The sequence below is a fragment of the Alkalihalobacillus pseudalcaliphilus genome (assembly GCF_028610675.1).
GTDB classification, from domain to species: domain Bacteria; phylum Bacillota; class Bacilli; order Bacillales; family Bacillaceae_D; genus Alkalihalobacillus; species Alkalihalobacillus pseudalcaliphilus.
The window spans coordinates 991,275-1,048,120 of record NZ_JAQQWS010000001.1 but is presented as its reverse complement, the minus strand read 5'-3'; the positions used below and the strand labels follow the sequence as shown (position 1 = coordinate 1,048,120).

Annotated in this window: 68 protein-coding genes and 1 pseudogene (1 of these 69 only partly in view); 50 read left to right on the top strand and 19 right to left on the bottom strand. The window is 37.7% G+C overall.

Features of this window, described 5'->3' with window-relative positions; translation table 11 throughout:
* Positions 1-443, bottom strand: partial view of an NUDIX domain-containing protein gene (locus tag PQ479_RS05215; RefSeq protein ID WP_047988709.1) — the 5' portion only. It extends 19 nt beyond the left edge of the window; only the first 443 of its 462 coding nucleotides appear in the window; its start codon is at positions 441-443; its stop codon lies beyond the left edge, outside the window.
* Positions 444-740: 297 nt separating this feature from the next.
* Between PQ479_RS05215 and PQ479_RS05210 the strand changes: the two genes are divergently transcribed.
* The 5 genes from PQ479_RS05210 to PQ479_RS05190 all read left to right on the top strand — a co-directional run bounded on the left by PQ479_RS05210 (position 741) and on the right by PQ479_RS05190 (position 3,576).
* Positions 741-1,547, top strand: coding sequence for a DUF368 domain-containing protein (locus tag PQ479_RS05210; RefSeq protein WP_047988710.1), 807 nt, complete (start codon positions 741-743; stop codon positions 1,545-1,547).
* A gap of 46 nt (positions 1,548-1,593) precedes the next feature.
* On the top strand, positions 1,594-1,809 hold the full coding sequence (locus PQ479_RS05205; protein ID WP_047988711.1) for a hypothetical protein: 216 nt from the start codon (positions 1,594-1,596) through the stop codon (positions 1,807-1,809).
* A 76-nt stretch (positions 1,810-1,885) separates the two neighbouring features.
* Positions 1,886-2,266, top strand: a complete 381-nt coding sequence (locus PQ479_RS05200) for a hypothetical protein (RefSeq protein WP_047988712.1) — start codon at positions 1,886-1,888, stop codon at positions 2,264-2,266.
* A 92-nt stretch (positions 2,267-2,358) separates the two neighbouring features.
* Positions 2,359-2,880, top strand: a complete 522-nt coding sequence (locus PQ479_RS05195; protein ID WP_047988713.1) for a GNAT family N-acetyltransferase — start codon at positions 2,359-2,361, stop codon at positions 2,878-2,880.
* Between the two features lie 69 nt (positions 2,881-2,949).
* The gene (locus PQ479_RS05190; RefSeq protein ID WP_047988714.1) at positions 2,950-3,576 is read left to right on the top strand and encodes a Type 1 glutamine amidotransferase-like domain-containing protein; all 627 of its coding nucleotides are present in this window, start codon (positions 2,950-2,952) and stop codon (positions 3,574-3,576) included.
* Positions 3,577-3,755: 179 nt separating this feature from the next.
* Here PQ479_RS05190 and PQ479_RS05185 read toward each other — a convergent pair whose 3' ends face one another.
* Positions 3,756-3,992, bottom strand: coding sequence for a hypothetical protein (locus tag PQ479_RS05185; RefSeq protein WP_047988715.1), 237 nt, complete (start codon positions 3,990-3,992; stop codon positions 3,756-3,758).
* Positions 3,993-4,016: 24 nt separating this feature from the next.
* Positions 4,017-4,343, bottom strand: a complete 327-nt coding sequence (locus tag PQ479_RS05180) for an ArsR/SmtB family transcription factor (RefSeq protein WP_047989540.1) — start codon at positions 4,341-4,343, stop codon at positions 4,017-4,019.
* A gap of 1,389 nt (positions 4,344-5,732) precedes the next feature.
* Here PQ479_RS05180 and PQ479_RS05175 point away from each other — a divergent pair.
* From PQ479_RS05175 to PQ479_RS05160, 4 genes are all read left to right on the top strand, one after another.
* Positions 5,733-6,302, top strand: a complete 570-nt coding sequence (locus PQ479_RS05175; protein WP_047988716.1) for a sigma-70 family RNA polymerase sigma factor — start codon at positions 5,733-5,735, stop codon at positions 6,300-6,302.
* Positions 6,278-7,054, top strand: a complete 777-nt coding sequence (locus tag PQ479_RS05170) for a hypothetical protein (RefSeq protein WP_047988717.1) — start codon at positions 6,278-6,280, stop codon at positions 7,052-7,054. Before PQ479_RS05175 ends, PQ479_RS05170 begins: the two co-directional genes overlap by 25 nt.
* A gap of 81 nt (positions 7,055-7,135) precedes the next feature.
* Positions 7,136-7,648 (top strand): hypothetical protein, encoded by a 513-nt coding sequence (locus PQ479_RS05165; RefSeq protein ID WP_047988718.1) that lies wholly within the window; start codon positions 7,136-7,138, stop codon positions 7,646-7,648.
* Positions 7,649-7,832: 184 nt separating this feature from the next.
* Positions 7,833-8,183: a hypothetical protein gene (locus tag PQ479_RS05160; RefSeq protein WP_047988719.1), complete on the top strand. Its 351-nt coding sequence runs from the start codon at positions 7,833-7,835 to the stop codon at positions 8,181-8,183.
* A 58-nt stretch (positions 8,184-8,241) separates the two neighbouring features.
* Here the strand turns inward: PQ479_RS05160 and PQ479_RS05155 are convergent, their stop codons facing one another.
* The 4 genes from PQ479_RS05155 to PQ479_RS05140 form a co-directional block, all read right to left on the bottom strand.
* On the bottom strand, positions 8,242-8,874 hold the full coding sequence (locus PQ479_RS05155; protein WP_047988720.1) for an HAAS signaling domain-containing protein: 633 nt from the start codon (positions 8,872-8,874) through the stop codon (positions 8,242-8,244).
* Positions 8,864-9,229 (bottom strand): PadR family transcriptional regulator, encoded by a 366-nt coding sequence (locus PQ479_RS05150; protein ID WP_053070391.1) that lies wholly within the window; start codon positions 9,227-9,229, stop codon positions 8,864-8,866. Before PQ479_RS05150 ends, PQ479_RS05155 begins: the two co-directional genes overlap by 11 nt.
* Positions 9,230-9,811: 582 nt before the next feature.
* A complete protein-coding gene (locus PQ479_RS05145; protein ID WP_047988721.1) occupies positions 9,812-10,597 on the bottom strand; it encodes a hypothetical protein in 786 nt (261 codons plus the stop codon).
* A 145-nt stretch (positions 10,598-10,742) separates the two neighbouring features.
* Positions 10,743-11,336: a PIN domain-containing protein gene (locus PQ479_RS05140; protein ID WP_047988722.1), complete on the bottom strand. Its 594-nt coding sequence runs from the start codon at positions 11,334-11,336 to the stop codon at positions 10,743-10,745.
* A gap of 122 nt (positions 11,337-11,458) precedes the next feature.
* On the opposite strand from PQ479_RS05140, the gene PQ479_RS05135 reads away from it, so the two are divergent.
* Together PQ479_RS05135 and PQ479_RS05130 are read left to right on the top strand one after the other, a co-directional pair.
* Entirely contained in the window at positions 11,459-11,728 is a 270-nt protein-coding gene (locus PQ479_RS05135) for a hypothetical protein (protein ID WP_047988723.1), read from the top strand.
* Positions 11,729-11,806: 78 nt separating this feature from the next.
* Complete coding sequence (locus tag PQ479_RS05130; RefSeq protein ID WP_047988724.1) at positions 11,807-12,358, top strand: GNAT family N-acetyltransferase; 552 nt, start codon at positions 11,807-11,809, stop codon at positions 12,356-12,358.
* 156 nt (positions 12,359-12,514) lie between these two features.
* On the opposite strand, the gene rsgA is transcribed toward PQ479_RS05130, so the two are convergent.
* On the bottom strand, positions 12,515-13,567 hold the full coding sequence (gene rsgA, locus PQ479_RS05125; protein ID WP_047988725.1) for a ribosome small subunit-dependent GTPase A: 1,053 nt from the start codon (positions 13,565-13,567) through the stop codon (positions 12,515-12,517).
* 341 nt (positions 13,568-13,908) lie between these two features.
* On the opposite strand from rsgA, the gene PQ479_RS05120 reads away from it, so the two are divergent.
* The 7 genes from PQ479_RS05120 (at position 13,909) to PQ479_RS05090 (ending at position 18,119) form a co-directional block, all read left to right on the top strand.
* A complete protein-coding gene (locus tag PQ479_RS05120) occupies positions 13,909-14,313 on the top strand; it encodes a VOC family protein (RefSeq protein WP_047988726.1) in 405 nt (134 codons plus the stop codon).
* Positions 14,314-14,381: 68 nt separating this feature from the next.
* Positions 14,382-15,149 (top strand): GNAT family N-acetyltransferase, encoded by a 768-nt coding sequence (locus PQ479_RS05115; RefSeq protein WP_047988727.1) that lies wholly within the window; start codon positions 14,382-14,384, stop codon positions 15,147-15,149.
* A gap of 36 nt (positions 15,150-15,185) precedes the next feature.
* Complete coding sequence (locus tag PQ479_RS05110; protein ID WP_047988728.1) at positions 15,186-15,782, top strand: hypothetical protein; 597 nt, start codon at positions 15,186-15,188, stop codon at positions 15,780-15,782.
* Between the two features lie 210 nt (positions 15,783-15,992).
* Complete coding sequence (locus tag PQ479_RS05105; protein WP_047988729.1) at positions 15,993-16,208, top strand: hypothetical protein; 216 nt, start codon at positions 15,993-15,995, stop codon at positions 16,206-16,208.
* Between the two features lie 157 nt (positions 16,209-16,365).
* Positions 16,366-16,905 (top strand): GNAT family N-acetyltransferase, encoded by a 540-nt coding sequence (locus tag PQ479_RS05100; protein WP_047988730.1) that lies wholly within the window; start codon positions 16,366-16,368, stop codon positions 16,903-16,905.
* A 145-nt stretch (positions 16,906-17,050) separates the two neighbouring features.
* Positions 17,051-17,536, top strand: a complete 486-nt coding sequence (locus PQ479_RS05095; protein ID WP_047988731.1) for a hypothetical protein — start codon at positions 17,051-17,053, stop codon at positions 17,534-17,536.
* Positions 17,526-18,119 carry a hypothetical protein gene (locus tag PQ479_RS05090; RefSeq protein ID WP_047988732.1) on the top strand — a complete coding sequence of 198 codons (594 nt, stop codon included), beginning with the start codon at positions 17,526-17,528 and terminating at the stop codon, positions 18,117-18,119. Before PQ479_RS05095 ends, PQ479_RS05090 begins: the two co-directional genes overlap by 11 nt.
* An 18-nt stretch (positions 18,120-18,137) precedes the next feature.
* Here the strand turns inward: PQ479_RS05090 and PQ479_RS05085 are convergent, their stop codons facing one another.
* A complete protein-coding gene (locus tag PQ479_RS05085) occupies positions 18,138-19,016 on the bottom strand; it encodes an aminoglycoside 6-adenylyltransferase (RefSeq protein ID WP_047988733.1) in 879 nt (292 codons plus the stop codon).
* A gap of 151 nt (positions 19,017-19,167) precedes the next feature.
* Here PQ479_RS05085 and PQ479_RS05080 point away from each other — a divergent pair, with 151 nt between their 5' ends.
* Together PQ479_RS05080 and PQ479_RS05075 are read left to right on the top strand one after the other, a co-directional pair.
* On the top strand, positions 19,168-19,995 hold the full coding sequence (locus PQ479_RS05080; protein WP_047988734.1) for a tubby C-terminal domain-like protein: 828 nt from the start codon (positions 19,168-19,170) through the stop codon (positions 19,993-19,995).
* 238 nt (positions 19,996-20,233) lie between these two features.
* Positions 20,234-20,563, top strand: coding sequence for an HIT domain-containing protein (locus tag PQ479_RS05075; protein WP_047988735.1), 330 nt, complete (start codon positions 20,234-20,236; stop codon positions 20,561-20,563).
* 87 nt (positions 20,564-20,650) lie between these two features.
* On the opposite strand, the gene PQ479_RS05070 is transcribed toward PQ479_RS05075, so the two are convergent.
* Complete coding sequence (locus PQ479_RS05070) at positions 20,651-21,565, bottom strand: TPR end-of-group domain-containing protein (RefSeq protein ID WP_047988736.1); 915 nt, start codon at positions 21,563-21,565, stop codon at positions 20,651-20,653.
* 177 nt (positions 21,566-21,742) lie between these two features.
* Here PQ479_RS05070 and PQ479_RS05065 point away from each other — a divergent pair, with 177 nt between their 5' ends.
* From PQ479_RS05065 to PQ479_RS05035, 7 genes are all read left to right on the top strand, one after another.
* Positions 21,743-23,323, top strand: a complete 1,581-nt coding sequence (locus tag PQ479_RS05065; RefSeq protein WP_047988737.1) for a tetratricopeptide repeat protein — start codon at positions 21,743-21,745, stop codon at positions 23,321-23,323.
* 77 nt (positions 23,324-23,400) lie between these two features.
* On the top strand, positions 23,401-23,955 hold the full coding sequence (locus PQ479_RS05060; protein ID WP_047988738.1) for a GNAT family N-acetyltransferase: 555 nt from the start codon (positions 23,401-23,403) through the stop codon (positions 23,953-23,955).
* A 764-nt stretch (positions 23,956-24,719) separates the two neighbouring features.
* A complete protein-coding gene (locus PQ479_RS05055; protein ID WP_047988739.1) occupies positions 24,720-24,923 on the top strand; it encodes a class I SAM-dependent methyltransferase in 204 nt (67 codons plus the stop codon).
* A gap of 597 nt (positions 24,924-25,520) precedes the next feature.
* Complete coding sequence (locus PQ479_RS05050) at positions 25,521-26,012, top strand: NUDIX domain-containing protein (protein ID WP_053070392.1); 492 nt, start codon at positions 25,521-25,523, stop codon at positions 26,010-26,012.
* Positions 26,013-26,221: 209 nt separating this feature from the next.
* Positions 26,222-27,757, top strand: coding sequence for a gluconokinase (gntK, locus tag PQ479_RS05045; RefSeq protein WP_047989542.1), 1,536 nt, complete (start codon positions 26,222-26,224; stop codon positions 27,755-27,757).
* A gap of 18 nt (positions 27,758-27,775) precedes the next feature.
* Positions 27,776-29,125: a gluconate:H+ symporter gene (locus tag PQ479_RS05040; RefSeq protein ID WP_047988741.1), complete on the top strand. Its 1,350-nt coding sequence runs from the start codon at positions 27,776-27,778 to the stop codon at positions 29,123-29,125.
* A 151-nt stretch (positions 29,126-29,276) separates the two neighbouring features.
* Positions 29,277-29,600: a hypothetical protein gene (locus PQ479_RS05035; protein WP_047988742.1), complete on the top strand. Its 324-nt coding sequence runs from the start codon at positions 29,277-29,279 to the stop codon at positions 29,598-29,600.
* 54 nt (positions 29,601-29,654) lie between these two features.
* On the opposite strand, the gene PQ479_RS05030 is transcribed toward PQ479_RS05035, so the two are convergent.
* Positions 29,655-30,386, bottom strand: a complete 732-nt coding sequence (locus PQ479_RS05030) for a hypothetical protein (protein WP_047988743.1) — start codon at positions 30,384-30,386, stop codon at positions 29,655-29,657.
* A 208-nt stretch (positions 30,387-30,594) separates the two neighbouring features.
* On the opposite strand from PQ479_RS05030, the gene PQ479_RS05025 reads away from it, so the two are divergent.
* Positions 30,595-30,735 carry a hypothetical protein gene (locus PQ479_RS05025; RefSeq protein WP_273716793.1) on the top strand — a complete coding sequence of 47 codons (141 nt, stop codon included), beginning with the start codon at positions 30,595-30,597 and terminating at the stop codon, positions 30,733-30,735.
* A 64-nt stretch (positions 30,736-30,799) separates the two neighbouring features.
* Here PQ479_RS05025 and PQ479_RS05020 read toward each other — a convergent pair whose 3' ends face one another.
* Complete coding sequence (locus tag PQ479_RS05020) at positions 30,800-31,558, bottom strand: hypothetical protein (protein WP_047988744.1); 759 nt, start codon at positions 31,556-31,558, stop codon at positions 30,800-30,802.
* The gene (locus PQ479_RS05015) at positions 31,542-31,763 is read right to left on the bottom strand and encodes a helix-turn-helix transcriptional regulator (RefSeq protein WP_047988745.1); all 222 of its coding nucleotides are present in this window, start codon (positions 31,761-31,763) and stop codon (positions 31,542-31,544) included. The genes PQ479_RS05020 and PQ479_RS05015 overlap by 17 nt, the downstream gene beginning before the upstream one ends.
* 815 nt (positions 31,764-32,578) lie before the next feature.
* Between PQ479_RS05015 and cydD the strand changes: the two genes are divergently transcribed.
* Positions 32,579-34,306, top strand: a complete 1,728-nt coding sequence (gene cydD, locus PQ479_RS05010) for a thiol reductant ABC exporter subunit CydD (protein ID WP_047988746.1) — start codon at positions 32,579-32,581, stop codon at positions 34,304-34,306.
* Positions 34,303-36,021, top strand: coding sequence for a thiol reductant ABC exporter subunit CydC (gene cydC, locus PQ479_RS05005; protein ID WP_047988747.1), 1,719 nt, complete (start codon positions 34,303-34,305; stop codon positions 36,019-36,021). Before cydD ends, cydC begins: the two co-directional genes overlap by 4 nt.
* 201 nt (positions 36,022-36,222) lie before the next feature.
* Here cydC and cydS read toward each other — a convergent pair whose 3' ends face one another.
* From cydS to PQ479_RS04995, 3 genes are read right to left on the bottom strand one after another with little or no spacing between them, the layout of a single operon-like run.
* Positions 36,223-36,318 (bottom strand): cytochrome bd oxidase small subunit CydS family protein, encoded by a 96-nt coding sequence (cydS, locus tag PQ479_RS21870; protein ID WP_420535525.1) that lies wholly within the window; start codon positions 36,316-36,318, stop codon positions 36,223-36,225.
* Between the two features lie 6 nt (positions 36,319-36,324).
* Positions 36,325-37,341, bottom strand: a complete 1,017-nt coding sequence (locus tag PQ479_RS05000; protein ID WP_047988748.1) for a cytochrome d ubiquinol oxidase subunit II — start codon at positions 37,339-37,341, stop codon at positions 36,325-36,327.
* Positions 37,338-38,678: a cytochrome ubiquinol oxidase subunit I gene (locus tag PQ479_RS04995; RefSeq protein WP_047988749.1), complete on the bottom strand. Its 1,341-nt coding sequence runs from the start codon at positions 38,676-38,678 to the stop codon at positions 37,338-37,340. The genes PQ479_RS05000 and PQ479_RS04995 overlap by 4 nt, the downstream gene beginning before the upstream one ends.
* A gap of 1,220 nt (positions 38,679-39,898) precedes the next feature.
* Here PQ479_RS04995 and PQ479_RS04990 point away from each other — a divergent pair.
* The 9 genes from PQ479_RS04990 (at position 39,899) to PQ479_RS04950 (ending at position 45,361) form a co-directional block, all read left to right on the top strand.
* Entirely contained in the window at positions 39,899-40,060 is a 162-nt protein-coding gene (locus PQ479_RS04990; protein WP_047988750.1) for a PspC domain-containing protein, read from the top strand.
* 90 nt (positions 40,061-40,150) lie between these two features.
* Entirely contained in the window at positions 40,151-40,579 is a 429-nt protein-coding gene (locus PQ479_RS04985; RefSeq protein WP_047988751.1) for a hypothetical protein, read from the top strand.
* A 13-nt stretch (positions 40,580-40,592) separates the two neighbouring features.
* On the top strand, positions 40,593-41,537 hold the full coding sequence (locus PQ479_RS04980) for an HD domain-containing protein (RefSeq protein ID WP_047988752.1): 945 nt from the start codon (positions 40,593-40,595) through the stop codon (positions 41,535-41,537).
* Between the two features lie 5 nt (positions 41,538-41,542).
* Positions 41,543-41,995: a GNAT family N-acetyltransferase gene (locus PQ479_RS04975; protein WP_053070393.1), complete on the top strand. Its 453-nt coding sequence runs from the start codon at positions 41,543-41,545 to the stop codon at positions 41,993-41,995.
* A 15-nt stretch (positions 41,996-42,010) separates the two neighbouring features.
* Positions 42,011-42,457, top strand: coding sequence for an NUDIX hydrolase (locus PQ479_RS04970; protein ID WP_047988753.1), 447 nt, complete (start codon positions 42,011-42,013; stop codon positions 42,455-42,457).
* 99 nt (positions 42,458-42,556) lie between these two features.
* The gene (locus PQ479_RS04965) at positions 42,557-43,381 is read left to right on the top strand and encodes a MerR family transcriptional regulator (RefSeq protein WP_047988754.1); all 825 of its coding nucleotides are present in this window, start codon (positions 42,557-42,559) and stop codon (positions 43,379-43,381) included.
* A gap of 183 nt (positions 43,382-43,564) precedes the next feature.
* Positions 43,565-44,131, top strand: a complete 567-nt coding sequence (locus PQ479_RS04960; RefSeq protein WP_047988755.1) for a histidine phosphatase family protein — start codon at positions 43,565-43,567, stop codon at positions 44,129-44,131.
* Between the two features lie 85 nt (positions 44,132-44,216).
* Positions 44,217-44,720 (top strand): hypothetical protein, encoded by a 504-nt coding sequence (locus PQ479_RS04955; RefSeq protein ID WP_047988756.1) that lies wholly within the window; start codon positions 44,217-44,219, stop codon positions 44,718-44,720.
* Between the two features lie 23 nt (positions 44,721-44,743).
* Complete coding sequence (locus tag PQ479_RS04950) at positions 44,744-45,361, top strand: NUDIX hydrolase (RefSeq protein WP_047988757.1); 618 nt, start codon at positions 44,744-44,746, stop codon at positions 45,359-45,361.
* On the opposite strand, the gene PQ479_RS04945 is transcribed toward PQ479_RS04950, so the two are convergent.
* Positions 45,358-46,236: a LysR family transcriptional regulator gene (locus PQ479_RS04945; protein WP_047988758.1), complete on the bottom strand. Its 879-nt coding sequence runs from the start codon at positions 46,234-46,236 to the stop codon at positions 45,358-45,360. The genes PQ479_RS04950 and PQ479_RS04945 overlap by 4 nt on opposite strands.
* 414 nt (positions 46,237-46,650) lie before the next feature.
* On the opposite strand from PQ479_RS04945, the gene PQ479_RS04940 reads away from it, so the two are divergent.
* The 3 genes from PQ479_RS04940 (at position 46,651) to PQ479_RS04930 (ending at position 50,674) form a co-directional block, all read left to right on the top strand.
* Entirely contained in the window at positions 46,651-47,739 is a 1,089-nt protein-coding gene (locus PQ479_RS04940; RefSeq protein WP_047988759.1) for a citrate synthase/methylcitrate synthase, read from the top strand.
* A 234-nt stretch (positions 47,740-47,973) separates the two neighbouring features.
* A complete protein-coding gene (locus tag PQ479_RS04935; protein ID WP_047988760.1) occupies positions 47,974-48,276 on the top strand; it encodes a hypothetical protein in 303 nt (100 codons plus the stop codon).
* 475 nt (positions 48,277-48,751) lie between these two features.
* On the top strand, positions 48,752-50,674 hold the full coding sequence (locus tag PQ479_RS04930; protein ID WP_047988761.1) for a DUF2339 domain-containing protein: 1,923 nt from the start codon (positions 48,752-48,754) through the stop codon (positions 50,672-50,674).
* 107 nt (positions 50,675-50,781) lie between these two features.
* On the opposite strand, the gene PQ479_RS04925 is transcribed toward PQ479_RS04930, so the two are convergent.
* Positions 50,782-51,252, bottom strand: a complete 471-nt coding sequence (locus tag PQ479_RS04925; protein ID WP_273716792.1) for a DinB family protein — start codon at positions 51,250-51,252, stop codon at positions 50,782-50,784.
* Positions 51,253-51,508: 256 nt separating this feature from the next.
* Here PQ479_RS04925 and PQ479_RS04920 point away from each other — a divergent pair.
* From PQ479_RS04920 to PQ479_RS04905, 4 genes and pseudogenes are all read left to right on the top strand, one after another.
* A pseudogene (locus PQ479_RS04920) lies at positions 51,509-51,697 on the top strand (DUF817 family protein); the annotation flags it as partial.
* Between the two features lie 12 nt (positions 51,698-51,709).
* Positions 51,710-52,570, top strand: coding sequence for a hypothetical protein (locus PQ479_RS04915; protein WP_047988763.1), 861 nt, complete (start codon positions 51,710-51,712; stop codon positions 52,568-52,570).
* Positions 52,567-52,989: an HIT family protein gene (locus PQ479_RS04910; protein ID WP_047988764.1), complete on the top strand. Its 423-nt coding sequence runs from the start codon at positions 52,567-52,569 to the stop codon at positions 52,987-52,989. Before PQ479_RS04915 ends, PQ479_RS04910 begins: the two co-directional genes overlap by 4 nt.
* 4 nt (positions 52,990-52,993) lie before the next feature.
* The gene (locus tag PQ479_RS04905; protein ID WP_047988765.1) at positions 52,994-53,584 is read left to right on the top strand and encodes a hypothetical protein; all 591 of its coding nucleotides are present in this window, start codon (positions 52,994-52,996) and stop codon (positions 53,582-53,584) included.
* Here the strand turns inward: PQ479_RS04905 and PQ479_RS04900 are convergent.
* Positions 53,555-53,965, bottom strand: coding sequence for a hypothetical protein (locus PQ479_RS04900; protein ID WP_273716790.1), 411 nt, complete (start codon positions 53,963-53,965; stop codon positions 53,555-53,557). The genes PQ479_RS04905 and PQ479_RS04900 overlap by 30 nt on opposite strands.
* Before the next feature lie 134 nt (positions 53,966-54,099).
* Here PQ479_RS04900 and PQ479_RS04895 point away from each other — a divergent pair, with 134 nt between their 5' ends.
* The 4 genes from PQ479_RS04895 to PQ479_RS04880 are packed head-to-tail and all read left to right on the top strand — an operon-like array spanning position 54,100 to position 56,791.
* Positions 54,100-54,468 carry a GntR family transcriptional regulator gene (locus tag PQ479_RS04895; RefSeq protein WP_047988766.1) on the top strand — a complete coding sequence of 123 codons (369 nt, stop codon included), beginning with the start codon at positions 54,100-54,102 and terminating at the stop codon, positions 54,466-54,468.
* The gene (locus PQ479_RS04890; RefSeq protein ID WP_047988767.1) at positions 54,461-55,339 is read left to right on the top strand and encodes an ATP-binding cassette domain-containing protein; all 879 of its coding nucleotides are present in this window, start codon (positions 54,461-54,463) and stop codon (positions 55,337-55,339) included. Before PQ479_RS04895 ends, PQ479_RS04890 begins: the two co-directional genes overlap by 8 nt.
* On the top strand, positions 55,336-56,043 hold the full coding sequence (locus tag PQ479_RS04885; protein WP_047988768.1) for a hypothetical protein: 708 nt from the start codon (positions 55,336-55,338) through the stop codon (positions 56,041-56,043). The genes PQ479_RS04890 and PQ479_RS04885 overlap by 4 nt, the downstream gene beginning before the upstream one ends.
* A 34-nt stretch (positions 56,044-56,077) precedes the next feature.
* Complete coding sequence (locus PQ479_RS04880; protein ID WP_047988769.1) at positions 56,078-56,791, top strand: hypothetical protein; 714 nt, start codon at positions 56,078-56,080, stop codon at positions 56,789-56,791.
* Positions 56,792-56,846 lie beyond the last annotated feature (55 nt).

Sequence of the window (56,846 nt, the reverse complement as noted above, 5' to 3'; positions counted from 1 at the left end):
AGGAAGGTCGCTTTCTTATTGTGCTGAGCATATTCGATAATATGCTGCTGAATTTGTGGGAAAAGAGTCACTTGTGCTAAATCAGCCAGCGGAATCCACCTAACAGCTGTTTGATTTTTATCCGGGTTTGCTGGAAGCTTAGCGGTTGTCTCTTGATTTCTTTGACAGGCGAAATATAGGGCAAGCGAAGGTATGGGGCCATATTTTTGTTCATTTTTGCTGGGCGTATAATCGTATACAAATGCTAAAGGACCTACTGACACATCGATAGAAGCCTCTTCTTTTGCCTCCCTCATAACAGCTTCTGTGATAGATTCACGAGCTTCAACACCTCCTCCAGGTAAGTTATAATGTAAACCATTCTCATCAAAGTATTCAATAAGTAAGACCGTTTTGTTTTCAATAATAAGTGCACCTGCTTTTACGCGGATAGGATAACCCATAATAATTCCCCCTTTTGTATGTTATATCCATTATACTTGATAGAGATTGGTATGAAAGATACTTTGGGGCGATAGTTTGTGCCTTGAAGTTAACTGGTCATCCATCTTGCAAGAGATGACATCAGCAGGGGACTATGCCCTAATTGTTCGTGCGACTCCTGATGGTGATGGAGTTGTAATAAGTGCAGCAGTTTAATAAGTAGTCACCATTTCTTTTATCTTTGTTGGTGGCGAAGTGAATGGGCTTCGCCATGTGCGTTTTGTATACATTTTAATTTGTATTCCAAGGGGGTAAGAATGAATTGGAAAAATAGTTTAAGAGGTATAGCGATGGGTATCGTTGAAGCGGTTCCGGGTGTGAGTAGTAGCACGATTGCGATGCTACTGGGAATTTATGAAAGAGTCATAGAGTCCCTTCAATTATTATCTACGAAAAATTGGCGGAAAGCGATATATTTTCTTGTGCCTATTGGTGTTGGTGTCGTGATTGGTTTGGTATTCTCTTTAATGGCCATCAGTTTTTTATTACAGCATTATCCACTTGAAATACACTATTTTTTTATCGGTTTAATTATTGGAATGTTACCATTTATATGGCGTTCGGGCTTAAACGGGGATCGTACGTATAAAGGCATGCATTATTTTTTAATTTGTGTAGGCTTTATCTTTGTAGCTGGCCTCAATTGGATACCTGCTAATGATGAAATATTGGTTCAGTTAAGTCTCGGTGACTACTTTTTTCTATTTGGTGCGGGCTGGATTGGGAGTGTAGCTCTGGTCTTACCAGGGATCAGTGGTGCGTTGATTTTAAATATTGTTGGTGCATATGAAACGGCCGTACACGGTGCGGTTTCACTTAATTGGCCCGTTATTTTTGCGGTTGGAAGTGGGGTATTAATCGGTGTCTTGATGACCGCTAAGCTCGTTTATTATCTTATTAATCATTATTATCAGCAAACCTATGCGGTCATTATTGGAATTTTAAGTGGTGCATTGGTTGTTTTGTATCCGGGAATGCCTGAGGGGTTATGGCAATTAACTGTCGTATTGATTTGTCTTATAATCGGCATGTTTGGTGCTTTTCGATTTGGTCAGTCTTCTTAATTAATAACTTGTAAGATTCATATATGAAAGAGGTAGATTTAATAGATTGGTGGTAAGGAATTTTGAAGAAATTAGTGACTTATTTGATAATCATTGGAGCGTTTTATGGTATGGCTTTTCTATCTACTGGTGGGTTACAAGTGAAGAGAGAGAACTGAGAAAAGCATTAATGATTGGTGAGGAGGAACCTGACTTTACGCTTGAGGATGTGGATGGCGTCGAAAGGAGTTCATCCGACTATCAAGGACAAACGGTCGTATAGAGGACAATTAACGGAGGATATATTGCTAGACTTGCTAATAGATACAATTAGTTCATAAATGGTGAGGGTGAGAAGGATGAAAAAAGTGATAGGGCTAATTTTACTCGTATGTTTAACGGCCTGTCAAAGTGGGTTATCGGCTGTAGAAGTGGTGTATAGCAAAGTGGATGATTCCGTTAAAGAACTAAGTCATCAAAAAGATGAAAATGAGTTTGTTCATGTGTTTAATCGCGATGGCCGTGCCGAATACATTCTGATTTTTTCCGAAAGGGAGGTAGAGCTTAAGCTAGAACAAAAAGGGGATACGTTAACCTTCCTAATTGAAGAAGGGGCAACCCGGGCTTCAAACCAAACCGAGCCAACCTTTTTTAAGGTTCATAGCCCAGAAGAATACGACATAATCGTGATGAAAAGAAACGCAAAAGAAATCGGGATTAATTCCGTTAATGGTTATTAAAACAGATTAGAGAAGGTACCGCATGGTTCATTTTTCGATTACCATGTCTTAAGCCATATGTGAAAAAGGCTCTACTAAAAAAGGAGATAAAAATGATTGAATTCCGAAATATAACCGAGGATAACATAGAGGAAGTCATAGCACTTGAAGTTGAAGAAAATCAGAAAGAATTTATATTAGATACTACTAACCTTAGATGCTTTGCAAACGCTCATATGTTGAATAAAGAAGGTATACCAGCTGCACCACTGGCTATTTATGCGAATGATAGGATGGTTGGATTTTTAATGTATATTTATGATACGACAGATCATGAATCATTTCAAAATGAAGTTAATTACGGGAAGAAGACTTATTTCATTTGGCATTTTATGATTGATAAGCGCTATCAGGGGGAAGGATATGGCAAGCTTGCCTTTGGAAAAATGTTGATGGATATTGAAACGATGTCACATGGCGAGGCTGAATATGTAGACCTCTTTTATCATAAAAGGAATGTCAGAGCTAAAGAATTATACGCTTCATTTGGTTTTGTAGAGACAGGCATCATTCAGGAACATTCAGTACATGCACTGAAAAAATTAGATAAGAAAATAACCGAAGTAACAGAATAATAGGGTTATTTTCGGATGGCATGTAAGAGGTCAAAAATCTAAACTTTTATATTTTCGAAAGGAGTTGTCATGAAATTTTATCTATCATCTTATAAAGTTGGGAACGAAAAACAAAGATTAATAGAATTAACTCAATTTGGTAATAAGAAAGTAGCATATATAAACAATGCCTTAGATTTTTCAACGGATCTAGACAGAAGAAAACGAAGTGATGAAGCTGATATTTTGGAACTTCAAGATTTGGGTCTAACCGTAGAAATTTTAGATTTAAAGGATTATTTTAGTCAGCAATCAAAATTAGAAAAAAAGCTGAATGGTTACGATGTTATATGGGTTAGAGGGGGAAATACATTTGTTTTAGCACAAGCAATGAAATTGAGTGGCTTTGGAGAAATTATCAAAAAATACTATAAAGAAAACAAAAACGTTCTGTACGGTGGATATAGTGCTGGTGTTTGTGTTCTTGGAACGACTCTAAAGGGTATACATTTAACTGACGATCCTCAATTAAAGCCATATGGGGAAGAGTACGAAACGGTTTGGAATGGACTTCATATTATTAATTATGTAATCGCCCCACATTATCAATCTGACCACCCTGAATCTAAGCTTATAGAAAAGTCTATTCAATATATGATTACGAATAAGATACTTTTTAAAGCATTAAGAGATGGAGACGTAATTATTATTGATTAGCTAGACATAGAAAAAGTAGTAAGTGGCATATGCTAACAAAAAGCTTGGGATGTCCCAAGCTTTTTTGCAGTGCTAACTGTATGGTTCATTATCTTGCTGTAGTAAATTATTTGAGCTGCGTTTTTTTATACTTCATGACGCTATTGTAAATGATTAATATAAGCGGAACTTTTTCTATATTAGTCTACTTCTTTCAGCATTTTTTCAATGTTTGTTAGTCGATGATCAAGCTTTTCCATAGACTGTTGATGAGTTTGCTGTGTTTCAAGTACTTTCTGCTCAATTTTTAAACGTTCATCCGCTCTTCTCTCTAAACGGCGAACGGTTCTTACTACATAAATAGAGATAATAATGATCAGAGCGATCGGCATAATGATGAAAAGAATTGAAATGAGTTGGAAGAGTACTGATCCCATAGTAATAATTCCCCTTTTGATAAGTTACTGGTTATTTTTATTCTTTAATGTAAGTGTTTGTGCGTATTCCTCAATCATTTGATTATTTAACAGTAAGGATAATTCAGTTACCTCAAAATACTTCATGGCTTTGCCAAATTCAGATATTTCATGATGTCCTTGTACAAGCTCGGCCTCCTCTAATTTTTTTAAGTGCAAGTAAAGTAAGGGTCTGCTAATTTGTAAATCACGAGCTAATTGACTGACATACTGCTTCTCCTGATTTAAAATGGCGAGAATTTTTAACCGATAAGGGTTAGATAAAGCTTCTAAGACTAAAAGTAGTTGGTCACCGTTTTGTATCTGTATCATATGTAATAATTTTATTACAGGTGTTTGGAATATGCAAGGAAAAATTTCCAGTGGGGTTAAGGCTAATGTAAAGGGTTGAAATAATAAAAGGGAAGGTATTAATCTCAATCTATTACTTTTTAAAGAAAATACAAATCAAATGAAAGCGAGATTGAATAAGTCCAAGCAGGATTTCTCTAAAATGTACGGAATATAACAGATGGTTACTAGGTAAATAAAATAGATTGAAAAAAAGATCTGTATTCGGAGTATGATAATAGTATTTGACTATATACATGGTGGCATTTCACCCTATTTACGTTATTTCTATTTTAGAATGCTTGTAAATGTAGTGTTGTTTGAACTCAAGAATTAGAAGTCACCAGCAGAGCATGATTGTCGGTAGTGATGAGTAATACTCCATGTTCGCACTAACTTTTATATAAACTTCCACGATGACTTGCTAAGCAACTCATCACCAACAAATATGAAAGTCATCTTTCACCAACTTAACCAATCTTAAAGGTTTGTGAAGATACGGACGCCAAATCTTGGAGTAACTTTACGAAGAGGCAGTTTATGTGCAGTTGCTGGGGCCAAACTTTGGAGTATCTGCACAAAAAGGCAGTTTATGTGAAGATACGGAGGCCAAACCTTGGAGTATCTGCACAAAGAGGCAGTTTATGTGAAGATACGGAGGCCAAACCTTGGAGTAACTGCACAAAAAGACAGTTTATGTGAAGATACGGACGCCAAATCTTGGAGTAACTGCACAAAAAGGCAGTTTATGTGAAGATACGGAGGCCAAACCTTGGAGTAACTGCACAAAAAGACAGTTTATGTGAAGATACGGAGGCCAAACCTCGGAGTATCTGCACAAAAAGACAGTTTATGTGAAGATACGGAGGCCAAACCTCGGAGTATCTGCACAAAGAGGCAGTTTATGTGAAGATACGGAGGCCAAACCTCGGAGTAACTGCACAAAGGCCACTCTTCATGGATAGTGACGACTTCTTAACCTGTGGATACGTTTACAACTAGCCCTCTCCAAATATAGAAGTAGGGTTTCAATCTTTAACTGGTGGCTTTTCATTCATAAACGGTTTTGAGGATGCTCACACTTTGCCGTATCCCCGCCACTTTTTAGGAATGAGCTCGCAAGAGCTTTCCTAAAAAGATTCAGTGCACCACACCACCAGCCACCACTAACCTAAAAAATGTGTAATATTCTATCAGGAGTCAACCTGAACAAACAGGATCACTTTCCTGCTTAGGTCATCTATCGGAGGATGGATGACCGGCTAACTTCAAGGCACGAACTATCGCCCATAAGTAACTTTCATACAAAACCTTAATAAATGGGAACCTTTTCAAGAATAATCCGTCAAAATCAATAAGGAGGTTAACTATGTGCTAAATAACGATAAAATCAATCACCTTATGCAAGAAAATAGAAAAGATATCATTATCGAGATGCTTATGGATGAATACGGCGAAAAATTAACACGTGTTGCCTTCAGTTATGTAAGAGACTGGGGATTGGCTGAAGACGCTGTACAAGAGGTATTTGTTAAGTGCTACCACCACCTTGACCGATTTCGTATGGAAGCCTCGATTCAAACATGGTTATACACGATTACGCGAAATCAGTGCAAAGACGTGTTAAGAAGCAGTACTTTTAAAAGAATGTTAACGAATCTCCCTATTATCAAATCAACGCTCAAAGACAAAACGACTCCAGAACTAACATTATTACAAAATGAAAAAGATCAATATGTGGCTGAAGTGGTATTTCAACTCCCTTTAAAATATCGAGAAGTCTTACTTTTATTTTATTATGAGGAGGAATCGATTGCAGATATTGCTGAAATCCTAAAAATTAATATCAATACTGTAAAAACAAGGTTACATAGAGGAAAAAAAATCCTCAAACAACAATTAGAGGAGGATCTCCATTGGATGAGTTTGGAAGACAATTAAAAAGGTCACTAAGCAAAACTACTTTTAGAAAAGAGAGATTTACAGAACGTCAGAAAAATAAAATAAGACAAAGTATTTCCGAAACAGAAAAATATGATAAGAAACCAAACCCGCTTATTCCAAGATTATTAACCGCTATTTCCGTTATGATTTTAGGGTTATTGCTCATCCAGCTTACAAGTACAATTGTCGATGATAATCAGTCCGCCTCTTCCGAGCACAAGCCTACACTAGACGAAATCAATTTAAAGGGTGAAATCGAGAACTTGGAGCAGGAGATAATTCGATTTCAAGATGAGAATCACTTATTGTTAGGTTATGTTTATGGACTAGAAGATCCTTGGGAAGAAACGGAGTTATTGTATAGGGAGAAGTTAGATGATACCTATGTTGTTGTTTACTCAGATTTTGGTATCACTCTAAGTATTAAAAGAAAAGAAGATCCTCGTCCTATTCTTGTTCCATTAGAACAAGAATTTATTGAACCAGCAGGTTTCTCCTGGACGAATGGGGGTGAACAAGCTCTTGGGGTAGATATGACAGCTGGCCTTATAGAAGAAGAAAGTATTTCAGATATTATTATAAAATCTAATGGAATAGAACAAGATGTTTATATGAGAGAAATGAGCAACGGTCAACGTTTCTGGTTCAGTTGGTTTGATAACGATGTTGACCCAAAAGAGGCGGATTATGAATTCTCAATAGAAGTAATCAATAATGAAGGGGAAGTTGTTTTTACAGAGTCATATTAGATATGAGACTAATGGGGTGAAAACTTTTCAAGTATGTCTTTCGTCTAAAGGATATCAACTTTATATGGAGGACAACTTTATATGAATAAGTGGATGGCTTTTGTTAGTGTAATTTTTATATTGTCTGTTCCTACTAATGTTTTAGCCAACTCATCCTGGCAATGGTTAATGGGAAGTCCAAAAGAGATTTTGTTATTAGCAATTTTATTTACATTACTGGTTGAAATCGGTTTTATTTTAATCTTTCTTAGAAATGAACAAATTAAAGTCATCTCTATAGTTATTCTAGTCGTGTCTGGAGCAAATTTACTCTCTTTTATCGGGCCTTATATATTTAGGACTTTGAGTTTTATGGATTTTACTAGGAATTGGGCGGAGGCTTGGTCTTATAGTTTCATGTCTGGTCCTTATTATATAATCTTAATGGGTTATTTATTATTGACTATTGTAATCGAAGTACCGTTAGTCTATCAATTCTTAAAGCAGCAGACAAAAAATGAAAAAGGGTTATTAGTAATCCTTATTACCATAAATATAATAACCACATTGATAGTATCTATTATAGAAAGACTTATATATCAAGGAAGTTGGTGAAGGATCAAGTAACCCAGTGGGCGAGTCGTGCGGAGACTCCATGGGTCATTGTGGCAAAGCTGAGATCCGCTGGCTGCGCCGATTAGCTCAGCATCACCCCACAGGACGAGGAGCATAATTTTCGGTAGCAACGAGTAACGCTCTATGTTCGCACTAACTTTCATATAAAAAGGGGCATTCAACTATGACGAACTACTATTATTTAGGCTCTGATAAACCTTTATCTATTGGAAATGGCACTTTAGATTTAGTTCATGTTGAGCCATTCCATATAAAAGGAATGAAATATCCGATTCAAGTTGAAATTATAAATGGTATCGAAAAAGATTGGGAGCTACAAGCTTTGCACCAATATCTGATTACGCATTTTCAAAACAATAAAGAAAGTACTGTTGAAGTCGTTCATTTATTAAATTCTAATCGGACTGATTTTCATATAACGGAGCGAAATAATATGGAAGTGCAATCATTGATCGATTACCAAGTTTTACGTTTAAAAGAAGGGCACAGACTAGCTATTATCAAGAACAAATAAATGGTCTTACTAAAAAAGTAAAAGCTAATGCCGATATTCGAGCATTAGCTTTTTAACTTTATATAAATTGTCTTTGCTTCTTTTGATAAATAGAACGTACACAATATAAAATAAAATACCAAATACTTAAAAGAACAAGCGTATAAGCAATTGTACCGAATGAAATTACTTGAGATTGAACAATAGATAATGAAAATAAAAACAAAGGAATACTAGATGTCGTAAGTATAGCCAAGGAAAAATAACGAAGAGTCTTTAACCGTGCCTCATTTAATCGGTGTTGGAAATGTTTAAAAAACATTACGAAACCGATGACAAACTGAATGAGAGCCGCCGTGCTAATACCCATGTTAGCACTAGTAAAACCTTGATAAATTGGGAAGGAAAATTTAATGAGTGGTGCTAAAAGAAAGACGAGTGAAACTTGGAACCAAAAGTGACCGCCTTCAATATGTAAGGTTTCTTTCTGATTATGCTCCTTTGTAATGTTATCCGCTAAGGTTTCGACATTAATAAAATCACTAACGGCTTTCTGCTCAGCGTGGGTGATTTGAGAGGTTTCTAGTTCATGTTTGACCTCTAATAAATGATCGCGAACTTCTTCAAGATGCTGTTTTTTTTCATTTTCAGGAAGCTGACTTAAATGAAGCTTTAACTGATTTAAATAAGATTCAATAGTATTAACGCTCATGTACATCACCTCGTATTGATTTGAAAAAAGAAAAAATGTCTTCTAGTTCTTGAACACCATTCTTTGAAATCTCTGACCCGAGTGGTGTCGCTGCGTAATATTTACGAATACGTCCATCATAGCTTTCCTGATACGAATAAACCCACTTTTTTGTTGTCAACCTTTTTAAGATTGGATAAATTGAGCCATCAGCAATTGAAAAAATCTCACTCCTTCTAAGCTCATTCGTCAACTCATATCCATACATCGGTTTGTTATCAACAAGTGTAAGTACGGCTAAATCAAACATACCCTTCAAAATTTGCTGGTTAAGAAAATGATGATTATCCATATTTAAAGTATATGTCAGTGACACATATGTGTCAATCAACTATATATGGTACCGACACCTATATATAATGGAGCCTGATTTACTTCGCCACCAACAAAGAACACAGTAGTGGCGACTATTTAAACAGTTAGCCCTTTATACAACTCCATTACCACTAGGAGTCGCACGCACAAACAGGGAGCAATGACCAGCTAACATCAAGGCACAACAATCGCCCCCAAGCAACTTTCATACAAAACTGCCATGATGACTTGCTAAGCAACTCATCACCAACAGGAATGAAAGTAGTTTTTTGCTCTTTAACTGGTGGCTTTTTGTTCATATGTCTTTGCTTTATGGTATTTGTTAGTTTTTATTACATTTCATTCATCTATTTTGTATGAGAAGTGTATGAAGCAAGAAGCCTGCACCAACCCGAGCGGAGGGAATGGGGAGGCCGACTCCTGCAGGAGGGAAGGGCAGGCTGAGATCCAGCGGCGTAGCCGATTAGCTCAGCGCCCGCCTGCGGAAAGCGTGCCCCCCATTCCCGGAGCGATCTTCGAAGAAGAGCACATGAGCTTTTAGTAACTTTCATACAAAAAAGACTAGCCACACTAGCTAATCTCTTTAATCATAAATAACTGTCGAAGTCACATTGAAATCTTCAAAGACATCCATTAAATTTGTGAGGACTTGCCAACGCTCTTCCACCCAATCAACTTGAAATGTCACTTGTTCAGGATTACGATCCTCAAGCGTAATTTCATATGTAAAAACATACGACTCTTCTACTTCAATCGTTTTACTATTTATTCTCTGATAAGAAACGGATGGTGAATTTTCAAAAAAATCATGAAAAATCGTGGCAACTTCCTTTTCGGAACGACCCATATAATCAACTAAGAAATAAGGCAGTGCATGATGATCTTGTGTTTCTATTGCTTGAAAAATAACATCAACTGCTTCTGAAGAACTAGAGAAATTATAGAAAGGAGTATGGAAGAGTTGCTCCCCAGGAAACAAAGATGAATAAGGATCGTGAATAACCTTCCAGCCATTATTAAACTTATAGAGAGTCATCCATTCACTACGGGAGTGATCTTCATAATGAAGTAGAATATGGAAGTCAAATTGATTATCTGATACATTTTCACCGTAAAGAATCTTATACTCGTTAAGACGAGGGTATTCAAAATCAGGTGCAGTCCATCTATAAAACTGAACCTTATTCATTTCATAATGAACGACATTTGCTGTATAGGTCAAAACATCCTTATTTTTAACACTACTTAAGGTACGATCCAGAGTATCATATGGCTCTAAAGGATTAGAGAGAGGGAATAAAAGGAACACGCTGATCAATAAAAAGAAGCAACCAGATAAGATAAATAATAGAATCTTTAGTTTCTTCATGGTAAGCCACCTAACTATCAGTAATAGTTACAATTATAGCAATATTTTGAAGGAATAGCTTTACCAATTCGATAAATATAGTAAAATTATGAAAGCGGTGTATCAAAAAAACTACTTACGTTTTAAAGTAAGTAGCGATTTCAAGTTAGGACAATTGTCTAAACGCTTGATAAAGTTCCAGGAACTCTTCATCCTTCCAGACGAGATTATAAAGAGAAGTAGAAATGTGGAGATAGTCGGCTTTTTCTAAATCATACAACCTGTTTGACTGTGGAGGGACAAGGAACAATAATAAGATGAATTCCCTTGTATTGTTCGTGACTAAGATCGAGTCTGTTTTTAATGCTGATCCAAGAATTCTGGCGTCAGACGCTTGTGGGAACCGAAAATTTTTATCGATCTCAGCGATTAAAGGTTGACGAAATCTCGTTGTGACAAGTGCTGCTAGCCGTCGAATTATTTTCTCTTCTTCATAATTAATATTATTCTTAATGACAGGTAATTGTGGTAAGAAATGTTTGATATTAGCAAGCTCTGGTTCATTATCAAATACTTCACGAAATCCATATGTTTGGTTAATGAGCTCTTCTTTCACTTCTTCTGGTATAACTAAACGCACAGAATCGCTCTCTTTTTCTTGTTCAACCATTTGGAAAAATCGCTTAGAGGCACGTTTTAATGTTCTGTTTTTATTAACTTGATAGCGAATACAGTTCGTATCGAGCATATACTGTTTCATAGATAGCCTCCTCACTTTTTCCTATTATAGCAAGTTAATGGTTGTTTGGAAAAGCATCAGCAAGTTAGTTCGTGGTGGAAGAGGATAAAAAGGTATGGAATAGAAATTGAAAGGAGACCGACATGGATATTGAACAATTGGTGGCTGTAGCGGTCACGATAGGTTTTATTTTCTTTTTTGGAAGTTACATGTTTCAAAGTTTAAAAGAAAAGCAGTGGATGAAGTCTTTCTATTTTTTGATAATTGGAATTGGGTCGGTTGTTACTTCCTTATCATTTGTTTTATTTGGCTTTGAGGGAATTGCCTATTTGCTCATCGGGTTCGCCATCATAGCAGTGGCAATTATTCTTTTATTTATTCAATATATTGTCAAGAAAATATACAAAAAGTAAACATCTAGCGTAGTTAACTCTATACAAAATGCAATTGCGAAGCGGATTCACTGCACACCAACAAAAGGAGCCTATGCCATGTTCACACTTCAAGTAAACAACGATATAACCATCGAATTAATTCAACAACATCAAAAAGAAGAATTGTATCAACTCATTGACCAAAATCGTGAGCACCTAAGAAAATGGCTACTTTGGGTCGATAAAAGACAATCCGCAGAAGATATGGGACCGATTATTAAGCTCTGGCTGTATCGCTATGCGGAGAATAACGGCTTTGATGCTGGAATACGTTATCAAGGTAGATTAGTAGGTATGATCGCCTTACATGAAATTGACTGGAAAAATCGTTCAACGAGTATCGGTTATTTCTTATCTGAAAAAGAGCAAGGAAAAGGGATTATCACTCATGCTGTTGGCACCTTGTTAACGTATGTTTTTGGTGAATTAGCACTAAATCGTGTGGAAATTCAAACGGCTGCTAGTAATAAAAGAAGTTGTTCCATTCCGGAAAAAATTGGATTTTCATTAGAAGGAAGAAAACGAGAGGCACAATGGTTATACGACCATTATGAAGATATTTTAACGTATAGCATGTTGACCACTGATTGGCAGGAGAAATATGAGTGAATCAGCATTAAATTTAGAGGTTTCATTAATTAAATATGAAGACAAAAGTATATTATAAAGGAAGCGAATGGAATGACGCCGTAATGGTATTTAAAGTCCATTAAAACGAAAAAAATCACCAAGTCTCACAACACTTGAGACTTGGTGATTTTTTGATCAATATTTGATTTTCTTGTGAACTTGCGTCATTTGTTTCCATTTCTTTTTTTCAGCGGAGGCAAGACGAGCATTCTGTTTTCGGGCCGCATAGGCAAGTTCACGTTGCAGTTTTACGTAACTTTGCCATCTACTCTCATCTAATTCTCCAGTGGATCGTGCTTCTTTAATCGCACATCCTGGTTCACTTTTATGAGAGCAATCGGCAAAACGGCAATGATCGGTCAGAGCAGAAATGTCAGCAAATGATCCAGCTAAACTATCAGCGTCTTCTGCCCATAATTGCCATTCGCGCATGCCGGGAGTATCAATAATCACGCCACCTTCTGGTAATAGTAATAACTCCCTATGTGTCGTTGTATGGCGTCCCCTTTTATCATCGTCGCGTACGGATCCTGTCTTTTGAATCTCTTCATTTAAAAGAGCATTAATCAGTGTTGATTTACCAACACCAGAGCTACCCATTAAGACGACGGTATCATCTGGCTGAATAAGTCTTTGCAGGTCTTCTTTTCCCAACTCAGTGGCTGAACTCCAAATGATGACCGGAACACCGAGTGAGATGGACTCAGCCTCTTGCTTATGATTGTTAGGGTCATCAGCTAGATCTGCTTTTGAAAATACGAGAAATGGAGTGGCTCCACTTTCCCAAACTGCCGTTAAATAGCGCTCTATTTTTCGAGGGTTTAAAGGTTCTTCGGCGCTCATTACAATTAAAACCTTTGTTACATTTGTTGCAATAATTTGTATGTCCGTTTGTAAACCAGCGACTTGACGCGAAATGCTACTGTAACGAGGTAAAATTTCATCAATAATAACATCATCTGTCGTCGTTACATCACGAAGTACTACCCAATCACCAACAGCTGGAAAGTCCATACGTGACTTGGCGTCGTGATGCATTTTCCCTTTTACAACAGCTGAAGCGGTACCAGTTAATGTTTCTACGGTGTATCGACCCTTTTGTTCGGTAATAACACGAGCAAGGAGTTTTTCTTCACCTGTATAATTCAATTCATCTTTATAAGCTAAACGTTTTTGTAATAAATTCAAGATTGTTTCCTCCTAATTTGTATGCATAATAAAAAAGCTTGAACAATGGTTCCCATCATCCAAACTTTTGCATACGAAACTAAGATTACATACGTAATAAACGCTAGTTCTTTATTAAAAGGTGATGATGGTATCCTATTTTTACATGTGGTTGTGTTTCTATACGTAAAATTGACATAGCCATCACCTTCTCTCTTATTTTATATTTTACATCATATATTAAATAATTCCATGTGTAAAGAGTAGAATTGTGTTAATTTAGAAAGTAGGGAAATGATTGAAAATATAGAAAATATTATTGCTCAGGAAATAATTGAATTTTTTGAAAGTTGGAGGTTGCTATGGCTAAAGGGATGATACATCATATTGAGTTATATGTTTCTGATTTAACGAAAAGTAAGCAATTCTGGGGCTGGCTGTTAGAGGAGCTTGGATATGAGCCTTTTCAAGAGTGGGAGGAAGGGCAAAGTTGGAAGCTGGGTTCAACATATCTAGTATTTGTTCAGGTACAAGAAAAGTATTCAAAGATAAGTTATCATCGCTGTCGGGTGGGGTTAAATCATTTGGCGTTTTCAGCAGAATCTAAGCAACAAGTGGACCAATTTACGGAAGAGTTGATAAAACGCGGTTTTCCGATCTTATATGAAAATAAGCATCCTTATGCAGGAGGACCCGAACATTATGCCGTCTATTTCGAAGACCCAGATCGAATGAAAGTAGAAATCGTAGCTCCAACCGAAATCTAGTCATTCCTAGTAACGATAAGTAGTCAACCTAATGTAACTTTTATTTAAAAAAGGGGTGAATATAAATAATGCCAGAAGTAAATATCGTAGACACAACCGTAGAAATACTCGACGGAGTTGGAAGCTACTGCTTGCGTAGCATGAAACAAACGAACGGCTATCAAAGGAAACAAAACTGGCTTAAGCAAGAACTTGAAGTTGGCTTAAGATATGTCCAAATCTTAGAAGGGAAAAAACAAAAAGGGTTCATTGAATATACCGAAAGTGAAAATGCATCACGGGCCATCTATGCGGACGGTTATATCGTTATTCATTGCCTTTGGGTATCAGATAACCAAGCTGGTTATGGGAGCCAGTTAATCCAAACATGTATAAGTGAAGCGAAAGAAAAACAACAGAAAGGTGTAGTAGTTGTTACTAATAACCAAACAGGTTGGGCCCCGAGCAAAGAGGTTTTTATCAAAAATGGCTTTGTTAAGGTCGATGAAGCACTAGATGAGTTCGAGCTGTTTGTTTACAAATGTACAGAAACGGACAACAATCCGTATTTTCCGACAAATTGGAAGGAACGCACGAATATCTATCAAGATTTAACCATCCTTCGTTCATTTCAATGTCCTTATGTCGAGGTGGCAACCGAAAATGTAAGAATCGCGGCTGAGCAAATAGGGATTCCGCTTACTGTTATTGATTTAAAAACCTCAGAGGATATAAAAGAATTGGCACCGACTCCCTACGGAATTTATCATGTTCTATTTAAAGGGAAATTGATAAGCTTCCATCGATTAACAGCTCGAACGGCGTACAAGAAAATAAAGGCACTACTAGAAGAATAGGCTCTTGAAAAACCAATTAAGAAAGGTGTTGTTTACTTGTCTGAATTAGAAGTACTACAAGAGAAAATAAAAGTAGCATTAATTCAATATGAACAAAAAGAATTGTATGAGCAAGCATTAAAGGTTTATGAAGAAGTTGAAATGAAGCTAAGTCATCTCGAGCGAGAAACAAACACATCAATGAACCAAGATTTGATTTATAAAGAGTTAGCACAAATATATTTAAGAAAAGCAAGCATGCTACGTGCCATGCAAAGGATAAGCGAGGCTGAGCAAGCAAACCAATCAGAGCTTTTTTATGCGGAAAAATCAGGAGACGAAATCGCTTTTGCTCAATCATTATTTTCGACAGGTGTACAGAAAATCTCAACTGGCGAAAAAGAAAAAGGGCTAGACTATCTAGAAAAAGCCAAGGCTGTATTTCGAACAGGCAACACGGTTGACCATCAGCAAGGATTAGGCTGGTATTGGATTATCCAAGCAGATTTAGCCAACGCAGGATATACGAAACGATCAAAAGAAGAAATTATCCAATATGGCGAGCAAGCATTAAGCATCCTAGAAAAAATCAATAATCCACAAGGAATCAAAAGAGCCAAAGCTGCTCAAAAACAAGCGTTAAAAGAGCTATAGCGGAAGAAAATATAGGCAGACTCCCGAAGGACGTAGTGGCGACTATTTAAACAGTTGGCCCGTTTACAACTCCATCACCATTAGGAGTCGCACGCACAAAAAGGGAGCAGTATCCTGTTAAGGTCATTTATCACGAGATGGATGACGAGCTAACTTCAAGGCACTAACCATCGTCACTAGATACACGTTCATATAAAAGGAGACAAACCATTGAAACTAATCATTTATACAACTCTATTAATCCTCGGACCGATCCTTCTATTAGGGAGTCACTTTTTGCTCAGTGATCACTTCTTAGAATGGCCAATCAAAGTAATGGGTGGCGGATTATTCCTTGTGACCTCATTTTTCCTTTATGGAGATGACAGCTCGCAATCAGAGACACAAAAGGAAATTAAAGAGAATAATCAAAATCGACCAAGGTAAAGTTAGGATAAATATGGTAAACTTATAGATAGCTAATATAAAGGAGTGAGGAAGATGAAACAGATCCAGGCTTATCAGGTGATTGAAAAGTAAAGAAATGAGATATTCTTCTTTTCAATCTAAGTGTCAGAATTCAAAAATTGAAAAGAGGAAAAGAATGTATAGCGAACAAGAACTGAAAATTCGACCTATTCAAACTGAAGATTTACCTGTGTTATGGGAGCTTATTTATAAAGAAGATAACCCAGAATGGAAAAAATGGGATGCCCCTTATTTTCCACATCAAGCAATACCTTTTGAAGCATTTATGAAAGATGCGGATCAGTGGGTAGATGCTGAGGATGTTTGGATAATTACGATTGATGAACAGATTTGTGGAACCGTATCTTATTATTATGAGGATGCTCAAAAGAAGTGGCTTGAGATGGGAATTATCTTTTACCGCGGTACCGATTGGGGAAAAGGGCTTGGCACACGGGCCCTACGATTGTGGATGAATCATCTTTTTACAACAATGCCTCTTGAGCGTGTTGGTTTAACGACGTGGTCTGGAAATAAGCGCATGATTAGGGCCGCTGAGAAACTTGGCATGATGATGGAGGCACGCATTCGAAAAGTGAGGTATTATAACGAAACTTATTATGATTCGATTCGGATGGGGATTTTACGTGAAGAGTGGGAGCATATCGATAATTGAATATGGTAACACACACAAAAAGAGTAGCTGTAAAAGCTATTCTTTTTTTTTGTATAAAATTAATAATCTTGGAAAATGACAACATTTTCAGAGGTAGATATGTTAGGATGGTACACGGATTACTTAATAAGGAGGGCTATATTTCGTGTTAAAGAAAATACGAACATTCATCATTATTATCTCCATTTTACTTCTACTTCCTCACATACTAGGAATTGTTATCGGTGTATTTACCTCTGAACTTTCTAAAGAAACGCGCGAACGATTAGCCGCTTCTGATGTGAACTCTTATTCACTAGATGAAGAGATTGACTTTGAACATCGTAGCTTTCATGTGAAGACTCTGGGTCTGTATGAGGACTCCTCTTTTGTACACATCAATTCAAGTAATAATTTGCGTGGAGGGTGGTCTTTTGGTGGTGAGAATATGACACTTATTGATGACCAAGGTAATGAAGCCGCTTTCTCATCGTCAAGTAGCACATATTTAGGATATAAAGCCGTCCATCGTCTTTCATTTGAGCCACTTTCAAAAGAGACAGAGTATGTGATAGTAAGAGTAGAAAGATATGACCGTTTGGTAGAAGAGAAAATTATATTAACGAAAGGGGACGGTGATCATGGCTCATAAGGGAAAGAGAAAAGAATACATAAAATGGGGAATTGCAGGGCTGTTAGTAGCTTGTGTCCTTCTATATTCTCCCTATCTTGTCTATTTTCAATATCTCTCACCAGAGAATACGCTCAGGTATTCGGAAAAGTCGATGCATTATGGACCATCCGACATTATTGATGAGAGAAAAGTAAATTCTAGCATTATTTATTTGTCTACATATAAAGATTGGTTTTCTGCCTCACATGTTGAGCGAAAGTGGGGGATTTTCTGGCAACATCGTAACGGTGGTGGTATAAAGAAGAACTCAGAGGAAGCGATCACACATATTTTTGGTAGTTCTTTCAAGGGTGAACCTGCTATATCGTACATGGGAGGTTATGTTTCTGACCCTGAAATTGATGTGATTGAAGTGGAATTAGATCACGAGACATTACAAGAGCCCGTTAATGATCAACAATTATTTTTAGTCGTATGGAAAGGTGGAAGGTCTTATGAAGTCTTGAGAAGCTATCGAGGGTTAAATGAAGAAGGGGACGTACTCTATGAATACGAGCATCCCCGAATGGATAACGTTCGATACTTTGATGAGGTTGAATGAGTAAGATTTACATAGCAACTATAAAAAGATACGTGTGGCGTAGTCAGGTAAAAAGCGAACCTGTTGTAAGTATTTGATCATATTTTGCTCATCTTGGAAAGGGTATTTAAAATCAAAATGAGAGGCAACGGTAAGGGATAGCTCTCGAAATAACTCGGCTATCGTAAAAATTGAATCCCACATTTCTTCGTAATCAGGTCCTGTATAAGTTGAGGCGTAACGCTCCCAGAGTGTCGTAGGCATATATTTTTGATAATGTTTTCCTAATGCACCAGTTGATACTTGAAAGTCATGTTGTATACCAATCCACCATTCCATCATTCGGTGAAGGGAGTCTCGTGATGTCGCCTCATACATCGCTTTGGCATATGGTAGTTCTTTGCGCCAAAGGGCTTTCGCTACATTTTGTAAGCACCACCAAAAATTATTTGTGAAGCTATCAAACTCTAATTCAGTCGGTGGTTTAATTACGTACATTGAATGATTCGCATTAGGCATTTTCGGGAGTAGTGAATGTGGGTCAAGTAAGGGTTGATTAAGTGTATCACTAGAATACGTACGTTCCATTTCTTCTGGCGTTTTTAGACGTAAATCGATCCGGTTTCCATCTGTAAAAAGCATTTGGTATGCATACGTATGTGTAAATGTTGAAGCCCCTGTTGAAAAGTTTAAATCAGGTTCTTGCAGCATTAATCGTTCTCCGAAAGGCGTAATCCAGCTTTTATCCGTTATAAAAGGTTTTATTTCTGTCACGACATAAACAATATCGTAATCTTGAAAAAGGTCTGGCTGGATCGCTGGATTTGTTCGTGAACCGTTCATATAAACCGCAAGAATTCTTCGATCATGGGTTGCCACAGTTAAAATAGTTTCAAGCATTTCTTGATATGTTCGCATACTTTCCCCCTACTGAGTCCTATGATTATAGCTCTTGTTAATAGTATAGTGTGATTGAGAGGTTTAGGCTAGGTCAAAAGAAGGGATACGTCTATATAATGGTTGTTTTCGTATGATTTAGTGATAAAAGTTTTACAAGGAGTTGTCGTCAATGAATTCAAGAATGTTAGCGATTCTTTTAGCAAGTATCGTATTTATTATTGCAGAGCCAATCCGTGCTTCGATACAAAATGAACCGCTATCTGATATTTATTTAACGGTTGTAGCGATTTTAGGTGTCGTTGTCATTGGTACGGGTGTTCGCTTTTACTTCAAAATGCGTTCTCGGAAACAGGCGATCGAACGTGCAAAAGGGGAAAATCAGTTTGAGAAATTAGCGACGGAGACTTTAGATGAAGGTGAATACGCTTACCAAGAGCCATTTTGGATGATTCATAACCATCCAGTCCAAATTTTTAATGAAAATAAGCAAGCAGTAGCAAGCTTTCAGTTTCGATTTAAGAATAGCTTTGAGAAATGGGTGTCATTACTCGGGTTTATTGATTATCGTAACGTGGAGGTTAAAGACCATATTACAGGTGATACGATTTATTTTGAACATATACCGATGCGTCAATCGCTTTGGCGTGACAGATGGATTGTTTACAAAAATAATGAAGAGCATGCCAAGTTTGAAACAGCCAAAATTTCAAGAAAACAATTGGAAAATCAAATGTTATTCTTATATCAACCACAGGGCGGCCCTCAATATGAGGTAATCAGTCCAAGACTTAGCCGAGAGACAGAAATTAAAGAAGAAAACGACGGACCTGTGATTTTAATGGCTAACCGAACGTTTCTTGGAATCAAAGGAAAAGGTAAAGAAGGCAATCGCGGACGTAAGCATGAATTAGATGACCGTATGCCAGGGCAACTATCTTTTATTGAGAAAGTAGGTATGTATCAGCAAGCCATTGTGAAAGTAGGGAATAGCCGCTAAGAATGTAACATCTATTCCGGAAATTTTAATGATCTTCATCACTCATTAATCTTTCAAAGTAAACTAACATGGCGAGTCGAATGCCCATTTAATTCCTCACAGGACACGGAGCCTTATTTTTGGTAGGGGAGAGTAGTGCTCCGTGTTTGCACGAACGTTCATGTTTAATGAAACCTTGCCTTCCCTCCTTACGTCTAATTGAGTGATTGTTATGAACGAAAATGAAGGGGCGGATAAAATGCCAGAAGATTTTTATTGTGATGAAGTATTAAGTGGGAAAACGAAAGTAGATATCGTTATGGAAACAGAAAATGTCCTAGCTTATTACCATACAAAGCCTTATTGGCCTGTGCATATTGTGGCGATTCCCAAAAAACATATTCATTCACTGATCACCTTGGAGGAAGGCGAACAAGGTATTTTATTAGAATTATTATCGGTCATACGAAAAGTGGCTGCAGATGTTACAGAAGAACATGGGGCGTGTCGGGTCCTCACCAATCTAGGTGAATATCAAGATTCTAAGCATTTACATTGGCATATTTTATCGGGTGAAAAGTTGAGGTAGTATTGGTAAAAAAATAACTGAACGGAATACGTAAGACCCCCTATACACCATTCATGTAGGGGGTTTGTCATGTTTTTAGTCAGTGATTTACATTTGCTTTAAAGCAATTGAGAGAAGCGAAGGGAAATCTTGTGGAAAATAATGACCTAATTCCTGTTTGACGAGAAGTTGGCAGTCAATATTTGTGTCTTTAAAACGCTCAAAAAGTGTGACCGTCTGCTGATAAAAAGGATCCTTATCTCCCGTGATGATATAGCCTTTGATCGGGTGTGTCACCTCGGTGATAAGTGTTTCAAAGCTAGTCAAATCACTTATAGAAGGTATGACGGCGATGAACTGGTTGACCTCTGAAAATTGATTACTTAAAGCGGTTTGTATCGCAAGCTTACCACCTTGTGAAGCCCCTGCGATGACGACCTTCCTTTGTTTATTTTCACTTATGTAAGTTTGGAGATTTGTTGCAATATCATCATTTGCTTGTGACTGGTTATCCCAGCAGTATGATTGGTACCCGTAAATTTGGGAAGATTGCAAGAATGCGAATTGGTAATTCTCTGTCTTTTCATCTAGCCAATAAGGGGCAAAGTCATGATTATTGGAACCACGCCAATGCAAAGTAAAAATACTCGTATCAGCATCAGGATTTCCATATACATGTAATTGTGTACGGCTTATTTTTTGCTCCTGTTTGAACATATGATCACATTCTTCAATGAGTTGTTTGAATGTGTCTTCACTTTGTAGGCTAGTTAAATCGGGATCATTTGTTAATGTATATCGATTCCACCATATCCCATTTTCAATTCCATTATATAAAGTGGAAATTGCACGCTCTATTTTTCCCTGACGGGCAGCGGCACACGCCTTCCAAAATAGCGTTTTTTCCTGGCGTTTGGGGTAAAGTCTCTCCACTTCTTCAATATGCTTGTCTACTTCATGAAACTTCTGTTCATTAAATAATTTAAACAATTCGACTTGAAGCTGATGAAAGGTAGGATTCATCTTTCACCTCCACTTTTTTGAAAATTATAACATTTATTTATGTAAATAGAATATAAAACAACAGAATTCCTACAAAAGTTCCAATAAATCTATGAATTTTCAGTGATTTATAGTATAGTCGGGGCAAATCTATTATTTAATATACATGAAAATTTGAAAATAAAGGGGAATAAGAGTGTGCGAGCATTCTTGATTAGCACAGCATGGTTTATCGGTATTGTACTGACGAGTAGTTTGGTGATCGCTTTATTAAGCTTTATCCTACCATACGATTTACAAGTATTTTTCTTAGAGCTTGTCAGTGGTGTCAGCTTTTTTGTCATTATTTTTGCTTTGCTTGGATTCTTTCGATTAACATTCCATCCTATCCAAAAGTGGTATCATAATTTGTTTTTGCTTGTATTCACCGTAGCTATTGTTGCGGTGATGACGATGGTAACCGGTATGCAAGGTGCATTAGGAGATATTTATAAGCAACAGCACGGATTTAATGCTGTACCAAGCACCTCGGAGCGATTTGAATTGGCAAAGGAATATGCCTTAATGATTCAAGGGAAGTATGTGGATGATGCCTATTTGGCATTCTCAAGCATTGAAAAAGGTGATGTAACGTACTATTACAATATGGACTTGGCACGTGCAGAAGAAGCCATCTTGGCGTTAGAAACATTAATAGTTGAAAGAGAATCAGATTGGGAGCAATACTTTGGTGTGATGAATTCATTTCCAGAAATCGTTGTATTTTATGAGCATTCTTACCAATTGCCTAATGAAAATGCCAATGTCTACGGTCTTTATCAACCTTATTCTGATTCCATACATGTACCGATTCAAACGAATATTGGTGAAGAATCTTTTGATTTGATTTTGGCCCACGAATATATCCATCATTTAACGTATTCACTGTTTGATGATCCTGATTATGTACCAGAATGGTTTGTTGAAGGTATAAGTGTTGCTTTGGAAAACGAAGAAAGAGCCATTGAATTTGATCCGAGGTTTGAGGTTGCCAATTTTAGAGAGCTTCAACATGAAAGAGGTTGGAACAAGCATCTAGAATACCCTTACCATATTTATCATCAAACGGGTACGTTGTTGAATTCTTTATTGAAGCAGCAAGGGGATGACTTTTTACAAAGGTTAGCAGCACATATGTATGAAATTCCTTTAGAAGAGGCTTTTGAAGTAATTGTAGGAGAATCGTTAGACGATTATACGTCTCACTTTTTTACGGTGTATGAATTTGCAGGTCAATGGTTACATTCACCACAAACGCACGAAACGATAGAAGAACGTAAAAATCATTTGCGAGACATTATTAAGACGATTCCACATGCTGTCCAAGCATATGAACAATTGGGTACCATTTATTTAGAAGAGGGACATACGTATCTGGCTGTAGGAGCTTACAATCAGGCTTTACAACTAGACCCTACTAATATTCACCGTTATTACTACGTATCGACCGCTTATTTGGTTGATAATCTTTCGATGGCGATTCAAGTAATGGAAGAGGGGTTAAGTCGTATTGAACACCCTCAGTATCATGCCTATTTAGATTTACTTTATCAGATTGATGAAGAAATGGATGATGATAATCCCTACAAGGCTTACTACCAATTTATACAAAGTGGTTATTTCTCTAGTGAACGTGAGCAAAAGTGGTTTATTGAAGCGATTCTAACAAAATATGATGATGTTGTAAGTGAAGAACGGATGTATTTAGAGGTTTTATTAGAAGAATTACCAATTGAATAAAGACAAGGGACTTGTTGTGCCATGCAATTAGGGGGGCTTCATTTTTTGTCGTTAACGGGTGAAAGGTATGTGAATCAATGGGAAATAAAGAATTCATGATAGAAACAGAGCGATTAATGATACGGCCATTAGAAAAGAACGATTACGAGCAATGGTTTCTAGGTTTTTCACAGCGTTATCCTTCTTTGCATCACCATGATGATGGAAGGCCAAGTAATTTGGAGGCTTCCAATAAAGCATGGTTTGAAGATTGGGTTACTGGTTTCGAACTAGCTCAGCTAGAAGATCGTTTTTATCAGTTAGGCGTTTTCCGAAAGAGTGATGGAGCTCATGTGGGAAAAATTGAAGTTTATACGATTTTACGCATGGATTACGACTGGGGCATGCTAGGATATTCCATCCATAATCAACATTGGCGTAAAGGCTATGGAAGCGAGGCTGTACAAGCTGCACTTCTTTTATGCAAACAACAATTAAACTATCATCGAATCGAACTTCATATATTGCCAGACAATACGCCTTCAATAAAATTGGCAGAAAAAGTAGGATTTAAACATGAGTGCACAAGAAGGCAATTTTCGAAAGAATACGATGCATGGCATGATTATGAAATCTACTATCAAAATCTTTGAGACTAGTGGATGGAAGTAGGCCAAGGCTTGTGTAAGATGTGGCAGAAGGCCAACATTATAAATGAACAGGTTTATAGGGGCAAAAAATCAACCCCTTAGTCCTCATACTCAGGGCATTAGACTGGTGGTCCTGCAGGATTTGTCGGGTAATCCAGTGCCAGCCTGTGGAGAAGTAACAACATAAGCTGAAGAAAAGAGCCGTAGTGTTGTAGGAAATGCCGGGAAGTAACAACATAAGCGGTGGAAAAGAGCCATAGTGTTGTAGGGAATGCTTACTTTTAACTTCATACAAAATCTACATGGCAAAGACCTATTTACTTTACCACCAACAAACACGAAAGTGGCGTTTGCCTTTAACTGGCGGCTTTTGATTCACTTTGTTTTTTGTTCTTATTCATTTTAATAATTTTTGTAAGAATGATTTTAACTTGAGAATCGGCAGTAGCCCGTAGCCCAGCGGACGAAAACATGCGGAGACTCCCATGGGACGTAGTGGAAGAGCCGAAATCCACTAGCGAAGCTAGTTAGTTCGGCACCACTTCATAGCACGCGGAGCATAATTTTCGGTAGCGGTAATTAACGCTCCGTACATAAGCTTTAAGTAACTTTCATATAAAAGGAGACTAGACATTTGAACTGGGAAAAACAATATCAAGAATAAGAAAGCTTATGTGGATTTAAGCCAAACTCAGTACTTATTAATTATTTGGAGCTAATCCCTAAGGAAGGTACAGGACTCGACATGGGAATGGGCGAAGATAGAAATGCTTTATACTTTGCTCATAAAGGGTTATGAGGTAGTAGGTGTCGATTATGCGAAAACGGCTTTTTCACGTTGTCAAGCATACATTGAACAGAACGGACTTACTATGAAGAGTTATACAAGTGATATTCAGTCTTTTGACTGGCAAGAAGAGCAATATTCACTCATTATTTTTTTCGAATGTTCTCAATATTTTCTCGGGTGAAGAGGTTCTTAAAAAAAGACGGATTCATTTATATTAAAGCCTTTGATAAAAGTGACCTTAGTTCTAAAAGAAATAGAGCCAATAATGAGATGATTGAGGAAGAGCTTACTAGTTATTTTTTGAACTTTGAAACGATTGTTTTTAATAAATAATATGCCCTAGATTTAAGTCATGGAGACCCACGCTATCATGGTGGAATTGAAGTGATGGATCGGAAAAAAGGTTAATAGTTACTAAATGGGACAAAATGATTTTCTTTGTGTTGTTCATTTGTAAAAAGACTGCTCACTAACAAGCAGTCTTTTATACGTTGTGTGCCTGGCAAGGATGCAGGCTCTAGGGTGAAAATCCCAAACTGTGAAGGCAGCAGTAACAGTAGCTCAAGGCAACTTGATTACCTGAAGGAAGCTAGCGGCAAACTTCTGCCCCGAGGAACACGAATCTCATACAAGGCCAAGTGATTCTGGATGAGTCTGCAACTCAAGACAAAGTCCATACGGCCGAAATGGGTTGAATTTTGGAGGTGACTGTGCTGGTATTAAGTCAACATAGCTAAAACCAGTTAAGATAATGTTTGAGGAATGGGAGGAAAGTGAGATGGAATCTGTTTATGTTGATTGGGAAGTAGGAAGAGTAAGGTTGACTTGGATGCCGCATAAAAAGATTACACAAGACATGGTCGTAACGAGTGTACATAGTGTTTGTTTATGGGGGGGACATGTTTTATTATCTTATATTAAAGGTCGTGGCTACAATTATCCTGGTGGACATATTGAAGTTGGGGAAACATTAGAAGAGGCTATCCACCGTGAAGTTTATGAAGAGGGTTATGTGAAAGGAATCATCGATTATCTTGGTTGTCTAGAAGTTAGTCATCGAGACAATGAAAGATTCAATCCGAATGGAAAATATCCGATGATTGCTTACCAGGCTTTTTATCGAATGACTGTGACAGAGTGCCTAGACTATCAAGGCATGTTTGAGGCGAGTTCACGTAAATGGGTCAAGCCGGTAGAGGTTGGTAGATGGAGTAATGACCATGAATTATCGAAAAATCAGATCCTACAAGCTGCACTGAGATCCATATAGTCAATACGACCTTAATTTGATCGTATTGGTAGAAATTTTGATAACAGAAGCGTATAATTTGTCTTTATAATAGAGCATCGCATGAAGAGATGCTCTATTATGCTTTCAAAAGTAAGTGATGGTACTTTAGAATCATAGAAAAGCAATTTCTTGATTGAAACAATGATGTAATTAGGAGTGTGAGAAGTTTGGAGAACAATCCAAAATATATGATTGGTGTAGATATTGGGACAACGAGTACGAAGGCTGTTTTGTATAAAACGAATGGTGAAGTGATGGCTGATGCGAATCATGGGTATGAGCTTTTTACGCCAGATATATCTACAGCTGAACAAGATCCAGAGAATATTTTCGAAGCAGTCATGAAAGCGATCGAAGAGGTAATGAGAAGCTCTAATATTCCTAAAGAAGACTTACTGTTTGTTTCTTTTAGTAGTGCGATGCATAGCCTCATTGTGATCGACGGGCACCATCAACCTATTACTAACTGCATTACTTGGGCGGATAATCGTAGTGCGAAGTGGTCGAAGAAAATCAAAGAAGAGTGGGATGGTCATTCGATCTATTTAAAAACAGGTACGCCTATCCACCCAATGTCCCCTCTTAGTAAAATTACATGGTTAACCAATGATAGACCAGATATTGCAAGGGCAGCTCATAAATATATTGGTATTAAAGAATTCATTTTTTATCGGCTTTTTGATGAATATGTCGTTGATTATTCGATCGCCTCTGCCACGGGTCTATTTAATTTAAAAGAGCTAGCTTGGGACAAGCAGGCTTTAGACGTTGCGGGAATTCATGAAAATCAACTTTCTCGGCTGGTGCCGACTACGGAGTTCTTTTCAAATTGTCATCAACAGTGGGCCCAAAAGCTAGGAATATTACATACAACGCCATTTATTATAGGGGCAAGTGACGGTGTGTTATCCAATATTGGTGTCAATGCGATAAAAAAAGGTGACGTGGCGATTACGATTGGGACAAGTGGTGCTATTAGAACGGTTATATCTGAGCCAAAAACGGATCCAAAAGGTAGAACTTTTTGTTATGCCTTAACAGAAAATCATTGGGTTATAGGTGGACCTGTGAACAATGGCGGTGTTGTTCTTAGATGGATTCGAGATGAACTAGCCGCTAGTGAGGTTGAGACAGCGAAAAGGTTAGGTATTGATCCATATGAAGTATTAACGAGAATTGCCGAGCGTGTTGTCCCTGGAGCAAATGGATTATTATTTCATCCTTTTTTAGCTGGGGAGCGAGCTCCATTATGGAATCCGGACGTAAGAGGGTCGTTTTTCGGTCTCACGTTAAGTCATAAAAAAGAACATATGATACGTGCTGCCCTTGAAGGCGTAATTTTTAACTTATACACGGTTTATTTAGCTTTAGTTGAAGCGATGGATGGAGAAGTTGCAAGTATAAAAGCGACAGGTGGCTTTGCAAGATCCGAGGTTTGGCGCCAAATGATGTCTGATATTTTTGATACGTCGGTTGAAGTTCCTGAAAGCTTTGAATCATCTTGCCTAGGTGCATGCATGTTAGGATTATATCGTTTCGAAAAAATTGCTAGCCTAGAGGTTGTTGAGGATTTAGTTGGGAATTCATTCAAGCATAAACCGAATCGGTCTCATGTTGAGCATTATCGGCAGCTCATTCCGATTTTTATCAATGTCTCTCGCTCTTTAGAGAAAGAGTATCAGCAAATGGCTATTTATCAAAGAAAATTAGATGAAACGAAATAAAATGTGGGATGTGATTAAATGCCTTTATTAATTGTAGCGTTAGGTGTTGTTATATTATTAATTTTGATTATGAAATTTAAGTTAAATACGTTTATATCACTTATTGTTGTTTCTTTTATTATTGCTCTACTTTTAGGAATGCCATTAAGTGACATTGTTGGTTCGATTGAAAGTGGACTGGGCGGTACATTGGCTGGTATTGCTCTTGTATTTGGACTAGGGGCAATGCTCGGTAAATTAATTGCTGATGCCGGAGGGGCACAGCGGATCGCCATGACATTGATTGATAAATTTGGTGAAAAAAACATCCAATGGGCTATCGTAGTGGCCTCCTTTATTATAGGGGTTGCTTTATTTTTTGAAGTGGGCCTCGTTTTATTAATCCCTATCATTTTCCAAATTGCGAAACAAGTAAAAATGCCTATATTATACTTAGGCCTACCAATGGTTGCGGCTTTGTCAGTCACACATGGCTTTTTACCACCGCACCCAGGGCCTACTGTGATTGCTCAGGAATTCGGAGCAAATGTTGGTTTGGTTTTACTTTACGGGTTTATCGTGGCCATTCCTACAACAATTATTGCAGGTCCTATTTTTACGAAAGTGGCAAAGAAATATATTCCATCAGCCTTTGAAAAAATGGGTGGAGGAAGTATGACTGAAATTGGTGATGCGAAGCAGTTTAAATTAGAGGAAACACCTGGATTTGGTATTAGTGCGTTCACTGCTTTATTCCCTGTTATCTTAATGGCAGCTGCAACGGTTGTTTCTTTATTAGAGGAATCGTTTGGTGGCGGCAATTGGTTCTTTGATTTTATTGCAATGATTGGTGCACCTTCAACTGTCATGTTATTATCCATCTTACTCGCTGTTTATACGATGGGTATTGCTCGAAAGATTCCAATGAAGGATGTCATGAAGTCAGCAGAGAATTCCATTAAAGCGATAGGAATGATGCTCTTAATTATTGGGGCAGGTGGAGCATTAAAGCAAGTATTATTGGATGGTGGTGTTGGTGATTATGTCGCTCATATCTTTGAGGGAAGTACGATTTCACCATTAATCTTAGCGTGGTTAATTGCGGCTGTGCTACGGGTTGCTCAAGGCTCTGCCACGGTGGCAGCATTAACAACAGCCGGTCTTGTCATTCCTTTAATGCAAGGGTCTGATGTGAATTTGGCCTTAATGGTTCTAGCGACCGGGGCTGGTAGTATCATCGCATCTCACGTTAATGATACGGGCTTTTGGATTATTAAAGAATCGTTTGGTCTAACGATTAAAGAAACCTTTGCAACATGGACGGTTTTAGAAACGGTGATTTCGATTAGTGGGTTAGCTTTTGTATTATTGTTAAGTATGATTGTATAGGAAGAAAATGTACGATGATACCCCTTGATGTGTCGTTCCATTACACGTGAGGGGTTTTTATTTATGGATTTTGAACAGATATTTTTAGTTGTACAGTTAAAAAGAGGAAAAAATAAATTGGAGGTGGAATATTAATGAAGGTGTTCATTGAATGATAGAAAAAGTTGAGGTATTTATAGATATGACAGGGGGTCATACGATGCATTTTCCTAAGTGGTTTTGGGTGAGCTTCTTTGCGGTAGCACTTGTGGAAATCGGATTTATCCTTTTAACAGTATTTGGTTTCATTGAATTCAATAGGGCTGCAGATGTTGTGAGAATGGTTGTCATTATTATTTTTCTTCATCCGGTTTATATGTTGGTTAGTGGACTTATGTTATGTAAGAATGGCCATGATGGGATGAGTATATTAAAGTCAGTCTTTGTGATGATTACACCATTATGGATTATGTTGTTGATTGTTTCAGTTGGTTAAAGAGAGAACCGATGATTTCTTATGATTTAGAAAAAAGTCTTTAGCTGAGCATAGCTAAAGACTTATTTCTTGTGCCTCTATTTGAAAGGGCTTTTTTATTTGAAGTGGTTCATTTATTTGGGAATACGTTATTTGAATGACAGTCTCGTGCTGAATGCCATCGATTTCTTCTCTAACCATAAACGTGATTTTGGTTAAGAAAAAGGTATGCTGTTCAATTTCTAATGTGACAGACATATCCGAAATCAGTTCCTCATTTAACGTAATACCTAAGGAACGGGCAAAACTTTCAAATGGTTGAGTCGTTGGTGCATCTAAGGTGAGGGAATAATAGTCCTCCATATCGATTAAAACGGCATCATCGTTCATTTCAATTAATTCAATGGCTTGAATGAGTAAATGATAATCGGTAAGGAAGTATGTGTGTAAGTTTGCGACAGCCCCCATATCTGTAGACCAACCGTCTCCATACCAGTTAACCGCATAATCAGTACCGTTAAAATAAGCAAAGGTTTCATAAGTTCCTGATGAATAGTCTTCATACATTTCAATAAAACCTTTGCTTTCTTTAAGGTTAATCTCTCCCTTAATGGTAAGTTGTCCAAGTTGTTCCTTATAACTGTTAGCCGCTTTCGTATGAAGGGATAATTCATTCTCAATCACATAGGTTTCAATATATTTGGCATGGTCAGACAACTTAAGTAAAACATCTTCTTTACTTATGGGTGTGCAGCCCAAAAGAATAGTCGCTACCATAATAAAAGTGGTGAAGAGCCAAGTTTTCATGGTGATTTTTCTTCCTTTCTTATGTTTATTATGAATGAAAGTTATACTAACAAAATTCAGTACGTATAAAGCATATTAATCTTTTTGAAAAAGGTGCTTGTCTTACGTAGAAATTCAGCATAACTTGTACGTTTGTCGGATGAAATTTATGTTTTTATTCTTATATGAGGGGTATAGGATCTAAAAGGAAATGCAGGTGAATGCTATGATGTTAGTTTTGTATGGGTTTGTTGGTGCCATTATTGGGCTCATTTTGGGGAATATTTTATTAGGTATGATTGCTGCTTACACGTTGGCTATTGCAGTGAGGGTGAATGATTATGTGAAATTGAAGGAGAATGGTACTTAAGTAATGGAGAGGGTCGGATATTCGAATAAACGAGAAAAAAATCGGGAATAGCATCCCGATTTTTTCATGATTCAGAGTCGTCGCAAGTAACTTTACTTGAGGAAAAGAATCCTCCAGATTCAAAATAAGCTGATTTTCCTTCTTGCAAGCACGCATCAAACTTTGCGAGATTTTCTTCAGAATTTTGGTGTTGATAAAAAAGGAAGCCTGCTATACCACCTGCTACAATTAAATAACTAATCGCAAATGTCCAAATGATTTTCGAGAAGTTTGTATTTTTCTTTCTCGATAACAATTGAAATTGGTAGTGACCTCGAATATATTTTTGGATATCTCGATAATAAATGTAGTGATGAATCATGATCACTAAAATAATATACACAATAAATACGTAACGTGGTAAAGGTATCCACATAAGAATGACTAGAAAAGGAAGAGCCTGTGAATAGAGGATATATACCTTTCGAGTTGCTTGTTTCGTCACTTGCTCTAGCATTTCATCATCATCTAAAAATTCGGGTAATTGAATAAAGGAAAACGTATTAATCGCCTTATCTGGAAAATTCCGATTATGTTGCGTGACCTTATACAGGTATAGAGTTAATATCGTAATCAGTGAAACAGCCCCTAATACTAAAGAAATGGTTGCAGGGACATTCCATTGAATAACCACAGTACCATTGATAAAACGGAACAATTCATTGGTGTTAAAAACAGCAAGCTCTACATAATAGATAAAGCCGAAGCTGAATATCATTAGCGAAGCCATTAAGGCCATATTCCATAACGGAATTTGTAAGCGGAAATCATGATTGTTCTTCATCTGAATCCTCTCCTTCTAACCAAAATAATTCATCTACTCTCATCTCTAAGTGCTTGGCTAATCGTAAGGATAAAGCAATGGAGGGTGAGAATTCACCTTTTTCAATAAAACCTATGGTTTGCCTCGTAACTCCAACGCGATTAGCTAGCTCCGTCTGAGAAAATCCATGCCTAGCACGTAACTCTTTTACACGATTCCGAAGCATATAACCCTCCTTGAATGTACAGTATTATTGACTAAATGTTAATTAAAGTTAACATAGGATTATTGTAAACAATACTTAACATTATGTCAAGTATTCATAACAACAGATAAGTAAGTTCATGAATGGAAAATATGAGCCAAAAGAAGTATACGAATCAAAGGCCTGCATGAATAGGGATGATTATGAGTGTGGGTAACACCGCGACCTGTCGATGAAGGAAGCTGTTCGACATGATCATAAGTAAAAAAGGTCAAGAACCTGTCGATGAAGGAAGCTGTTCGACATGATCATGAGCAAAAAAGGTCAAGAACCTGTCGATGAAGGAAGCTAGTCGACATGATCATGGGTAAAAAAGGTCAAGAACCTGTCGATGAAGGAAGCTGGTCGACATAATCATAAGTAAAAAAGGTCAAGAACCTGTCGATGAAGGAAGCTGGTCGACATGATCATGGGTAAAAAAGGTCAAGAACCTGTCGATGAAGGAAGTTGGTCGACATGATCATGAGCAAAAAAGGTCAAGAACCTGTCGATGAAGGAAGCAGTCGACATGATCATGGGTAAAAAAGGTCAAGAATCTGTCGATGAAGGAAGCTGTTCGACATGATCATGGGTAAAAAACTGAAGAAGAGCCGAATGTGTTCGTTACTCAAGGAAACCGAGGATTAGCTAACTTCAAGGCACAACCCATCACACCTAAGTCCACTTTCATACAAAAAACTATGGCGAAAATCGTACAATCATCAATTTTAGCCTCTTCCTATTAGAATTATTGATTTAAGGGAATTACAATAAGGAGAGAAAGGGGGCTTTAGCCCATGTTAAAAGAATGGATGAAACCTTATCGGCGCTACCTCCTATTAATGATGGTTTTCTCCATCGTGATGGGGCTAGCTATTATTGCCCAAGCGTACTTAATCGTCACTATCATTGATAGCGTATTTTTACAGCAAATTCATTATCTTGATCTTATACATTTCTTTATATTATTAGTACTCGCACTGCTTACTAGAACGATGTTCCGTGCCTTTATTAAACGTCTAGGCATTGCGATGGCTGGGCATATCAAGACAGATGTACGGATGAGCTTACTTGCCTTTTTTACGAATCGCTCTGCTTTCATATCAAAAGGCGGCCAGTCAGGTAAAAAGACGAGTTATTTTATGGATGGTGTAGATGAATTAGATGGTTATTATAGTCAATACATTCCGCAGGCGATCCAATCGGTCACTGTGCCTTTATTAATTATCTTAGTCATTTTGTTTGAGCATTGGGCAACCGCAGCCATTATTTTAGTTACGGCCCCATTTATTCCTATCTTTATGATTATTATCGGTATAAAAACAGGGGAGAAATCGAAAGAACAGCTATCTCAAATGGCCGCCTTTTCGGGCACTTTTTTAGATACATTACAAGGGTTACAAACACTGAAGCTTTTTGGTAAGGCGAAAGAGCAGAAGGGAAAGATTCAAAAAAGTAGCTTGCGTTTCCGTGATGCAACCATGGATGTGCTGAAGGTCGCTTTTTCAAATTCCTTAGCCTTAGAGTTTATCTCAATGCTTAGTATTGGATTAATTGCATTAGAAATTGCCTTACGAATGATTATTTTACAGGATACTAATTTTGCAACAGGCTTTTTGATGCTTATTTTAGCACCTGAATTTTTTACTAAACTGAAAGAGCTTGGTTCGGCCTTTCATACTGGAAAGCAAAGTACTGGAGCGGCAGAAAGTATTCAAGAATTACTGACGGAACAGCACGAACCGGTCTTATGGGGACAGAAAGAGATAACGACTCACAGACCCCCAAGGATCAATTTTACCGATATTCGCTTCGGGTACCAAGAAGGTCATTTTCAATCTCAAGCCATGACATTTTCAGTTGAGCCAAATGAACGAGTCGCGATTATTGGTCCAACGGGTGCTGGAAAATCGACACTCCTGAACGTGATTGCAGGCATTTTTCCCATACAGGAAGGTCATTTCAAAATCAATGGTCAAAGTCAGGAAACCATTTTAGAAACTTCCTGGTTCTCACAATTAAGTTATATCTCGCAAGATGCCTATTTATTTTCAGGAACGCTTTTGGAAAATATCACGCTCGGTCAAACTGATTCATATACAGATGAGGAAATTAAACAAGCTATTAAAGAAGCGGGGTTATGGGATTGGCTACAGAAGCTACCGCATGGCATAGAAACAAAAATAGGCGAGGCTGGGCGAGGATTGTCTGGTGGTGAGAAGCAACGGGTTATCCTTGCAAGGGCATTTTTGAGAAAACCAAAGCTCGTTTTATTTGATGAACCTACGACAGGATTAGATGTAAGAACGGAGCAAATTTTGCAACAGTCAATGAGTAGGTTAGCTCAATCAGCCACTGTGATTACGGTAGCTCATAGGCTTCATACGATTCGTTCTGCAGATAAAATAATCTTGTTAGATCATGGTTCGATCCGTGCCATAGGCACACATGAGCAATTAGTAGCTAATGAACCAATGTACCAAGAAATGCTGATCATTCAACGAGGGGGGCAGGAATCATTATGATAGCACTTAAAATGGTGATGAAAATCATGCTTAAAGAAAAAAGAGATATTTTCTTATCAATGTTATTTGGATTTATAGCGGGTATGACGGCGATCGGTTTGTTTTCCGCCAGCGGGTATATGATTTCTCAAGCTGCCCTCGTACCTCCTTTATACACATTAATGGTCATCGTTGCCATCGTAAAACTACTTGGAATTACTTCAGCGATAAGTCGTTATGGTGAAAGGTTTTTTTCACATAGAGGTACTTTTACGATGTTAAGTAACATCCGTGTATTCGTTTATGAAAAAATAGAGCCTTTATCGACGACGATTTTGCAAAAATATCGGAGTGGGGAGCTGTTAGCACGAATTGTTGGAGACGTTGAATCTTTGCAAAACTTTTTTCTACGCGTCTTTTACCCACCCGTTGTCATGGCAAGTGTCACGATTGCGACCATTTTATTTACGACATTATTTTCAGTGGGTACAGCTATCATTATTATAGTGGGTATGCTTCTTTTGACCGTTGTTGTACCCGTTGTATTTACTCTTTTACAAAGACGTGTCGACCATCATGTAAGAGTAAACCGAGGAGCACTCTCGTCTGATTTCACGGAGTTATTGTATGGTTATCGCGACTTACACATTCATCAGCAAGCTACCGAGCGAAAAAAAGATCTTGTACGTGCTGTAAAGACGTATGAAAAATCTCAAGCTAAAGCAAATGTGAACATATTATGGAGCGAATCCGTTGTCGGTTTTCTTTCTTTACTTATATCTGTCATCGTATTAGCTTTTGCTACTAGTCAAGTGATTGCAGGTCAGATAGAGGGTGTTTTGATTGCTCTACTATTTATGATTTCCTTAACTTTATTTGAGCAAACCAGCGCAATGTCCTTGTTTCCTAATTATTTGCATGAGAGTGAGCAAGCTGCAACACGGTTATCAGGAATATGGAAAAAGCAAGATAGAGTAATTAATGTCAATGCTGGAATCGTTCATAAAAGCCTTGAAGCGGTTCCTAGTATTCAGTTTAAAGGTGTAACGTTTCAGTATGAAAATGAGCTAAGACCGGCGGTTCATGATGTCGATTTCACCTTGGCTTCAGGCTCTAAAACAGCTATTGTTGGGGCAAGTGGTTCAGGGAAAACGACCATCCTTCAATTAATTCTAAAATTATATGAGAATAACGATGGTCAAATTAAAATAGGTGACGTTTCGATAGATGCAGTAGAGCCAGAAGTGATATGGAAGAAGAGTAATCTTACTTTACAATCTAATCATTTTTTCTATGGGACGATTCGAGATAATTTATTGTTAGCAGATGACACTTTAAAAGATGAAACGATATATAAAGCCCTTCATCAGGCTGAATTACCCAATATGAAATTAGAAGATCTTGTTCAAGAAAGAGGAGCCAATCTTTCTGGGGGAGAAAAGCAAAGATTGGCGCTGGCACGGTTGTTCCTAAAAAAGGCAGGGTTATGGTTATTAGATGAACCGACATCCTCCATGGACGCTATTACCGAACAAAAGATCTTAGATCGAGTGATGCAGGAGGCTGAAGAAGCGACACTTATTATTGTCAGTCATCGCTTAACCGGTCTTGAGCAAATGGACCAAATCATCGTCATGGATCATGGTGAAGTGGTGGAAATCGGTAGCTATGATGAACTCATGAACCGAAATGGATACTTTAAAGAGATGAAAGCAATTGAACGTGACGTTGTCTGAGCGGATATATGAGATCGGGTGTTATAAAAAGAAGGAAAGAGCACATTCAAGGAGGAAACCTGTGGTCGAAGGTGTCATAAAAAGAACCCCTCTAGTAGTTGCCAAGAGACCATTGAAATGAGTAAAAATGGATAGTCATATCAGGTGCTCAATGCAACAAAAAACTCTCCTCTTATCATAAAAGAGGAGAGTTTTATTCTTTTAATTTTTATCCTTTGCGGCTACAAAAAAGGATGCACCAATGGCGGCTATGAGTATTAGAAATGGGGCAACGAAGATTAGAAAATCATTCAACATATTGACTCACTCCCTTTTTCCTTTTACATATTGATTATCAAACAAGAACAATCTTAGAAGTAAATAAATGGATGGAATTAATAACATCATACCTAAGACAAAAGCAATAATTAAGGCTGTAGCCATCGCTTCGTTTGTAAAGCCATCATGAATCGTTAAATATGGATACAACAAGTACGGGTAATGTGAGATTCCGTATCCAAAAAAGGCGAAGGCAAATTGACCGATTAAGAGCCACAAGGAAACCCCGTAATTTTTCTTTTTCCAAAGGAGATAGACTGTACCTAACCACATTAAGAATGAGATACCAAACATCCACCATAAGTTAACAATCTGATTAAAATGCACTTCATTATGGAAGCGTAATTCAATGATAATACCGGATGCAGCAACAATTAATGGAACGGCCCATATAAGAGCATATTTACGCATCAAGGCGGTTGCACCTTCATCACCTGTTTTGTTCGCATACCATGTTAAAAATACGGCTGAAATATATAAAACAGCGATGATACTAAGGACAACGATAGACCATGTTAACGGGCTTAAAAATAACCCAAGGTAATCTAATGAAGGCTGCCCATTATCGACGGAAACAAATCCGCCTGCAGCTATCGTTAAGACGATGGATAATGAAGCCGGTATGAGAATACCTGATGCCCCATACATGAAAGCATAGCCTCGGTGACCTTGCGTACCATAAGATTCAAAGGCATAATAGGAACCACGTATCGCTAGCAAAATCAAGGCAATACTACCGGGTACTAAGAGTATGGTTCCGAAATAAAAGGCTGTTTCTGGAAAGAAACCAACGATTCCTACGAAGAAAAAGACGAAGAATACATTAGTCACTTCCCAAACGGGTGATAAATATCTTTTTATTACTTTAGATACGATATGTTGTTTTCCTGTTAATAAACTATACGCGTTAAAAAATCCGGCCCCGTAATCGACGGAAGCAATGATGACATACCCGAATAAAAAGAGCCATAGGACCGAGATTCCGATAATTTCTAGACTCATGTTCGATCACTACCTGACATTTCGTTTAAATCCTTTTCAGGGGGGTTATCTTTAAACATTTTTCTTAAAACAACAACCGTTCCAACCCCTAATATAAAGTAGAGGATAGCAAATAAGATAAACATTAACCCCACATGGTCACTTGTAGTAGCTGCTTCATCAATCGTCATAATTCCACGTAAAATCCAAGGTTGTCGACCGACTTCTGCTAACCACCAACCGGCTTGGATCGCCAAGAACGATAAAGGTCCACCAAGAACAATTAACCAACGATACCATCTTTGATGAACAAATGTCCATCCTCGCAACTGGGCTACCCAATAAATAAACGAAAGACCGAGCATAAACATTCCGATTGTTATCATCGTATCAAAGAAGTAATGGATAACCAGAGGTGGCTGTAGTTCCTCAGGGAATTCCTCGAGGCCAATCACTTCAGCGGATGGATTACCATGGGCAAGTATACTTAAAGCAGATGGGATTTCAATCGCATATTTTGGTTCGTTATTTTCATCAAGAATACCCCATAGGATTAATGGTGCATTTTCTTCTGTTTCAAAATGCCATTCAGCAGCAGCTAACTTTTCTGGTTGATATTCGGCTAAATATTTTCCAGAAAAATCTCCAATGATGGCGGATGCTAAGGCGAATACAAAACCAATTTTCATTAATAGGTTTAATGATTTTTTGTGATACGTATTATTGGCACCTTGAAGTAGTCTGAATGCAGCAATAGCGGCTAAAACAAAAGCGACCGTCATATAACCAGTTGCTAAAACATGGGCAACCTTTGTCGGCATCGATACTGTGAACATAGCGGCGATTGGATTGATATTCACCAGTTCACCATTGACTAAATCAAAACCACCCGGTGAATTCATAAATGAGTTAACTACGGTAATAAAGTAGGCGGACATTGCTCCGCCAATTGCCACGGGTATTAAGAGTAATAAGTGCTTTTTCGGGTTTGTAAACCGGTCCCATGTATATAAGTAAATACCTAAAAATATCGCTTCGAAAAAGAAAGCGAACACTTCCATAAATAACGGTAAGGCAATGATATGACCAGCCAATTCCATAAAGCTTGGCCATAATAAGGCAAGCTGGAGCCCAATAGCTGTACCAGTCACGACTCCAACAGCTACGGTCACAACAAAGCCTTTCGCCCAGCGTCGTGCCATCAGTAAGTAGTGGGGATCATTTTTTCTGATTCCAACCCATTGAAAAATCATAATCATTAGTGGGAGGCCGACACCAATTGTGGCATAAAATATATGAAAAGAAAGCGTAAGTAAGGTTAACATCCGACTCATAAAGACGGGATCGTCGAATAACATAAGGGAACCTCCTTTAATATATAAAATAGTGATAAATGGCTGTGTGCTCGGGGGTTAGATCCTCTCTAATTACTACCCGAACTGGTTTAGTTAAAAACGTTCAATCTATCTGTGGGTAAGTATACAATGCAGGTTTTGAATTTAGAAATCTTCGTTTAAGATCTCTTTCATCTGTTATATCATTTTTTTGTTTCGGTTAGTTTGTGAAAATGTTAACAAACTATGAATTCATTGTGGTGTTTGCAAAAATGTCATGATTTAGGAAGATTGTGTTTGAAAAATGTTCAAGTTTGTAAGGTAGGCTTTATATGAAAGTTACTTATGGGCGATAGATTGTGCCGTAAAGTTAGCTCGTCATCCATCTCGCGATCAATGACCTTAGTAGGACTTGCGCCCTTTTTGTTCAGCCGACTCCTAATGGTGAACGAGTTGTAAACGTGCCAACAGTTTGAACATTCGCCACTACTTTCATCTTTGTTGGTGGCGAAGTGAATGGGGCTTCGCCATGTGGGTTTTATTATGAAAGTTTGTGGTAATGCTCATTAAAAAGTTGACTTCTAGGTTTTTGTTTTTGGACCTTATTTTGAAAATCGAAATGACCTCACAGACGAATGAATTCGTCCTAAGGTTCATTTCGATTTTCAAAAATTCGCGCCAATGCATGAAGTAGCCAAGCGAGCTTGGCTAACGGTCCAAAAACACTTGGATGTTAAATGCTAATCCTGATTGAGTGAAAGACACTCTCTTTTGTTGTTGGTGGTGGCTGTTTGTCTAGTGCGCTGAATCTTTTTGGTAGACTCTTACGCTCTCCTTACAAAAAAGCGGTGCTACGGAAAAAATTGCCCAGTAAGCCAGCGGACGAAAACATGCGGAGACCCCATGGGACGTAGTGGCAGGACCGAAATCCACTAATGAAGCTAGTTAGTTCAGCACCACGTGATTGTCGGGGATCGTGATTTTCGGTAGCGGTGATTAACGCTCCGCACATGAGGTTAGATAACTTTTACAAAATACAATGCATGAAAAGTGAACTAGTTGAGTGTAATGGGTCATACGGTTATAAAAATCTGTTGGTACTTAGTTGTAAACTAAACTAGTATATGTTCTTTTATAGGAGAATATTCATACGTTTCGTTATTATGTAGGTTGGGGATAAGAAAAATGAAACTTTTTGTCGTTTTTGATCGTATAATTTATATATATAGTCGGAGGTGGTTGATATGAGAATGAGAAGATCGCACGATGATCGAATTTTACTCGGTGTTTGTGGAGGGCTTGCCGAATATTTTGACGTTTCACCTTTTCTAGTTCGTTTGTTATTTATCATTTTACCGATTTCATTTATCGCTTATTTAATTATGGGGATTTTATTGCCAGATTAAAACCGATGGAGCTTCCAAACCGTCAAAGGTTAGAAGGAGGCGTTAAACATCGAACGTTCGCGGTTAGTTTTCCTAGCAGTTGTTATTTACTTGGTCATAGTGGTTGCTTTTGTATCTCCGCCTTACATTCAAGAGTTCACAGCTAAGTATAAAATGAACCAGTATTATCATGCACTGATAGATCAGAATTATGAGAAGGCACAACGGAATTTATATTATTTTTATAGTACTGATGAGTCTTGGATTAATGAACCAAACTTAATGGAAAAAGAAAAATTAGCATTTTTCCTAGAAAAAACGAAATATTTAGAAGAAAAAGATTATCGAGTGATCGATTATCAATTCAAAAAGCTAGAATGGGAGGACGGTGCCCATTTCTTTCTTTTTGTTAATGTTCAAGTTGAAGTAGAGCAAGAGGTTTTTACTTGGAAGGATGTATTTTTCATTAAAGAAGGTAAATTAATTGTAACAAGTGACGATCCGTATATTTATTATCGGAATAGTGATATTGAGGAATGAGAGGAGTTGTGTAATGGCCTTTATTGATGAAAACTTATACCCTCCTATTAAGATATTTGAGTGGGAACTAGAATTACTCTCAACGCATGATGTTCAAAGGCTAAAGCACTTGGCACATTATGGTGGTGGTGCATTTGTTTCCAGTGTGACGCATTCCCGCTTGGAGCATACGATAGGAGTTTGGAAATTATCCGCACATTTTTTCCCGAATAATGTATTGTTACGTGCCGCTGCCATTCTTCATGATATCGGCCATTTGCCATTTTCGCATGCGGTAGAAAGGACGCTAGGTTTTGATCATCACCTTTTGACGGAAATATATGTTGCGAAGGATGAGATCCGTATGATTTTAAACAAAGCGGGTTTATCGAGTGAGCAAGTCATCAATTTCTTAAATGAGGAAACGGTTTTAACAGGCAAAAGTGGCATTTTAGGCATTGATCATCTTGATAGTTTTATTCGTGACAATAAAATGCTAGGCATAGATCGTACCAATCTCTTTCCGTTATTAACATGCACGGGTGAAGGGATCAGCACAAATGAAGAAGGATTTCATTCGATTTTGGAATTAATCTATCACGATCATCAGTGGATGCTATCGCCGAGGTTGTTAGCGGTCGATCGTCTTTTAGCTGAGGCGGTCCAGTTAGAGTGGAAGGAACCCCATTTTCAATTTCCGCAAATGCTGGATGCAGAAGTTACGGCTGCACTTTTAAATTCCAAGAATCAGACTGTAAAAAGTATGATGAAAATGATTTTATTTCAATCTCACAAGCTGGTTATTGAAGAATTTCCTATCCAAAATCATATTAAGGTACGTCCTGCCAAGCTTTACGCAAAATTTCCATTATTGGATGGTAGAAGGGCTGGAGAGGACGAAGTAGTTAAAAAGCATATGCAGAAAATGCAAGATTTAATGAAAACGTATTACATAGATAGAAGTTTATTAGAGGTGTGATTAAAGTGTTTATTCAGCGTATAAACTTACATGACGCCACTATATTAAATAAAACCTGGCACTTGCAGCAGGAAGCATATAAAGTGGAAGCACAAATCATAGGTTTTGATCAGATTCCACCCTTACTTGAAACACGGAAACAATTGCAAGGTGTTGATGAAATTTTCTATGGTTATTGGATAGGCGACGAGTTATGTGGGTTCATATCTTATCAGCTAGTTGATGGGGTGATCGACATTTGTCGCCTTGTTACGAAACCTACGCATTTTAAGCAAGGGATCGCTCAAGCATTACTTGGTTTTGTGGAGAGAAATGAGCAAACACACATCTTGCGGGTATCTACTGGAGCTACGAATGGTCCTGCTTGCTCGTTTTATCAAAAGCATGGTTTTAGAAAAGTGGGCGAAAAGCAGATTACAGTTACATTACGTCTTATTTATTTTGAAAAAGGTTTATAAACAGGGGCTGAGAAAATGAGGGTGAGGCAAGCGGTTGGAGCAATTGTTACATGTGGTGAACAATTTTTAATTATACATAAAACGAAGATAAATACGGTTAAAGGTAAACAGGCGATTAAAGGCGAGTGGGATTTTGTCAAAGGGAAAATAGAAAAACAGGACAGAAGCCCAGAGGCAGCTATTTTACGTGAGCTAAAAGAAGAAACGGGTAGTGAACAATTTCAAGTGAAAAGCAGATTAAAAGATCCTATTTCATTTAATTTTCCCACACATATTCAAAAAAAGATTGGCTATGACACGCAAGAAACGTATATGTTTGTTGTGGAGTATATAGGTGAAGAGAAAAGCTTAGAGGCGCTTGATACTGAAATTAATCAAGTTCAATTGGTAAATCGTCATGTTTTACTTGAGAAATTAACGCACGTGGAAACCAAACAGTTCTTTCTTCAGCAAGGTTTTTGACGCCATTTTACCTCCTTTTCAAAAATATGAAATAGGTGCTTGCATGAGCCGTTACGTCACCTATTAAGCTTAAGTTAATTGATGAAGGAGGTTATGAATATGAATGAAACACAGCCCTTTTTGTTTACGATTAGCCAATTTGGGAGAAAAACAGGTATGACTGTAAGAACACTACGATTTTATGAAGAAATTGGTGTCCTGATCCCAACTGAATATAACAAAGCGGGACACCGGTTATACAGTATGGCAGACTTAGTGAGATTGCAGCAGATTCAAGCATTAAAATTCATTGGCTATTCTTTGCAGGAAATCAAAGAAATGTTATTAACCGATGACGATGAAGTAGAGATCTTAAAGAAAAGTTTGCCGATGCAATTAAAGCTTCTCAAAGAAAAAAGGGATGAGTATACCAGAGCGATAGAAGGCGTTGAATTTGTACAGAAATTAATTGATGAGAGAAAGCCCATTTCTTGGAAAATATTAAGCTCTGTTTTATACCGAATGGAGCGTGAAGATGAGCAAAGAGCGTGGATGGAAGAGCATTTTCCTAAAGAGGCAGTTGGCCAATTCCTAGCTTTACCAAAAGAAAAACAAGATGAATTGGATATGGAAATGCTTGAGGTTTTAGCTGATATTAAGGATTTAATCCAAAAAGGTGTTAGGCACGATTCCGAAGAAGCGTTCGAAATTCTGGTCCGTATTACGGAAATTTCATTAGGATCTATAGCAGATACGGAAGCTTTTCTCGAGCAGATGGAACAGGTCGATGACCAACTTTTAAAAGAAGCAGATTTCCATATGCCTCATTTCTTAACAGAGGAAGAAGAGAAATGGCTTGAAGCGGTAGGCAATGCGATGGAGAAAAAATATATGGAAAGCGAACAAGAATCTGACACGAATCGACATAATCATGATAGAGTATAGATGAAGCTCAACTCGGGTAGATTTCCCAATCTATTAGTAGAATCGATAGGGCAGTGAAAGCAAGACCTACTGCCCTCATTTTTAGAATCTAATTTCAACACAATGAGTTGAACATAAGTAATCTAGGGCCTATAGTAATGGCATTCTTGTATATAAGAGATAACCAACTAGGGGGTTAATGGTATGGGAAAGAAAGTCTTTTTAGTAAGGCATTGTTCGGCAACAGGACAGGAACCTTCTGCAACTCTTACGACAGAAGGCTTTAAGCAGGCGGAAGCTTTGCAACATTTTTTTCGTGAGCTCGACATTGACTATATTGTAACCAGTCCTTTTGTTAGAGCCATTCAATCTGTTTTGCCTGTAGCGGAAGAGAAGGGGTTAATTGTCGCTAAAGAGGAACGTTTAAGTGAAAGAGTATTGAGCTCTAGGAATTTACATAATTGGATGGAAAAGCTTCGTGAAACATATGAGAATGAGAACTTAGCTTTTGAAGGTGGAGAATCTTCTAAAGTAGCGACGATTCGTATACAAAATGTTATTGAATCTCTATTATTTGACTCGCCTTACGAAAATAGCATCGTTGTCACACATGGTAATATTCTTTCCTTGTTATTAAGAACGTATCAACCGAGCTTTGGGTTTGAACAGTGGCAACGTCTCAGTAATCCAGATCTATTTTTACTAGAATTGCATTCGAATTTCGAGCTCGTGGTTAAGAGATTATGGAATTCTTATCATCAAAATACATAAGTCTCTATTATTTTTTTGGAAAGAAAGTTAGATGCATATAATGGGTCATTTTTTCTTCAATATAATATGAAAGGAGAGCGTAACCATGTTCCATAGAAGGAATGTGCTATTTATCCTTTTTCTGTTTTTAATCGCTGCTGCAACGGTTATTTATGCGACCACATATTATCCGCCACTTGTTGCTACACCAAGCTTATCTGAACAAATTAATGGGAAAAATGTCCAGTTAATTTCGGTAGGTAACAAAAGTAAAATTGGTGATATCAAATTTTTGGAGATACTCGTAAATGAGAGTGATGTACCGGAAGATGTTAGGATTCAGCATAGTAATGTGAAGGAAGGGTTTGTACATACAGACAAGTTTGAACCAAGTGATAATCACCCACTTTTTATCGAGATAAAGGATTCTGCAATACCCAAAAATACAGATCCTTATCTGCAATTGATGAATATAAATAGTGGTGATGTAACTGAACAAGATGTTGATACGTATGCCTTACATATTGTTCACGATGGTAGAATCCATGATGTTGTCATTAAATACCAATATTTGGCGACTAAAATGGAAAAAAGATTGAGAATTTTTTAAAATAATTGAGGTGAATTTGTGTCATGAGTATAGAGTGGATTCAAGCAGTTGATGAAAAACGGCAACCGTTAGGCATTAAATCGAGAGAGGAAATTCATCGCCTAGGATACTGGCATGAGACGTTTCATTGTTGGTTTGTTAAAAAGGTACATAACGAATGGATGATTTATTTTCAATTAAGAAGTAAGGAAAAAGCTGATTATCCATTATTGTTAGATATCACGGCAGCCGGACATTTACTTGCAGGTGAAACGATAAATGATGGTATTAGAGAGATTGATGAAGAGTTAGGTTTAGCCGTGCAACTTCAGGATTTAACACATTTTGATATGATCCGTTGGTGTGCGGAGTATGATGGAGTTATTGATCGCGAATTTGCCCATGTTTATATTTATGATTTTAAAGGAAGTTGGAATGACTTCACCTTACAAAAGGAAGAAGTAGACGGTATGTACCGTTGCTCGATTACTGAATTTGAGAAATTATACTTAAAACAAGTTGCCATGATTGAAGTGGAAGGTTTTGAAAGAGACCATTGTGAATACAAGCAGCAAAAAAAACAAGTAAGCCTTGAGCACTTCGTTCCCCATGATCAAGACTTTTATAAACATTTCTTTCAATATATCCGAGAGCAATTTTAGAATCGGTATTGAGATACGAAATGTAAAAAATCCCTTTGTAGTTTATGGACATCCTTCATAACGGCAAAGGTTTTTGCTTTTGGAAGCGAGATTCGCTGTGACTGCACTTCCAGTAATCTACCTTCTAACAACTCTCTTCTAACCGTTGAAGCTGGCAAATAAGATACTCCTAACCCTTCAGCGATAAAGCGTTTTGTTATATGAATTTGTGAGACCTTCATCGTTTTTGTACGCGGATAGAAGGTATGTATTTTTTTCATGAGTTCATCCCAATAGCTAGGATGATTATGGGTAAGTAGATAATGCTCCGTTAATAACTCCTCTTCTAATAAGGGAGGAGCTGATTCAAAATCATAACCATCATGACCGGTAACCATAATGATCGTATCCTCGTAAAGCAATTGATTATGAATATGTGGATGAAAACCTTGTAGAGCGGAAAGGCCAAGATCGACTTTATCTGTTAATACGGCCTGTTCAATATCCACCGATTCAATGATTTTTACATGTACTTCAACCTCAGGGAAATGACTAACATACCTTTTCAAAGCAAAGGGAAGAATCGTATCTGCAATTAAAGGTGAAATGGCAATCGTTAATTTTTGAGCATAACCTTGTTTAAATGCGTGTAAGTCTTCAATACCTTTTTGTTGAAACTGCAGTAATTGTCTTGCATGAATAAGATACCTCTTTCCTTCTTCTGTTAATAAAATTCTTTTTCCTTCACGTTGAAACAGAAGGGTTCCCAGTTCTTTTTCTAAGTTTTTGATATGAATAGTGACAGAGGGTTGAGATATAAAAAGTTGTTCAGCTGTTTTTCTGAAATTCAGGTTTTCAGCTGCTATTGTAAAGGTTCGTAACCACGAGAGTTCCATACTTGTAAGGCTCCTTAATTAATTGATTAAAAATTTTAATTGATTTAATTAAAAATAGATAATTTTCATAATTAATTATAAGCGATAAACTGAAAAATAGACAGGGAGGTAAGCAGTTTAATAATAATGAGAGAGGTAATTCTTTAGTTAATCGAGATATTCACGTGACAGGTGGATAGATGAGGAAAGTTAGAGAAAAGAAGCTGAAGCTAGAAGCGGCCATTTCGAAGGGGAAAACAAGAGCGAAGCGGCCGTAAATGAAGAGATTATATGAAGAGTGCTCATTACGAGCAAATATCAAAATGTGTATCTCACTAACTAGCATTATTAATCATAAGCTGAGGGTGGAAGGTTAAGTTTATAGAGAAATTGGCATTACTATTAAAATGAAACACAAGGATTAGGAGGATTCAAATGGTTAATCAAGGATTAAAGGGAATTACGGTTGCACAAACGATGATTAGTGAAGTAGACGGTGAAAATGGACGGTTAAGTTATCGTGGGTATGATGTCATGAAGCTGATTAATTGTTATAGCTTTGAAGATGTCGCTTTTTTAATTTGGACAGGTAGCTTTCCAACAGAAGAACAATCGAGACAATTACTAAGCCAATTACATACACATCGTCAACTTACGAAGAAATCAAAAGAGCTTATTCAATTACTACCAAATGATCTAGATATGATGAGTGTCATTAGAACCGTCATTTCAGCCAATGGTTCGAAGCATTATACGTGGAAGCCGAGCTTAGAGCAAGCGATTACATTAACGGCGATGATTCCTTCCATTATTACGTATCGGTTTCATCGTATCCAAGGTACAGATTGCTTGGAACCGAAGAAGGAGCTTGGTCATGTAGCCAATTATCTGTATATGCTTAAAGGTGAGGAACAAGAGCAGGCGATTGTTAAAGCATTAGAAACGTATATGATTTTAACGATGGAACATAGTTTTAATGCCTCAACTTTTTCTGCTAGAGTAACGGCGTCAACTGAAGCGGATATCGTCTCAGCTGTGACGGCAGCAATTAGTACAATGAAGGGACCTTTACACGGGGGTGCTCCAACAGGTGTTTTACAATTAATCGCGGACATTCAAACGAAAGAGAGAGCTGAAACTGTGATTCGGGGAAAAGTTCAAAGTGGAGAAAAATTAATGGGGTTTGGTCATCGGATTTATCGGACTCATGATCCACGTTCTCTCGCTCTCCGTGAAGTATTGAAAAGCTCTGTTAACCAAAATCAGGCGTTGGATTTGGCAATCGCGGTAGAAGAAGCGGCGGTAAAAGTGTTAGAAGAGGAAAAGCCTGGTCGTAAATTATATACGAATGTTGAGTTCTATGCGGCTGCCATTATGAATGCACTTGAGCTTGATGCTTCGTTATTTTCACCTACTTTTACAGCAAGTCGAATAGTTGGTTGGACGGCACATGTTTTAGAGCAGGCTGAACATAATGTCATTTACCGACCAAAAGCTGAGTATGTGGGCAAAAAAATGGAATAAGTTTTCGCAAGGGCTTATTGAAAGGGATGAATGAATTCCGTTTCAATAAGCTCTTTTATTATATGCTTATACAAACTTTAGGCTAAAAATAAATCGGTGTAATACAGTCCGAGAATAGTTTGGTCTTGCCTAGTGTTTTTGAATCATTCACCTCGAAGTTTTCTTGAAAATATCTATCATGTTAGCTTTGTGAGTTTCATAGACTTTTAAAAAGGTGTTTGAGGGGGAGTATCCATGTCTATTATTGATTTAGCTTACTTGGCCTTTGTTTTAAGCTTCTTGATAAGCTTCTTAATTACTTATCATATTGGAAATGAAAAAATGTTAAGAAAAGGGGCCTATTTTTCTGCTTTGTTAACGACGGGTCTACTTAATTTTATTGTCAATACGTTTATACTTATAATTTGGTTTTTGTATGCGTTCCAAAAAGACCATTTGTTATTATTTGGTGGCATGACTTTGGGTATTTGTTTTATGCTTTTAAGTCAGCTTCTCTTAGCTCTATTTCTATTAAAAACAAAAAAATCGATGGGCTAGTTTTAATAGTTTGCTCTGAAAATCTATGCTGTCTTGGTGTGAAGTAGCCAATCTCGCTTGGCTAACGGTCCAAAAACACTCGGATGTTGATTTCGGTATCCTTGTGAGTAACTACACTCTCTTTTGGTTGGTCGTGGCTGGTTTGTGCAGTGTGCTGAATTTTTTTGGGTAGCAATCACCAAAAAGTGGTGGGGCTACGGCTAAACGTGGGGATTCTCGAAACCATTATTAACCAAAATCCGCCAATTGAAGAGTAAAACTGTACTTTCACTTTTTAACTGGTGGAGCTGCGTTCATTTGATGTTATTTCATTAAATGTTTAAGGATGTTTGTAAATGGAGATGTTGCTTAAACTTAAGAATTAGCAGTCGCCTAGCGGACGAAAACATACTAGCTTTTCAAACATAAAAAAGGTATGTTAAAGAGAGATTTAATGGATAATAATAACATAAATGTTATGGGGAGGATGGGTAGGTTGTCAGAGCATCGTATTGACCAGTTAGAAAAGCGAATAGAAGAGCTTGAAGGCGAAGTAAGAGTATTAAAAAGGCAAGTCCACGATACGGCGAAAAGTGGCAATGTTGATTTTCTTTCTGTTCATGAGCAACAAGTGCACAAAGAAGAACCAGCACCCGTTTTAGAGCCTGCCAATATGAATTCTCATAAAAGGCCCTTACAAACAGATTCACAAAAACATCCTAACAAGGAACTGGACCTGGAGAAGCTTATCGGTCGTGTATGGCTACCTCGAATCTTCTTGTTCGTTCTATTAGTTGGTGTGATTTGGGGATTTAAAGTCGTAATTGATTATGGGATTTTAACGGAATCTGTCAGAGTGATTCTCGGCTTCTTATTGGCTATTTGTCTTCTTTTTATAGGTGAGTGGCAAATTAAACATCAACGACATGCGCTTGGAAAAACATTATTAGTAGGAGCTATTAGTATTCTTATTTTTACTACTTTTGCAATGCAGCTTTTCTATCATATGATGACTAGCTATCCTTCATTTGGACTAAACATAGCGTGGGTGGTATTAGGTTTATTTTTAGCTCATCGTCATCAATCTGAAATTATCGGAATATTGATGGCGATTGTCGGGTATTTGATTCCGTTTTTTTCATTTGGATTAGCTGTTAATTTAGTACCAATTATCTATGTCAGTGTATTTTATGTCTTATTAACTTGTTTTGCAGTGCTTAAAAATTATCGAAGCTTATTTTATCTAGCCTCAGGTCTATTACATATTGTCTATTTGAATTTCTTTATCTTCGCAAGCGTGAATGAATTCATGGATATTTACCTATTCATTGCGATAGGTGCAATCGTGCAGCAGGCTCTAATTGCTTTTACCATTATTCAAGAGAAGTGGGAGAAAAGCTGGCCCATTCCCTTGTTGTTTACAAGCTTTTTGTTAACGACGATTTGGGTTAAAGTTGGAAGCACTCAAATAGAGTGGCTATTTGATGCTTATTTACTGTTCATAATGGGAGCATCTTTATGGTTATTCTTTAATAAAAACCGCCAGAAATCATCTTCTCAAAATCGACAGCTTGCTTCTGTTAGCTTGGCTGTGGTAACGATAGCTTTGTTTATATTATTTGTTAATAGACTTCCTGAAAATACGAACGCACTCGCTATCTTACTGATGGGTCAAGGCCTAGTCGGACTAACGCTTGGTAGACATTTACGCTACGTCTTCCAGCAAGTGGCAGGTTTATTTGTTTTTTCAATAGGTGTTATTCTAACGCTACTTACACCTATTTATTCGATGGTAAGTTTCGAGTTCGTAGTGTGGTGTTTGATGCTCCTAAGTTTATATGGTTTACTCTGGATTGCTAAACATAAATATACCGGACATTTCTCCGTCATAAAAGTCGCATTTGTTGCATTGGTTATAGGTCATTTGCTCTTCATGTTCCAGCTTCCTTACTACCAAGTCTTTGGATTTGCTTTTGTTATGCTATGTGCCCTTGCTGCTTCATTACTAGGTATTTATTATTGGGTACGTGGTTTATTAAAGAATGAACCAGCTCTCATGATTAGCTTTGGGGCTGTTCATGTTTTGATTCACCTGTTTCTCCTTTCAGACTTTGTGAAGATAGCGATGACATCAATTGGGGCCTCAAATATGACAACGATGTTGATCTCGTTTGCATGGGCGATATATGCGGCGGGAAGTATTATTATCGGGACAATAAGAAAGAAACGAGTCTTTCGTTTGTTAGGGTTAGGTCTTCTTTTTATGACACTCGTGAAGGTCGTGTTTATTGATTTAAACTACTTGACGATTACAACGAGATCGATTTTATTTATTGGCTTAGGACTCATTGGATTGCTTTTATCGAGGTTATTCTATGAGAAAAAGACGACTGAAGAGCCAGATGAATTTGTGTCTTAAAGTTGGAAACGAAAAGTAAAGGTAGCTTTAAGCACTAAGCTACCTTTCTAATCTTGGTTTCTGGAAGGTGCGTAATATTGCATGAAGCTTGACCAAAATTATATCCATTATCTTTTCATTTTTCGGATATAAACAATTTGTCCGATATGATAGGCATTATGTGTTGTCGCATTACTGATCAAAGCCCACCATTCGGCTGCGACCGGAAATCCTGTTACGCTAGATTCTAGTTTATCTGTTTCAGAAAGCAGATCTTGCCATTTTAATAATGTGGTTAATAGCTTATTTTTAAGTGTAGGGAAGTCTGATCCTGTTGGAACGAGAAAGCTATTGGCATTATTTTCGATAGGTTCGACGGCAAGAAAGTGGGCCTGTTCATACCTGATTTGCCATACCTCATTCCAATAAATCAGGTGTTGGACAATTTCTGCAATATTATGACTGTCTTCATCGGGTTTCCAAAAAGCTTCTTCCTGTGAAAGTCCCTCAACTGCCTCTTGAAAAGAAAGATACCAACTTCGATCATTAGCATTGGCTAAAAGTTGGTCTAAAAGAATTACTTTAGTTCTGTCCATCATTTGTTCCTCCTTCATTAAAGTGGTTATTCATCTATTTTCTCCGCTGATGCACAAATTTCCTTGTTAAAGATTCAAGGAATGTTAGAAATGAGTTATGGTAAAATATAGTGAATATTATTTTCTGAAATTTAGGAAAAGGGGTTGGGGTGAAATATTTCAAACCGCTTATTCATTTTACCTATCAACAGGTGATGTCATGTATTTTTCCGGTAGCCATTTTTCTTAGCTTGGCTTTGACAACATGGTTTGAGGTTCCATTTATGCATCGATTACGACCTTTTATGGGGCTTGGCAATACCCGAACCAGGAAGCGACGTGGGAGCTTGTTCATATTGGAAAAATTAGTTCGTGGTTTCTACTGGTGATTGTCAGCTTTATTATTGTGGCACAACTGAAGCACGTCAAATATGGCTTAGGAAAAGTAGAAAAAGAACAAGAAACTTGAGTGGGTGAGGTTATGGAAATTAGATGTAAAAAGATTATCGATGATCATGTTCAAAGAAAAGTAGTGGCAGCAGAGATGAAAAATGAGGTGCTTGTCTGGGTAGAAGCCGTTCATGAACACGATGCAAAAAATGAATTACAGCAACTTTATAAAATACAGCATGTAGAAAAAGGTCAGCTTGTAAGTTTGGAATGTGCATTACCAATTTCCCCTGATTTTATCGTTAGCCTTGATTCTAGTTTCTTACTCGTGCAGTCAAGATGCGGGCATAATCATCGTGTGATGGAACACAACGCTTTGATAATAAATCGAAAGGGCGAAACGGTTAAAACCTTCTCAGTAGGTGATGGAATTACTGGTCTGGTCGTTAACTGCCAAGGATTAATTTGGTGTACCTATGCCGATGAAGGGATCTTTGGCGTTGATGATTCGGTTATACCTATTGGAAGAGAAGGGGTAGCCGTCTTTACATTAGAAGGTGTTCAGGTAGTGAATCCACTAGATTTACAGCTCATTGATACATATAGTCTCACTTTGGGTGTGGAGGAAGAAATCTTCATATTTGGTGAAGATACCTCTTGCCGTAAGAAATTATTCCAGATTAGAGACGAGCGTTTAATCGCTAGTTGCCCTGTTACGTGCAAAGATGTGGAGCCAGAGCAATTATCGTATCAAGAAGGATTTTTTATTGGAGCTGAAGGTGCGCAGCTTTATCGATTAGAGCTCAAAAAAGGAGCTCTACATGTTCAAGATTCCGTTACTTGTGTAGATGAAGAAGGTAGCCTATTAACCGGATTGACGGTCATAGGAACGAACGAAATCGGTTTATTTAATGATGATGGTCGTATTTTTATTGGGGAGTGGGGAAGATGAATGACGATACGAGAGTAGATCGTTGTGAGTTTTGTCACCTTGAATTAGTAAGTGAGCAGCAGCTTATTTTTGAAAATGAGGATGCGATGTTTTTGCAACTGAAAGATGTGGATAATAAGGGGAAATTGTTAGCAGGAGCAGGAGTAATCGTGCCTAAGCAGCATCGCGATACGGTATTTGATTTAACGGAGACGGAATGGTCGGCGATGTATGAATTGCTTCAAAGAGTGAAGGTTTTTATTGATGAGCGCTTTTGGCCTGATGGTTATAATGTAGGCTGGAATAATGGAGCGGTTGCTGGTCAACATATTCATCACGTCCATTTACATATTCTTCCTCGTTATAAAGATGAAACGTTAGCTGGAAAAGGAATTCGTTATATGTTTAAGGAAGGGAGAAATCAAAGGGGGGTTAATTAGCAAAATGAAGGAAGCGGACATCTGGATAGGTGGTTACTACGAGCTTACGATAGAATTTCAGCAAGGATTATCAGAAGGACAAATGCTTGTCATGTCTACAATAGTAAAGCAAGAGCCTGCGTTTGTAGGTTTTTATAAGGAACGAGCTGATTTATATGTTGAGGCAGCCCCGCTTTTGCATGAATTAACTGCCCATAAGTCTCTTTATGGCATGATACAGCTTGCTCGAGGTCAACAATTACCTTGTGTTGTGGAGGTGTTGAAGGTGGCTGGTGAAGCTGATTATTTACATATTGCTATTCCTCAAGGGAGTTTGGAGGATCAATTCCCTTACCAGTATCCACTTTCTAAAAAAAGTAATAGCTGGTTAGCGGTGATCGATGAATGGTTCATTGTATTAGCGAAGGCGATATATGAAGAAATCCCTTTTGAAGGGGCGTTGATTGGTGAAGAAGTATCGGGCTTACAAGTAGAAGAAGTGACAGTTGAACATTTAGCTTATATGAGTTGGATCGTCCCCTTTGAAAAGGGTAAACAAGTTGTGAGCTGGGGACAAGGTCAAGAATTAACGAAGGACTTGATGATTTATCGTTGAGTTTGAAGGAGATTGAGAATGAAATAAACTTAATCTTAGGATCTGAAAAAGAGTAAAGTGACTAATCTTGTGTAAAGGTGTAATCTCGGGGTTGCGAGCAGAAAAAACGTGAGTAAGCCCGAGCAAACGTCGAATCTCGGGGTTGCGAGCAGAAAAAGCGTGAGTAAGCCCGAGCAAACGTCGAATCTCGGGGTTGTGGGCTGAAAAGTGAGGAGAAACCCCGAGCAAACGTCGAATCTCGGGGTTGCGGGCTGAAAAGTGAGGAGAAACCCCGAGCAAACGGTGAATCTCGGGGTTGCGGGCTGAAAAGTGAGGAGAAACCCCGAGCAAACGTCGAATCTCGGGGTTGCGAGCAGAAAAAGAGGAAGAGAGCCCGAGCAAAAGCTATGCCATGCCATACATGGACATAGCTTTTTTCTTTTGGGCTTTACTTTTTAGTTGATGCGCTGTATAGTTGATTGCACGAGTAATCAACCTATCAACGTATGGAGGAAGATAGGAGGAAGGAGACGCTTGTGAAATCCGTTTTTGATGATTCAAAACCTATATTTCAGCAAATTGCTGATATGATTGCGGATGATATTGTTGAGGGCCTTTTAAAAGAAGGCGATCAAATTCCTTCTACAACGGAAATCTCTCAATTTTATCAAATTAATCGAGCTACGGCTCAAAAAGGTTTAGCGACTTTAGTGAATGAAGGATTAGTTTATAAACAGCGAGGTGTCGGAATGTTTGTTGCGGAAGGGGCTACCAATCAATTGATGAAAAAACGTAAAGAATTATTTTATGAGCAGTATATTATGCCGATGCTAAGTGAAGCGAAACGGATAAAGCTGTCAGATGAGGAAATCATTCAAATTATTAAGGAGGGTAAACATGCTTAAAGTCAATGAATTATCATTTTATTACGGGAATTCACTTGCTTTGCAACATGTCAATTTAAACGAAACGGAACCTGTCATTGTAGGGATGTGGGGAAGAAATGGTGCCGGTAAGACAACTTTAATGAAACTTTTATCAGGTCAAGAAAAGCCGTCAGGTGGACAGTTAGAAATAAAGGGAATTGAGCCTTATAATCATTCAGAGGCGATGCGGTATGTTACGTATATGCAAGAGAATCATCCGTTTTCAGATATGTGGAATGTGAATGACGCTCTTCGATTCGGTTCTTATTTTAATGAGAATTGGGACCAAGAATTTGCAGATAGAATGGTGGAGCTCTTTGAACTACCACGAAAGAAAAAAATTAAAAAGTTCTCAAAAGGGATGCAAACGATGATAAAAATTGTCATCGGCTTAGCTAGCCACGCCCCCGTGACGATTTTTGATGAACCAACAAATGGTTTAGATGCTCATATGCGTAAGGTATTTTATGATCTGCTGCTTGAAACGTATGACGATAACCCTCGTCTCTTTATTTTATCGTCACATCATATTGATGAAATAGAACCATTATGTGAAAAGATGGCAATTATTGATAAACAAACGATAACCCAATATGTAGAGACAGAAGAGCTGAAGCGTCGAGGTGTGCTCTTAACTGGACCCAAAGAGGCAGTGGAGAAATTAGTAGATGAGGAGCAAATTTTAGAAACGAAAACATTAGGAAATCAAATTAATATGATGGCCGATTTGCCTTATCACGAGAACCTTATTCAAAAAGCAAAAGAGCATGGGGTTAAGGTTGAAAAAGCACCGCTGCAAGACTATTTAGTACAGATCACGCACAAGCAAAAGAGAGTGAACGTACGATGAATACGTTTAAAGGACCTTTTCGAATTATATTTGAAGACTTACGATTGCAGTTTCTAATTATTGGTAGCATTACGTTATTTATTTATGCCTTTATGGTCGGACTCGGTTATTTTCTCTCAGTAGACGAATTTTCAGCTGCAATATTTGGTCCAGCTTATGGACTACTGGCGATATATCCGTTTCTATTGTTTACCAAAAGCTTCCGTTATAACTTAGCTTTTGGAGGCACGAGAAAGCAATTTATGGCTGCTTTGTATACGAATATTTTGTTGTATACGGTTGTTTTTATGGTCGTTCTCAATGTGGTTTATCAATTCAATGAGTGGCTTGTAGCTCGAGATATTCATTCTTTTACATTAATCCATACGGGTATGTTGTTAGAGTCTAATCACATGTTTTTATATTTTTGGATTGATTTTATTTTCGGGATTTTTGCTTTTGCTTTAGGCCTCATCATTAATACGATTTGGCATTATATCGGTACCGTAAAAACTCTTTACCTAGGGGCTGTTGTAACCATTGTTATGATTTTTTGGTATACATTTGGAGATGTGATGCAGGTCTTTCAATGGATAATTGGAAATCGACTTTCATTTATGCATGTACTCTTGTTAGTTGCGTTACTCTTTTTGGGGGTTAGTTATTTTTTAATTAAAGAGGGTCCGATTGAACGAGGCGGACATCAAGGGAAGGCAGAGGAGTAGAAAAGGAGACTTGTGGTTAAAGGGGGAGAAAAAAGTGATTGGTTTTTATGGTGCTTTTCGAGTTGTATGGTTTGAATTACGTTTCCATTTTTTAAATTTCTTAATTGTAACTGTTCTCTTAGCGGGCTTTTATTTCTTAATGGGAATGATCGCATCGGTAGTTAATCCTATTAATGGATTACTTTTTGGTGCCTATTATGGCTTCATGCTGTTAGCACCACTTATTATGTATAAAAGTACGTATCCCGTTATTCTTGCTTTAGGGGGGACGAGAAAGCAGTTCGTCTATGCAGCTATTTCTGTTTTAATCATTGCTGTTTTATTGGCAATGATGATATTAAATCTTCTTTATCAATTATATTTGTTTTTTAACCATCTAGGTATAATTAGTACGGAACTCTTACATTTAGGGATGTTATTAAACTCACAACATGCCTTGGCATACTTTTGGATCGATATTCTTTATGGTCTATGTCTGATCGGGATAGGGCTTGTCGCTACTTCTATATGGCATCGCTTTGGAGTGCTAAAAATGCTTGTAGGTGCAACCGTCTGTATACTCATGATCATCACATGGTTAGCAGTAGGTGACGGGTCAAGTGTATTCTCCTATGTTATGAACGAACATTTTGCTTTTGCCCACATACTTGCAGGTGTTGGGCTCTTGTGTATATTTGGCTTTTATTTATTGATGAGAAATAGTCCGATCGAGCGTGTTAGTCATGGTGATCAAAAAGAATTCGCTTAATTGAAGAGCTGTCGCCAATGGCTAAATGGACTTTTGGTTAGGTTTTGACGAAAGC

Coding starts and splice junctions, on each gene's coding strand:
- PQ479_RS05210 (WP_047988710.1), top strand. CDS start 741: ATGAATTGGAAAAATAGTTTAAGAGGTATAGCGATGGGTATCGTTGAA.
- PQ479_RS05200 (WP_047988712.1), top strand. CDS start 1,886: ATGAAAAAAGTGATAGGGCTAATTTTACTCGTATGTTTAACGGCCTGT.
- PQ479_RS05195 (WP_047988713.1), top strand. CDS start 2,359: ATGATTGAATTCCGAAATATAACCGAGGATAACATAGAGGAAGTCATA.
- PQ479_RS05190 (WP_047988714.1), top strand. CDS start 2,950: ATGAAATTTTATCTATCATCTTATAAAGTTGGGAACGAAAAACAAAGA.
- PQ479_RS05185 (WP_047988715.1), bottom strand. CDS start 3,992: ATGGGATCAGTACTCTTCCAACTCATTTCAATTCTTTTCATCATTATG.
- PQ479_RS05180 (WP_047989540.1), bottom strand. CDS start 4,343: ATGATACAGATACAAAACGGTGACCAACTACTTTTAGTCTTAGAAGCT.
- PQ479_RS05165 (WP_047988718.1), top strand. CDS start 7,136: ATGAATAAGTGGATGGCTTTTGTTAGTGTAATTTTTATATTGTCTGTT.
- PQ479_RS05160 (WP_047988719.1), top strand. CDS start 7,833: ATGACGAACTACTATTATTTAGGCTCTGATAAACCTTTATCTATTGGA.
- PQ479_RS05155 (WP_047988720.1), bottom strand. CDS start 8,874: ATGAGCGTTAATACTATTGAATCTTATTTAAATCAGTTAAAGCTTCAT.
- PQ479_RS05145 (WP_047988721.1), bottom strand. CDS start 10,597: ATGAAGAAACTAAAGATTCTATTATTTATCTTATCTGGTTGCTTCTTT.
- PQ479_RS05140 (WP_047988722.1), bottom strand. CDS start 11,336: ATGAAACAGTATATGCTCGATACGAACTGTATTCGCTATCAAGTTAAT.
- PQ479_RS05135 (WP_047988723.1), top strand. CDS start 11,459: ATGGATATTGAACAATTGGTGGCTGTAGCGGTCACGATAGGTTTTATT.
- PQ479_RS05130 (WP_047988724.1), top strand. CDS start 11,807: ATGTTCACACTTCAAGTAAACAACGATATAACCATCGAATTAATTCAA.
- PQ479_RS05120 (WP_047988726.1), top strand. CDS start 13,909: ATGGCTAAAGGGATGATACATCATATTGAGTTATATGTTTCTGATTTA.
- PQ479_RS05115 (WP_047988727.1), top strand. CDS start 14,382: ATGCCAGAAGTAAATATCGTAGACACAACCGTAGAAATACTCGACGGA.
- PQ479_RS05100 (WP_047988730.1), top strand. CDS start 16,366: ATGTATAGCGAACAAGAACTGAAAATTCGACCTATTCAAACTGAAGAT.
- PQ479_RS05090 (WP_047988732.1), top strand. CDS start 17,526: ATGGCTCATAAGGGAAAGAGAAAAGAATACATAAAATGGGGAATTGCA.
- PQ479_RS05085 (WP_047988733.1), bottom strand. CDS start 19,016: ATGCGAACATATCAAGAAATGCTTGAAACTATTTTAACTGTGGCAACC.
- PQ479_RS05080 (WP_047988734.1), top strand. CDS start 19,168: ATGAATTCAAGAATGTTAGCGATTCTTTTAGCAAGTATCGTATTTATT.
- PQ479_RS05075 (WP_047988735.1), top strand. CDS start 20,234: ATGCCAGAAGATTTTTATTGTGATGAAGTATTAAGTGGGAAAACGAAA.
- PQ479_RS05070 (WP_047988736.1), bottom strand. CDS start 21,565: ATGAATCCTACCTTTCATCAGCTTCAAGTCGAATTGTTTAAATTATTT.
- PQ479_RS05060 (WP_047988738.1), top strand. CDS start 23,401: ATGGGAAATAAAGAATTCATGATAGAAACAGAGCGATTAATGATACGG.
- PQ479_RS05055 (WP_047988739.1), top strand. CDS start 24,720: ATGCTTTATACTTTGCTCATAAAGGGTTATGAGGTAGTAGGTGTCGAT.
- PQ479_RS05050 (WP_053070392.1), top strand. CDS start 25,521: ATGGAATCTGTTTATGTTGATTGGGAAGTAGGAAGAGTAAGGTTGACT.
- gntK (WP_047989542.1), top strand. CDS start 26,222: ATGATTGGTGTAGATATTGGGACAACGAGTACGAAGGCTGTTTTGTAT.
- PQ479_RS05040 (WP_047988741.1), top strand. CDS start 27,776: ATGCCTTTATTAATTGTAGCGTTAGGTGTTGTTATATTATTAATTTTG.
- PQ479_RS05035 (WP_047988742.1), top strand. CDS start 29,277: ATGATAGAAAAAGTTGAGGTATTTATAGATATGACAGGGGGTCATACG.
- PQ479_RS05030 (WP_047988743.1), bottom strand. CDS start 30,386: ATGAAAACTTGGCTCTTCACCACTTTTATTATGGTAGCGACTATTCTT.
- PQ479_RS05025 (WP_273716793.1), top strand. CDS start 30,595: ATGTTAGTTTTGTATGGGTTTGTTGGTGCCATTATTGGGCTCATTTTG.
- PQ479_RS05020 (WP_047988744.1), bottom strand. CDS start 31,558: ATGAAGAACAATCATGATTTCCGCTTACAAATTCCGTTATGGAATATG.
- PQ479_RS05015 (WP_047988745.1), bottom strand. CDS start 31,763: ATGCTTCGGAATCGTGTAAAAGAGTTACGTGCTAGGCATGGATTTTCT.
- cydD (WP_047988746.1), top strand. CDS start 32,579: ATGTTAAAAGAATGGATGAAACCTTATCGGCGCTACCTCCTATTAATG.
- cydC (WP_047988747.1), top strand. CDS start 34,303: ATGATAGCACTTAAAATGGTGATGAAAATCATGCTTAAAGAAAAAAGA.
- cydS (WP_420535525.1), bottom strand. CDS start 36,318: ATGTTGAATGATTTTCTAATCTTCGTTGCCCCATTTCTAATACTCATA.
- PQ479_RS05000 (WP_047988748.1), bottom strand. CDS start 37,341: ATGAGTCTAGAAATTATCGGAATCTCGGTCCTATGGCTCTTTTTATTC.
- PQ479_RS04995 (WP_047988749.1), bottom strand. CDS start 38,678: ATGTTATTCGACGATCCCGTCTTTATGAGTCGGATGTTAACCTTACTT.
- PQ479_RS04990 (WP_047988750.1), top strand. CDS start 39,899: ATGAGAATGAGAAGATCGCACGATGATCGAATTTTACTCGGTGTTTGT.
- PQ479_RS04980 (WP_047988752.1), top strand. CDS start 40,593: ATGGCCTTTATTGATGAAAACTTATACCCTCCTATTAAGATATTTGAG.
- PQ479_RS04970 (WP_047988753.1), top strand. CDS start 42,011: ATGAGGGTGAGGCAAGCGGTTGGAGCAATTGTTACATGTGGTGAACAA.
- PQ479_RS04965 (WP_047988754.1), top strand. CDS start 42,557: ATGAATGAAACACAGCCCTTTTTGTTTACGATTAGCCAATTTGGGAGA.
- PQ479_RS04960 (WP_047988755.1), top strand. CDS start 43,565: ATGGGAAAGAAAGTCTTTTTAGTAAGGCATTGTTCGGCAACAGGACAG.
- PQ479_RS04955 (WP_047988756.1), top strand. CDS start 44,217: ATGTTCCATAGAAGGAATGTGCTATTTATCCTTTTTCTGTTTTTAATC.
- PQ479_RS04950 (WP_047988757.1), top strand. CDS start 44,744: ATGAGTATAGAGTGGATTCAAGCAGTTGATGAAAAACGGCAACCGTTA.
- PQ479_RS04945 (WP_047988758.1), bottom strand. CDS start 46,236: ATGGAACTCTCGTGGTTACGAACCTTTACAATAGCAGCTGAAAACCTG.
- PQ479_RS04940 (WP_047988759.1), top strand. CDS start 46,651: ATGGTTAATCAAGGATTAAAGGGAATTACGGTTGCACAAACGATGATT.
- PQ479_RS04935 (WP_047988760.1), top strand. CDS start 47,974: ATGTCTATTATTGATTTAGCTTACTTGGCCTTTGTTTTAAGCTTCTTG.
- PQ479_RS04925 (WP_273716792.1), bottom strand. CDS start 51,252: ATGATGGACAGAACTAAAGTAATTCTTTTAGACCAACTTTTAGCCAAT.
- PQ479_RS04915 (WP_047988763.1), top strand. CDS start 51,710: ATGGAAATTAGATGTAAAAAGATTATCGATGATCATGTTCAAAGAAAA.
- PQ479_RS04910 (WP_047988764.1), top strand. CDS start 52,567: ATGAATGACGATACGAGAGTAGATCGTTGTGAGTTTTGTCACCTTGAA.
- PQ479_RS04905 (WP_047988765.1), top strand. CDS start 52,994: ATGAAGGAAGCGGACATCTGGATAGGTGGTTACTACGAGCTTACGATA.
- PQ479_RS04890 (WP_047988767.1), top strand. CDS start 54,461: ATGCTTAAAGTCAATGAATTATCATTTTATTACGGGAATTCACTTGCT.
- PQ479_RS04885 (WP_047988768.1), top strand. CDS start 55,336: ATGAATACGTTTAAAGGACCTTTTCGAATTATATTTGAAGACTTACGA.